Below are 55,667 nucleotides of genomic sequence, written 5' to 3'. Positions count from 1 at the left end.
GCCGGGCGGCGAGGTCACGGCCGCCGGGGGAGTCACCGGCCTGGAACAGCACCGGCCTGCCCTGCGGGCTGCGGGGGAGGGTGGGCGTCACACTCAGGTCGACGAGATCCGTGTGGCGCTCGACTCCCCGGATCGACCCGGCGCGCGCCCAGGCGGGAGCGTCCTCGGCGGTGGCGATCGCGTTGTCGTCCCAGGAGTCCCAGATCGCCTTCGCGGCTTCGACGAACTGGGTGGCGCGCTCGTAGCGGCGGTCGTGCGGGAGCCAGCCGCCACGGCGGAAGTTCTCGCCGGTCCAGGCATTGTCGGTGGTCACGATGTTCCAGCCGGCCCGGCCGTTCGACAGGATGTCCAGAGTGGACAGACGCCGGGCGAGGTCGGCCGGGAAGTTGTAGGTGGCGTTCTGCGTGGCGACGAGCCCGATGTGCTCGGTCGCCCCGGCCAGCACGGCCAGCTGGGTGATCGCGTCCGGCCGCCCGGCGACGTCGAGCGAGTGGATCCGGCCGCGGTTTTCCCGCACCCGTAAGCCTTCGCCGAGGAAGAAGGCGTCGAACAGGCCGCGCTCGAGCGTGCGCGCGGCGGCCACGTAGGTCTCGATCTCGGTGTGCTCGGCGTTCGACGGATCGGCCCACAGGTAGTGCGGGCCGACGCCGGTGTAGAAGACGCCGAGGTGGATCCGGGCGTGCTCGTCAGACGGCTCGGGCATGGACGCCCCTTCTCGTGGTGGCGAACCGGTTGGCGGGACGGGGAAAGCCGAGTGTTTCGCGCAGCGTTTCGCGCGGGGCGGTGATCGGGATCGCGGGCAGCACCCAGTCGTTGAGCAGCGGCAGGTCGACCGAGAGCGCGGCCGGGTGCAGGCGGACGCCGTCGACCACTTCGCCGAGCCGGTTCAGCAGCTGGGCGAGTTCGTGGGCGGATCCGGTGTGGCGCAAGCGGTTCACCGGCCACGGGGCCGCCTGGTCGAGCCTCGCGAGACGTTCGGTGGCGGACTCGGCGGCGTCGAGCACCACGTCGAGTTCGGCGAACACCAGTGGCTCGCCCGTTTTCCTGGCGGCGAGCGCCCGTTTCGTGATGTCCGCCGGTGTTTCGCCTTCCACCAGCACGACGTCGGCGCCCACGTCGAGGGTGTCCGGAGCGAGGACGACGGGCTGTCCCTGCGGTGGGCGCGGGGTGATCAGCGGGCCCTTCACCGAGAACGTGCCGCCCTGGAAGTCCACGTGGTGCACCTTGTCCGGGTCGAGGTAGCGGCCGGTGGTCACGTCCTTGATGACGGCGTCGTCCTCCCACGAATCCCACAGCTGCCGCACCAGTTCGACCACTTCGGCGGCTTCGCCGTCCGGCGCCGTCGTGGCGCCGACTGTCGCGAGCGCGGCCCCGCGCTCGGCGCCGACCAGCCAGGCGGCCCGGCCGTGGCTGGCGTGGTCGAGGCTCGCGAGCTGGGCGGCGACGTGGAACGGCTCGGTCGTGGTGGTGTGGATCGTCGGCGCGAGGCCGATTTGCTCGGTGAGCGTGCTGACGTACGCCGCGCGGCCACCCGCCTCCAGCCTGCCCGCGATGTCGTTGCCCGCGCTGGGCGGAAGCGGTGAATCAGCGAAGGTGACGAACGTGAAGCCGCCGGCTTCGGCCGCGCGCACCACGTCGCGCAGGTGCGCCGGGTTGAGTACGACGGCCGGCGGCTTCCCGGAAAACCGCCAGGCGGCCGGATGCGCGCCGGCCCCGTCCACTTCGAGCGCGAGAAACATACCTGTCCGCCCCAATCCCCGTCCTGCCCGACTCCGTTCGACGGTAACGAGTTCCGCGCCTTCCTTCGGCGGTGTTCACACTGTGGGAGCGAGAGGGGGGCGGTGCCGTGTTTGCCCCTCCCGCGCGCGTGTTGGCCCTCCACGCCGGCGTGTTGGCCGTTCGCCCGGGTGTGTTGGCCGTTGGCGAAGGGCGGGCCGGGCCGGAGGCCGGGGCGCGCGGGCGGGAGTCGCCAACTCGCGTACGGGGGTGGCCAACATGTGCGCAGGGGCAGCCAATTCGTGCACGGGAAGGGCCGACTCGCGCGCTGTAGCGGCTAAACACGCGCGCGGGAGGGGCGACACACGCGCAGCGGCGGCCAACATGTGCGCGGGTGTGGCCAACTCGCGTACCGGGGCGGCGAACCCGTGTGTACAGGGGTGGCCAACATGTGCGCAGGGGCAGCCAATTCGTGCACGGGAAGGGCCAACTCGCGCCCAGCGGCGGCCAACTCGCGCGCGGGGGTGGCCAGCTCGCGCCCAGCGGCGGCCAACTCGCGCGCGGCGGCGGCCAACTCCTGCGCAGCGGCGGCCAACTCGCGTACGGGGGCGGCCAATTCGTGTACCGGGGCGGCCAACATAAGTGGGTGGGAACGGACTCTATCAACTGATAGAAACGGCTGATAGAGTCGGCGGCATGGCCCTCGGAACCTCGGCGAGACAGGACCTTTCCGCGCTGGCGGCCGTGCTCACCGGCGATTTCGCCGATACCGCACCGGTCACCGAGGTCTTCACCGGCGACACCCCCGCGTTTTTCCCCACAGCGAGCGAAAAACACGTCGAGCTCGCCTTCGAACGCGCCCGCGCGGCGCAGCGGGAATGGACCGCCTGGCCGGTCCGGCGGCGGCTCGCGGTGTTCAAGCGCTTCCACCGCCTCGTCCTGGAGAACCACGAGACGATCGCGGAGCTGATCCAGCTGGAGACCGGCAAAGCGCGGCGCACCGCCTTCGAGGAGATCTGCGACATCCCGATGGTGACGAGCCATTACCTCAAGCGGGCGCCCCGGCTCCTGCGGCCGGTCCGGCACCCCGGCGCCGTCCCGGGCGCGAGCACGTCCGTGGAGCTGCGGAAACCCCGTGGCGTCGTCGGGGTGATCGCGCCGTGGAACTTCCCCTTCGCGATCGGGTTCTGCGACGCGATCCCGGCGCTCATGGCGGGCAACGGCATCGTGCTCAAGCCGGACGACCGCACCCCGCTGAGCCCCGCCTACGGACTCCAGTTGCTGCGCCGGGCCGGATTGCCCGACGGGCTCGTGCAAATCGTGTGGGGAAACGGGAAAGTCACCGGACCGGCCGTCGTGGACCGCGCGGATTTCGTGATGTTCACCGGATCCGTGCCCACCGGCCGGGCCGTCGCCGCGCGGGCGGGGGAGCGGCTCGTCGAATGCTGTCTCGAACTGGGCGGCAAGAACCCGATGATCGTCCTGGACGACGCCGACCTCGGCAGCGCGCTCGACAACGCGGTCTCCGGCGTCTTCGCCAACACCGGTCAGCTCTGCCTGCACATCGAACGCATTTTCGTGCACCGCTCGAACTACGAGAAGTTCCGCGACGCCTTCGTCGGGCGAGTGTCCCGACTGGACGTCGGCCCCGGCTACGGTTACGACCGCGACGTCGGCGCGCTCGCGAACCCGGACCAGCTGGCCCGGGTGACCCGGCACGTCGAACAAGCGCGTGAAGCGGGCGCGCGAGTGCTCACCGGCGGGCGAGCCCTGCCGGAGCTCGGCCCCACCTTCTACGCCCCGACGGTCCTGGAAAACGTCGACCCCACACGGGAAACCGAGGAAACCTTCGGCCCGGTCGTCTCACTGACACCGTTCGACACCGTGGACGAGGCGGTCGCCGGCGCCAACGCGACCGACTACGGGCTGAGCGCGAGCGTCTGGGGCCAGAACCTGTCCCGCGCCCGCGCGGTGGCCGCCCGGCTGGAAGCGGGACACGTCAACGTGAACGACTGCGCCGTGCTCGCCTACGCCGGGAAGGACGCGCCCTCGGGCGGGCTGAAGGCGTCGGGAATGGGCGTGCGCAACGGAGACCAGGGCCTGCTGAAGTTCACCGAGGCGACCAACGTCGCCACGCTCAAACGCCAGGTGCTCAACGCGCCGGTGGGAAAGCCGTACGCCGGGCACGTCACGCGCACCGTCCGGATGCTGGCCATGATGCGCCGGTTCCGGCTCCGCTGAAGCCGAAGCCGAAGCCGAAGCCGAAGCCGAAGCAGGAGCCGGAACCGCGGCGCGTCAGCCGACCGCGCGGTCGCCGGTCCAGTACTGCTTCCGCAGCGCCTTCTTGTCCACCTTGCCGAGCCCGGTCAGCGGCAGCGCGTCCACCGCCAGCACCTGCTTCGGCGACTGCACGGAACCCTTGCGGTCCTTGACCATCCGCTGGATCTCCGCGATCACGTCGTCGGTCAGCTCGTGGCCCTCGCGCGGCACGACCACGGCCGTCACCGCCTCGCCCCACTTCGGGTCGGGGGTGCCGATCACGCCGACCTGCGCGACGGCGGGGTGCTCGGCGACGACGTCCTCGACCTCGCGAGGGAACACGTTGAACCCGCCGGTGACGATCATGTCCTTGGTGCGGTCGACGATGTACCAGAACCCGTCCTCGTCCGCGCGCGCCACGTCGCCGGTGCGCAGCCAGCCGTTGCGGAAGGTCTCCGCGGTCGGCTCCGGCAGGTTCCAGTAACCGCCGGCGAGCAGCGGGCCGCTGACGCAGATCTCGCCCGGCTCGCCCGTGGGCACCGGGCTGTCGTCATCGTCGAGCAGCGCCGCGCGGATGAACGCCGAGGGGCGCCCGCACGAGGTGAGCCGGGTGTCGCCGCCCTCGACGTGGTCCTTTTTGGACAGATAGGTGATCGCCATCGGGGCCTCGGACTGGCCGTAGTACTGGGCGAAGATCGGCCCGAACCGGTCGATCGCCTCGCGCAGCCGCACCGGGTTGATCGCCGACGCGCCGTAGTACACCGTCTCCAGGCTGGACAGGTCGCGGGTGCGCGAGTCAGGGTGGTCCATCAGCGCGTAGAGCATCGAGGGCACCAGCATGGTGGCGGTGATCCGCTGCTCCTCGATCGTGCGCAGCACCTCGGCCGGGTCGAACTTCGCGGTGACGTACAGGGTGCCGCCCTTGATGATCGTCGGCACGAAGAACGCCGCCCCGGCGTGCGAAAGCGGGGTGCACAACAGGAAGCGCGGATGCTCGGGCCACTCCCATTCGGCGAGCTGGATCTGCGCCATCGTGTTCATCTGGCCCGCGGTGCCGATCACGCCCTTGGGCTTGCCGGTGGTGCCGCCGGTGTAGGTGATCGACACGATGTGGTCCGGCGGGAGGATCTTCGCCGTGAGCTCCCGCGGCTCGAACGTCGCGGCGGTGGCGACGAGATCGTGCGCGGCCACCCGGCTGTTCGCGAGCTTTTCGGGCACCGGGCCGATCGTGAGCACCTTTTCCAGCCCGGGGCACAGGTCGATCAGCGCCAGCGCGCGGTCGACGAAACCGAGATCGGCCACCAGCGTGGTGATCCCGGCGTCGTTGATCACGTAGGCGTGGTCCTCGGCGCTGCCCAGCGGGTGCAGGCTCGTGCGCCGGTAGCCCTGCGTCTGCCCGGCGCCGAGGATGTACAGCACCTCGGGCCGGTTCAGCGCGAGCAGCGCCCCGGCAGAGCCGGTGCCGGCGCCGAGGTGCTCGAAGGCCTGGACGTACTGGCTGATCCTGGCGGTCATTTCACCGCCGGTCAGCGAGACGTCGCCGAGGTGGAGCACGGGCCGGTCGCGGTGCCGGTTCAGTCCGGTGACCATCAGATGGCCGTTGTGCACGCCGAGCCGCAGCGTCTCGGGGCCCGGCTTCACACCGTCGGTCGGGGGCAGGGAACGTTCGTCGGTCGCAGCCACGCCCGCCATAGTAGAACCTGTTCTACATCGGGGCAACGGCGCGGGCCGATCCGGCGCGCTCGTGTCCGCCCTCCCTTGACAACTGGTTGTGTACTGGCGATTCTATCGCGTGATAGAAATCGGAGGTGGGCACCCATGCCGTCATCCGGCGCCGCGGTAGGTGATACCGGTTCTACGAACCAGAGCCTGGCCGCGCCCTACAGCATCGAATTCCCGTTCCACCGCACCGCCGGCCCCAAGGTCGGCACCTTCCTCGGCGGGCTGCGCGAGGCGCGGCTGTTCGGGGTCCGCGCCGTGGACGGCTCGGTGCTGTGCCCGGTGCTGGAGTTCGACCCGGACACCGCGGCCGAAACGGGCGAACTCGTGCCGCTGGAACCGCGGGGCACGGTGCGCGCCTGGACCTTCGCGCGCGGCTCCGTTTGGGCGTTGATCAACATCGACGGCACGGGCAATGCGCTGTTCCACACCGTCGACGCCGAAGAAAGCGCGATGCACGCCGGGATGCGGGTGCGGGTGCGCTGGCGCGCCGAACGCGTCGGCGCGATCACCGACATCGAATGCTTCGAACCCGAGGAGGCGTGATGACGCTCCCGGAACCGGTCGAGACCATCGAGGCGCCGCTCAAGATGGAGTACACCTACGTCGCGGGCGTCGGGCGCTCGGTGTATCTGCACGGCATGGCGCGCAAGGCTTTCCTGGCGCGGCGCTGCCCGCGTTGCCGGATGGTGTACTTCCCCGCGCCCGAGCAGTGCGCGCGCTGCCTCGCGCCGCTGGACGAGCCGTTCGAGCTGCCCGGCACCGGTGAGATCGACACGTTCTGCGTCGTGAACTTCCCCTTCCCCGGCCAGCTCTACAAACCGCCCTACGTCGTCGCGCACATCAACCTGCACGGCACCGGCACGCGCCTGATGCACCGGATCATGGAGATCGACCCCGCCGACGTCGCGCTGGGCCAGGAGGTCGAGCCGGTCTGGGTGGCCGACGACGCGCTCGAACCGTCGCTCGCGAGCGTCCGTTACTTCCGCCCGCGCGATCCGGCGCTGCGGGTTCCCCTGCCCGAGGAGGACAGTGCCGATGCGTGAGATCGCGGTCGTTTCCTTCGCCCAGTCCCGGTGCCTGGCCGCGAACCGCCGTGACGACATGGCGGACATCCTCGCCCCGGTGATCGCCGAGGCGGTGGCGGGCGCGGGCCTGGAACGCGGGGACGTCGACTTCTTCTGTTCGGGCAGCCACGACTTCTACGAGGGCCGCACGTTCTCCTACATCGAATCGCTCGACACCGTCGGCGCGTGGCCGCCGATCTCGGAGTCGCACGTGGAGATGGACGCGGCGTGGGCGTTCCACGAGGCATGGACCTGGCTGCAGGTGGGCCACGGCGACGTGGCGCTGGTCTACGGCATCGGGCGCGGCTCGCTCGCCGCCGACCTCGACCAGGTCATGCCCGCGATGCTGGATCCCTACTACCTGACCCCGCTCAGCCCGCCGAGGCACGCGCTCGCCGGCCTGCAGGCGCGGGCGCTGCTCGACGAAGGACTCGTCAGCGAGGAGGCGATGGCCGCCACCGTCGCGCGCAGTTTGGCCGCGGCACAAGGAAACCAGTACGCCCAGCGTTCCGGCCGGCACGCGGCCGGTGACCTGCTCACGGCGCCTTACGTCGCGTCGCCCTTGCGGGAGCTGGACATCTCGCCGGTCGGCGACGCCGCGGCCGTGGTCGTGCTCGCCGCCGGCGACCGGGCCCGGGAACTGACCGACCGTCCGGTGTGGGTCCGGGCGGTGGACCACCGGATGGACACGCATTACCCGGGCTCGCGGGACCTGACCCGCGCCGGGGCCACGAAACTCGCGGCGGAGCGCGCCTCGGGGATGGCCGGGTTCGGGACCGCGGACGTCGACGTGGCCGAGCTGCACACCGAGTACAGCTACGTGGAACCCTTGCTGGCCAAGACTTTCGGCTTCGGGGCCTCGACGGCGCTGAACCCGTCGGGCGGGCCACTGGCGGGCAACCCCACGACCGCGACCGGGCTGATCCGGATCGGCGAGGCCGCGGCCCGTATCCGCGACGGCGGCCGCGCGCTCGCGCACGCGACCTCGGGCCCGGCGTTGCAGCAGAACCTGGTGTGTCTGATGGAGGCCGCATGAGCGAACGAGTGGCTGTGGTCGGTGTCGGCCAGGGCAAACAGGCGAAGCAGCGGAAGGTGACGATCGCCGGGCTGGTGCGGGAGGCGGTCGCCGAAGCGATGGCGGACGCGCAGCTCGGCTTCGACGGCATCGACGCGATCGTGCTGTCCAAGACGCCCGATCTCTTCGACGGCGTGATGCAGCCCGAGCTGTACCTCGCCGACGCCATCGGCGCCCGGAACCTGCCGGTGACGCGGGTGTTCACCGGCGGCAGCGTGGGCGGGCACGCCGCGATCTACGGCGCGCATCTGGTGGAAAGCGGCCTGGCGAAACGGGTTCTGGTCGTCGCGTACAGCAAGGAGTCGGAGGGGAACTTCACCTGGGCGCTGTCGCGGCCGCTGCCCTTCAACGTCTCGCTCGGCGCCGGGGCGGGCGGGCATTTCGCGCCGGTGATCCGCGACTACATCCGCCGTTCCGGCGCGCCCGAGCACATCGGCTGGCAGGTCGCGGTCAACCACCGGCTCAACGCGCTGCGCAACCCGTACGCGCATCTGCACATGCCGGACATCTCGGTGGAGAAGGTGCGCGCGTCGCCGATGCTATGGGATCCCGTGCGGTTCCTGGAATCCTGCCCGACCTCCGACGGCTCCGCGGCGATCGTGGTGACCGGAGAGGAAGAGGCGCGCCGGATTTCCGCCGCGACCGGCAGGCCCCCGGCGTGGATCCACGGCTCCGCCTGGCGCACCGAGACCGGGCATTTCGCGGGCCGCGACGAGGTGAACCCGCGGGCCGGCGCGGACTGCGCGGCCGAGGCGTATGCGCAGGCCGGGATCACGGACCCGGTGCGGGAGCTCGACGCGGCCGAGTTGTACGTGCCGTTCAGCTGGTACGAGCCGATCTGGCTGGAGAACATCGGGCTCGCCGAGACCGGCCATGGCTGGCGGATGACCGACGAGGGCCGCACGTCCGCGGACGGCGATTTCCCGGTCAACGCCTCCGGCGGGGTGCTGTCCGGGAACCCGACCGGCGCGACCGGTCTCGTGCGGTTTCTCGAAGCGGCGCAACAGGTTCGCGGGCTCGCCGGGGAGCATCAGGTGGACGGGGCGCGGCGGGTCGTCGGGCACGCGATGGGCGGCGCGTCGCAGTTCCACGCGATGTGGATCGTCGGGACGGAGCGGCCATGAGTGACCTGGAGTTCGAACGCGACGGGCACGTCGCGGTGCTGACGATGAACCGGCCGCAGCGGCGTAACGCGCTGTCGCTGGAGATGGTCGGGCAGTTCGCGCAGGCGTGGGACGAGATCGACGGCGACGACCGGATCCGCGTCGCCGTGCTGACCGGCGCGGGGGAGTACTACTGCTCGGGCGGGGACCTGTCCGAGGGCTGGATGATGCGCGACGGCTCGCGGGTCGACGTGGGCAAGGGGCTCCTGCTGGAGCACACGCTCGCGAAGCCGCTGATCGCCGCGGTCAACGGGCCGTGTCTCGGCGGTGGCTGCGAAATGCTGCAGCAGACCGACATCCGGATCGCCGAGCGGCGCGCGACGTTCGGGCTGCCCGAGGCGAAGGTCGGCCTCATCGCCGGCGCCGGTTCGACCGTGCGGCTCAAACGCCAGATCCCTTACACCAAGGCGATGGAGATGATCCTCACCGGCGATCCGCTGAGCGCGCGGGAGGCCTACGACTTCGGGCTCGTCGGGCACGTGGTCGAAAACGGGGAAAGTCTCGACAGGGCAAGGAAGATCGCCGAACGCGTCGCCGCGAACGGGCCGCTCGCGGTCCGCGCCGCGAAGGCCGCGGTGATCGCCAGCGGCTGGCTCGACGAGGAGACGGCCCGCCGGATCGAACGGCGGCTGGTCACCCCGGTGGTGGCCTCCGCCGACGCGAAAGAAGGCGTGGCCGCCTTCAAGGAAAAGCGCAAGCCTCGGTTCGAAGGGCGTTGACATGACCGGCAAAACCCCGTACGTGCTCGGTGTGGGCATGACGAAGTTCAGCCGCATCGAGAGTCTGGAGTGGACATACCCGGAGATGGCCGGGGAGGCGATCCGGGCCGCGCTGGGCGATGCCGGGATCTCCTACGCCGACGTCGAACGCGCCGCGGTCGGCTACGTGTTCCAGCCTTCGGCGGCCGGGCAGCGCGTGCTCTACGACGTCGGCCTGACCGGGATCCCGGTGGTGAACGTGAACAACAACTGCGCCACCGGGTCCACCGCGCTGAACCTCGCGCAGGAGTGGGTGGCGGCGGGGCTGGCCGAGGTGGTGCTGGCCGTCGGGTTCGAGCAGATGACCCGGCAGGCGATGGCGGGTTCGGGCGAGCCGCCGGTGATCACGACGATCGACCACCACCTGAAAGCCATGCCGGAGCGGGGAAAACAGGGGCAGGCGCCGCTCACGACACGGTTCTTCGGGCTGGCCGCCGAGGAGCACATGAGCCGCTACGGCACGACGGCCGAGCAGCTCGCCGGGGTCGGGGTGAAGAACCACGAGCACTCGACGCGGAACCCGTACGCCCAGTTCCAGAACCCTTACACGCTCGAACAGGTCCTCGGGGACAAACCGGTTTTCGGCCCGCTGACGAGGTCCCAGTGCTCGCCGATGTCGGACGGCGCCGCGGCCGCGGTGGTCGCGAGCCCGGACTTCGTGCGCGCCCACGGGCTCGAGGCGCGGGCGGTCAAGTTGCTGGGGCAGTCGATCGTCACCGATGGCGAGAGCGCTTTCTCCGGCGGCTCGATGATCGACGTCGTCGGCGGGCCGATGACCGAGGTCGCGGGGCAACGCGCGCTGCGGCAGGCGGGTGCGGGGATCGGCGACATCGACGTGATCGAGCTGCACGACTGCTTCTCGGTCAACGAACTCATCACCTGCGAAGCGCTCGGCCTGTGCGCGCCGGGGGAGAGCGGCGCGCTGATCGACGACGGTGCCACCACCTACGGCGGGAAGTGGGTGGTGAACCCGTCCGGCGGCCTGATCTCGAAAGGACACCCGCTCGGCGCGACGGGGCTGGCGCAGTGCGCGGAACTGACGTGGCAGCTGCGCGGCGAGGCGGGCGAGCGTCAGGTGGCGGGCGCGCAACTGGCACTGGCGCACAACCTGGGCCTGGGCGGCGCGTGCGTCGTCACGGTCTACGGCGCGCCGTGATTACATGGGAACCATGGCGACTCCGGATACCGACGGGCTGCTCGTAGTCACCGCCGGCGAGCTGGAGCTGCCCACCCGCCGGCGGTTGCTGCTGGCCGCGGAACGCCTGTTCGCCGAGCGGGGCATCGACGCCGTGTCGCTGCGCGCGATCATGGCCGGGGCGGGCACGAACATCGCTTCGGTGCACTACCACTTCGGCTCGAAGGAGTCGCTCGTCAAGGCCCTGATCGCCGAACGTGGCGACGAGGTGTTCGCGCGGCGCGCCGTGCTGCTGGACGAGCTGGAGCGGCCCGGCGCCCTGACCGCGGAGGGCCTGGCGCGGGCGTTCGTCCTGCCGGTGGCGGAGATGGCGCTGTCGAGCGGGGCGAGCTGGGTGCGGTTCATCAGCGGGATCATGGCCACCGGGCATCCCGCGCTGTCCACTGTGTTCGACGGGTTCGTGCAGCAGGCCCGGCGCTTCACCGAACTGACCGCGGAACTGCACCCGGACTGGAGTCCGGGGAAGGCGCGCTTCCGGCTGGCGCAGGCCATGCGCGTCACGTTCACCGTGCTCGGCGACCTCGAAGGCGTCGCGCACCTTCAGGAACTGAGCGCGGGGGCGCTGTCCCGCGAGGAGATCGTGGCGGAGCTGGAGGATTTGGTGACCACGGTGCTCAGCGACCCCGTGCCCCGTTAGGCGGTTGTCCCGCCCGGTCCCCGCTGGAACATTCTTCCGGATGGGGATGCGGAGGAGCCGATGAGCGAAACCGACCTGTCGCGGCGCCGGGGCGAGTACGGGTTCGACGGCGATTTCCGCCTGGTACCACCGTTTTGGCAGGCCGTCGCCGTCGCCGCGGTGTTCGCCGTGATGGCGGGGTTCACGGTTTTCGACGTCGTCACCGGCCGGGCCGTGCCCGCCGTCGTGGGCGGCGTGATCGTGCTGTGGCTCGCGCTGACGGCGGTGTCGTTCTCCTACACCACGCGCACGGGGAAGTTCCAGGTGTGGGCGCGCGTGCTCGCCGAGTCGGGACTGCGCGGGGACGAGGACCTGCTCGACCTCGGCTGCGGCCGTGGCGCGGTGCTGCTCGCGGCGGCCGAGCTGCTGACCGAGGGGCGTGCGGTCGGCATCGACCTGTGGCGGCCGGACCAGACGGGCAACGCGCCGGAGGCCACGCGCCGCAACGCCGAGCTGGAAGGCGTCGCAGCGCGGGTTTCCCTGCACAGCGGCGACATCACGCGCCTGCCCTTCGAGGACGCGAGTTACGACGTCGTCGTCAGCAGTTTCGTGCTGCACCACATCCCCGGCGCCGCCGGGCGCGCCCGCGCGATCGACGAGGCCGTGCGCGTACTGCGCCCCGGTGGCCGCATCCTTCTCGCCGATCTCGGGCACACCCGGGCGTACGCCGCGCGGCTGCGGGCCCTCGGCCTGACCGGGGTGACCCGCCGCAACCTCGGCTGGCGCGTGTGGTGGGGCGGGCCGTGGTTCCCGAGCCACCTGATCACGGCCACGAAGGCGGTTTAGGGCTGTCGTGTCACGGAAAGCGCCACCTCCCGATGCGCGTCGTGCTCGGCGAGGCGGGCTACGAGGGACGCGCGGACGTCGCGGTAGGTGTCCGTGCCCAGCGGGAGCCGCAGCGGGACCTCACCGGAATCCACGAGGTCGATCATCGCCCCGGCGATCTTCGCCGGGTCGTTGGCGAGCGGGAAATCGCCGGTCGCCAGGGCCCGCCGCACCTCGCCGGCCGGGGTGTCCTCGTATTCCGGCATCGCCGGCGCCGTGTCGAGCGAGCTGCCGAACCCGGTCGGCGTCGCCCCCGGCTCGACGATGGTCATGCCAAGGCCGAACGGCGCGATCTCACTGGCGACGGTCTCGCAATAGCCCTCGACGCCCCATTTCGAGGCGTGGTAGTAGCCGAAGTTCGGGTAGGTGGTCTGGCCCCCGGCGGTCGAAACCTGGAGGAACCGCCCGTGCCCCTGGGCGCGCAGCCACGGCAGCGCGGCGCGGACGACGTGGATCGAGCCGAGCAGGTTGGTGTCGATGACCCGCCGGATCTGCTCGTCGGCCGCTTCCTCGACCGAGGCGAACACGCCGTGGCCCGCGTTGTTCACGATCACGTCGATCGTGCCGAACGCCGCGAAAGCCTCGTCCACGACATGGCGCACCCGCGCGCCGTCGGTCACGTCGAGCTGCTCCACCCACAGGCTTTCGCCGTACTGGGCGCGGAGGTCCTTGAGCGCCCCGGGCCGCCGCAGGGTCGCGGCGACCCGGTCGCCGCGAGCGAGCAGGCGCTCGGTGAGCAGGCGCCCGAAACCGGAGGAGGTGCCGGTGATGAACCAGGTGGTGGTCACTGTCTTCCCTTCGTCGAAGCCGGTTCCGACGCTAGGAGTTCGAGTCGTCTCGAAGTCAACCTCGCTAGACTCGCGGAGGTGACAGCCGCCGGCGAAACCACCCTGAGCATCGGCGAGGTCAGCGCGGAGACCGGGCTGACCACGCACACCCTGCGGTTCTATGAGCAAGAGGGCCTGTTCCCGGTGCCCGTCCGCCGGAACGCGGCGGGCAGGCGCGTGTTCACGCGGGACGAGGTGCAGTGGCTGAAGGTGTGCCAGAAGCTCCGGTCCACGGGCATGCCGCTGCCGGAGATCCGCCGGTACGCGCAGCTGGTCCTGGCCGGTGCCGGGACGGTGCCCGAGCGGTTCGAGATCCTGCGCCGTCACGAGGACAAGGTGCGGGAGCGGATCGACGAGCTGCAGGACGCCCTGGAGGTCATCCACGGCAAGGTCGAGCTCTACGCCCGCCGCCTCGACGCGGGCACCGCCGACAACCTCTGGCGCGACGGCCCGGAGTGCGACAGCTGAATCACCACGGCACGACGGTGCCGTCCCAGGAGAAGAAGCCGCCGGTCGGGCCGTCGTCGGGCAGCAGGGCCAGGTGGACGGCGCCGCGTGCGGCTTCGGCCGGGTCTCCGGCCTGGGCCATCCGCGCGGCGGACTCCGGGTTCCACGCGGTCAGTTCCGTCGCGCGGGCGCCGGGCGCGAGGGCGTTCACCTTGACTCCCTTGTCCGCCAAGGTTTGCGCGTACAACACGGTCAGTGAGTTCACCGCCGCCTTCGAAGCCCGGTAGCCCGCCGCGCCGTCGGGGCTGACGACGAACCGGCCCTCCGGGTTCGCGCTCCACTCCAGCGACGCGGTCCCGCTGGAGACGTTGACGATGCGCGGATGCGGCGAACGCAGCAGCGCGGGCAGGAAGGCGTTCGTGACGGCGGCGAGCCCGAACACGTTGGTTTCGAACATCCGCCGGAGGTCCTCCGGCGCGGTTTCGGGGGCCGGCGCCAGCGAAATGTTGATGCCCGCGTTGTTGACCAGGACGTCCAGGCTTTCCACGGCCGACGCCGCCTCGGCGATCCCGGCCGGGTCGGTCACGTCGAGGACGAGCAGGCGGGCGTTGCCCCCGATCTCCTTCGCGGCGAGTTCCCCGCGTTCCCGGTCCCGCGATCCGACGAGGACGGTGAAGCCTTCCGCGGCGAGCTGGGCGGCGATGTGCCGGCCGATTCCCTTGTTGGCGCCGGTGACCAGCGCTGTGCGATCGTGCATGGGGGATACGGTCGTCCCGCGAAGGCCGCCGTTCCAGGGACAACCGATACCAGGCAGGGAGGAATCTTGGCACGTGAGGAACTGGCGCGTTTCCTCCGGGAGCGCCGCGCGGGGCTGCGGCCGCACGATCTCGGCCTGCCCGCCCGCGTCTCCCGGACACCGGGCCTGCGCCGCGAAGAGGTCGCGGACGTGGCGCACATGTCGGTCGACTACTACACCCGGCTCGAACAGGCCCGCGGGCCACGGCCGTCGCCCCGGGTGCTCGACGGCCTGGTGCGGGCCTTGCGCCTGAACCAGGCCGAGCGCAGCCACCTGTTCCGCCTCGCGGGCACGCCGGTGCCGCCCGGTGCGCAGGCCCGGCGGCGGGTGCGCCCGCACGTCGTGGACATGCTGCACCGGATGCCGGAAACCGCCGCGATCGTCACCGATGCCGCTTATGGCGTGGTGGCGTGGAATCCGCTGGCGGAACGCCTCCTCGGCGACGGCCTCGGCCCGGACGCGAACCTGGCCCGCCGCCGGTTCCTCGGCGGGCCGGGCGTGCCGGAGAGTTCCAGCGCGGAGGAGTTCGGGCACATCGCCGTGGCGCGGCTGCGCCGGGCCGCGGACCGCTACCCGCGTGACCCGGCGCTGGCCGCGTTGCTGAGGGAACTCAACGGGAGCGAGGAGTTCCGGCAGATCTGGGAAACCCGGCCCGTTCATGCGCCCGGGCACCGCACCAAGACCCTCGAGCACCCGGTGGGCAGGCTGCGGCTGAACTGCGACGTGCTGCTCGTCCCCGAGGACGACCAGGAGGTCGTGATGATCACCGCCGACCCCGGTTCGCCCTCCGCGCGGGCGCTCGCGGCGCTGGCGAAAACCTAGGCTATTTCCCGAAGTTGTTCAGGAAGCCGGTCATGGCCGGTCCCTTCGTCGTGATGTCCGGTCGCGAAGGGCGAACGGGAAGCTCAGGCGCCGATCCAGGCGAGCGCGGCGACCGTCATCGCGGTGACGCCGGTGTCCAGCGTCGGCTGGATGACGGGCGCGAAGGCGGGGTTGTGGTTGACCGGGATGTCTTGCGCCACAGTGCCTTTGCACTCGGCCTCGGCGTAGGCGGCCGGATCGGTGCCGCCGAATCCCCAGTAGGTGAACGGCACGCCGAACGCCTTCGGGATCTCGCTCATGTCCTCACTGGCCGTCTGCAGGTCGATGGTGTGCGCCTCACCGAACTGCTGCGCGAAGGCCGCCGAAACGCGGTGGGTGGGTTCCTCGTCGTTGATCGTGGGCGGGAAGGCGGCGATCTTCTCGATCACCGGCGGCTTCGGCGACCTCGACGCGGCGCACTCCGCCCGCACGATGCGCTCGATCGCGTCCAGGACGTGGGCGCGGGTGGCGTCGTCGTAGGTGCGCACGTTGAGCTGGATGACGGCGTTGTCCGGGATGATGTTCGGCCCCGTGCCCGCGCGGATGCTGCCGACGGTGAGCACGGCGGGCGTGGTGGCCGCCAGCTCGCGGGAGACGACGGTCTGCAGGCGCACCACGATCATCGCGGCCATCACCACCGGGTCGATCGCCGCCTCGGGTTTCGAACCGTGCGCGCCGCGGCCGTGGACCGTCACGCGCAGGCTGTCCGCGGCGGACAGGAACGATCCGGCGCGGGTGCCCACATATCCGGCGGGGTAGGGGAGGACGTGCTGCGCCAGCACGACATCCGGCTTGGGGGCCTTCACCGTCAGGCCGTCGGCGACCATCGCGTCCGCGCCGTCGCCGTTCTCCTCGGACGGCTGGAACAGGGCCACGAACGTACCCCGCCAGGAGTCCCGCGCCCGCGCGAGGAGCCGCGCGCACCCGACGAGTGCCGTCACGTGCATGTCGTGCCCGCAGGCGTGCATCACGGGCGTGTCCCCGTCGGTGACCGTGGACGCGTATGGCAGGCCGGTCTGCTCCTCGACCGGCAGGGCGTCCATATCCGCGCGGGCCATCACCACGGGGCCTTCGCCGTTGGCCAGAACGCCGACGACGCCCGTGCCGCCGATGCCTTCGGTGACCTCGTACCCGTACTCGCGCAGGGCCTGCGCGGCCTTGCCCGCCGTGCGGTGCTCGCGCAAGCCGAGTTCCGGGTGGCGGTGCAGATCCCGGTACAACGACTCCAGGTCTTCGCGGACGGCGCCGAGGCCGGCCAGCACGGTGTGGACGGACATGCCCCGACCCTAAGCCGACACCCCGGGCGCGGCCACTCCATCGCGGTCCACAATGGACTCGCTCCGCCGCCCCACGAGGTGGAATACGCGGGAAAGCCGCCGGTACGGATCGCGCTTGCTGGCTTCCAGTTCCACGGCCGCCACCTGCCGCGTGTCGGCCGGGTCGAGGTCGGCGCCACCGAATTCCAGCCAGTCCACGAAAAGCCACACCCCGTACCAGCGCACCGGTTCCACGCCCCGCGCACGGACCAGCTCGCCCAATTCCTCCACGGTCGTGGCGTACGTCGGCAGGCCCAGCACGCCGATCTCGCTCGTGGCGTCGAACGAGGCCAGCGCGTCCTCCCAGCGGCGCTCCATGGCCGGGCGCACGACCGAGGCCTCGGCGTTGCCCGCCATGATCGAGACCACGCCACCGGGTGCGACGCACCGGCACAGCTGGTCGAGCAAAGGCGTCGGATCTTCGTAATAGCCGAGTACGCCGTGGCACAGCACGGCCGCGAAACGCTTACCGCCCACCGTTTCTTCCGCGTTCGCGCCGTCGGCCTCCACCAGGGTCACACGCCGTTGCGCCTCCTCCGGCAGCTGCCGGAGGAGGCGCCGGGCTTTGTCCAGCATCGCGGGGGAGGGGTCGAGCAGCGTGACCTCGTACCCGGCGCGGGCGAGCGGGAACGACTGGTGCCCCGCGCCGCCCCCGACGTCGAGCACCGGGGCCGGAGGCGGCGGCAGGTGCTCCAGGAGCTGCTGGTGCAGCACGTACGTGCGCACCCGGCCCTTGACCGTGGCGTAAGCACCGTCGGCGAACTGGTCGGCCACATCGGCCCAGATGTCCTCGCCCATGGGCCCGAGCTTAGTGGTTGGTAACCAGTAACCTGAGCGCATGGCTGGGCGGATGAGCGGACCGGAACGCCGGTCCCAGGTGCTGGGGATCGCCGCGGCGGAGTTCGCGGACCACGGCCTGCACGGCGCGTCGGTCGAGGCGATCGCGCGCGAAGCGGGCATCACGCAGGCGTATGTGTTCCGCATGTTCGGCACCAAGAAGGCGTTGTTCCTGGAGCTGGTCGGCGCGGCGTTCGACACCTTCAGCGAGGGCATGGCGCGCGCCGCCGGGGAGGAGGACGGGATCGCCGCGCTGACGCGGATGGGCGCGCGATACTCCGAATCGCTGGCCGACCGCACCACGCTTTTGCTGCAACTGCAAGGCTTCGCGGCCTGCGGGGACCGCGAAGTCCGTGATCTGGTGCGCGAACGGTTCGCCCGCATGTGGGAAACGGTGGCCGCGAAATCCGGCCTCGACCCGGTGACGGTGAAGGCGTTCCTCGCCTTCGGGATGCTGCTGAACAACGGCGCCGCGCTCGGCGTCGAGGAGCTGGACGAGCCGTGGGCCGAGGGCGTGCGCACCAGGATCCGGCCCGGACTGTTCGACCACATCACCAGCGGCACCAATGAGGACCGTCCGCTATCCTGAAGTCGACGTCGACTACAGGTCTGTGGAGGCCGTGCGAGGAGCCGAAGATGACTGGGGCCAGCAGCGGGACCGGCGCGGACACCGAACCCCGGCCGTTGCCCGTGACAGCGCGCGGGCGCCGGAGCCGGCAGGCGCTGCTCGACGCGGCGAAGGTGGTCTTCGCGCGGGACGGGTTCGCCGAGGCCAGGATCACCGACATCGCGGACACCGCGAAGGTCGCGCATGGGTCGTTCTACACCTACTTCTCCTCCAAGGAGGAGATCTTCGTCGCGCTGCTGCATGAGCTGGAGGACGAACTGCGCAACCCGACCGAAGCCAGTGCGCGGGACGAGGAAACGGCCGGGCAGCCGCACGAACCCTACGAGTCGATCCGGCGCGCGAACCTCGCGTATCTCCGGGCGTACCGCGAAAACCACGCCGTCATGATCGTCTGGGAACAGGTCGCCACGCTCAACGGCGAGGTCGAGGACCTGCGGCGGGAGGCGAGCGACCGGTTCGCCCAACGCATCGAGGACGCCGTCCGGCACTGGCAGGAGACCGGCGTGGCGGATCCGGCCGTGGACCCGGTGTACGCGGCGAACGCGCTCACCGGGATGGTCAGCAACTTCGTCTACCGCTGGTCCGCGCGCGGCGCGGAGTTCGAGCTGGAGAAGGCCGCCGAGCAGTTGTCCCTGTTGTGGGCCAACGCGATCGGCGTGCGGGTCCCGGAACACCGCGGCTGAACCCGGCGAAAGCGGGGCCCCGCACGGGACCCCGCTTTCCCTTGTCCTGTCAGGGGCCGCTGCGGATGGGTTTCGCCGCGTGGTCCGGGTCTTCGGTGAACTTCAGCCAGAGCGTCGCCGGGCCGTGGAACAGGAAGCTCGGCCGGTAGGGCGGCGGGTACTCCTTGCCCGGGGCCAGTTCGATCGCCGAGAAGCGGTCGGTCAGCTCCTCCAGGGCCACCTTCATCTCCTGCCGCGCCAGCGGCGCGCCGATGCACAGGTGCGGGCCCCAGCCGAAGGTCATGTGCCGGGTGGTCTGGTCCTCGTCGAGGTCGACTTTGTCCGCGTTGAGGCCGTAGGCGGACTTGTCGTAGTTGGCTCCGGCGAAGGAAAGCCAGACGAAGTCGCCCGCCTTGATCTGCTCGCCGCCGACCTCGATGTCCGCCTTGGCGCGCCGGAAGATTCCGAGCGCCGGGCCGGCCACGCGCAGCATTCCTTCGATGTAGTTCGGGATCTTCTCCGGCTCCCGCCGCAGCCGCTGGTAGGTCTCCGGGTTCGTCGCGAGGTCTTCGAGCATTCGCGACATAGCCGCGTCGGAGGTGTCCGCGCCACCGACGACGAGCAGCTGGTACACCATCATGAGATCGTCCCGGCTCATCCGCTCCGGGCTCTTTTCGTTCTCGTGCACCACCATCGACGTGAGGTCGTCGGTGGGGTTGCGGACCCGGTCCTCGGCCGCGGCGTTGAAGTAGTCGTCGAAGTCGAAGCGCGTCTTCGACAGCTCACGGATGTTGTCGTCGGACATGTCCTCGGTGGCGATCATCGAGTTGAGGTCGGTGACCCAGCCGCGCAGCTTCTGCCGGTCCTCGTCCGGCAGCCCGAGCACCGCGGAGATCACCGCCATCGGGTAAGGCTCGGCGAAGGTGCCGACGAACTCGACCTCGCCCGCCTTCGCGGCCACGTCGTCGAGCAGGCCGCGGGCGATCCGCCGCATGTTGTCGGCACTGCGCCGCACAGCCGTCGGCGTCAGCGCGCGGTTGATGATCCGGCGGTGTCGCGTGTGGACAGGCGGATCCGAGAACAGCAGCACGCGCCGCGCGCCCGCGCCGTAACCCTCGATGCGGTGGCGCGTCTCGGGATTCTCGCGGGCCAGCTCGATCATGCGGGTCCACACCGCGTCGGCCTTCTCACCGATGCACTGCTCGGCGGAGAAATCGGTGTTGTTGTTCAGCACCTGGGTCGCCAGCTCGTAGCTGCTCACGACCCAGAAGTTCGCGTCGGCGTACCACGAGATGGGCGCCTCTTCGCGGGCCGCGTCGAAGTGCGCGAACGGGCAGCGCAGCGCCTCGCTGTCGAATTCGAAGACCGGCGCGTACTTCGGCCGCGCCGTCTCGGGGGTGGTCGTCACTGTGCCTCCTGCTTCGTCGAAGGATCGGTCTCAGGCGCGGACGAGCTGTCCGCCGTCGACGGGAACCGAGATGCCGGTGATGTAGCGGGCCTCGTCGGAAGCCAGCCACAGCACGGCGTTGCTGACGTCGACGGGCTCCAGCCAGGGGTTGGGCAGGATCGTCAGCCCCGCATAAGCCCCGGCGATGTCCTCGGTGGACGGATTCGGGTTGTCCGGGAGGAACTGCGAGATCAGCGCCTTGTTCATGGACATGTCGGTGTTGATCAGCCCCGGGTTGACCGTGTTGACCCGGATCGCGTGCGGGCCCAGCTCCTGGGCCAGCGTCTGCATCAGCCCGATGATCCCGGCCTTCGACGCGGAGTAGTGCCCCATCCCGCCGAAGCCCTTGATCCCGGCCACCGAGCTGACCAGCACGACCGAACCGCCGCCGCCCTGCGCGATCATCGCGGGCACGGTGGCCTTGACGGTGTTCCAGGTGCCGGTCAGGTTCGTGTCGAGCACTGCCTGCCACTGTTGCGGCGTCAGCTCCCAGGCCGCGCCGAGCGTAGAGATCCCGGCGTTCGCGACGACGATATCGAGGGAGCCGAGCGTCTCCTTCGCGTCGCCGACGGCCTTTTCGAGCGCGCCGAGATCGCGGATGTCGGCGCGCACGGTGACGACGCGCCGGCCCTGTTTCTCCACGAGCGCGGCCGTCTCCGCGAGGTCCTCCGGGGTGCCCATCGGGTACTGCACGCCTTCCTCCTGCGTGCAGTGGTCCAGGGCCACGATGTCGGCGCCCTCCTCCGCGAGCCGGACGCAATGCGACCGCCCCATCCCCTTGGCGGCCCCGGTGACCAGGGCGACCTTGTGCGCCACGCGTGCCATCGCACTCTCCTCTTCGAGTCGTGTCGGCTGGGTCACACCGTAGCCAAACACGAAGTTGACGGCAATTTCAAGTCGAACTTGAAGTCGACGTCGAGTCGTCGTAGGTTGGGGGAGCCACGGCGCAGGGGCCGTGGCGCGGACCGGAGGAGGTCGGGGTGCCGGGACAGGGCGTGTACGCACAGTTGCGCGTCGTGGATCTGACGCGCGGCGTGGCCGGCGGGATCACCACGATGCTGCTCGCCGACGCGGGCGCCGAAGTGATCCGGATCGACCTGCCCGGTGACCCGTTCGCGGGGCTGTCGGGTTACCGCGTCTGGCACCGCGGCAAGCGGCGCGCGACGCTCGACCCGGTGTCCGATGTGGACGAGATCCGCGCGCTGATCGCGACTGCGGACGTCCTCGTGGAAACTTTCGAGGAAGCCCCGTCCGGTTTGGACGCCGTTTCGCTGGCCGCGCTCAACCCGCGCCTGGTGCACTGCTCGATCACCGGCTACGGCGACGCCGCCGCGCACCGCGGCCGCCCGGCGGTGGACTCGCTCGTCGCCGCGCGCACCGGGCTGCACTGGGAGGCCAGGGGAGTGCCGGGCACCACGATCGGCGCGCTGTCCGGGCGCGTGGATCCTCTGGCGGATCTGGAGACCGGCCCGGTGACGGCGGTCGGCCCGGACCGGGCCGGCCCGATGTTCACCGGGATCCCGTGGGCGAGCAACGCGGCCGCGTACCTGGCGACGATCGCGGTGGCCGGTGCCCTGCGGGCGCGTGAAGTGTGCGGGCGCGGGCAGCACGTGGCGACTTCCCTGGTGCAGGGGGTGCTCTGCTCGACGGCGATCGCGTGGCAGCGGGCGGAGGATCCGGACAGCGAGAGCTACCTCGGCTGGACGACGGATCCCCGCGCCCCCAAGGGGTTCTACCGCGCCTCCGACGGCCGCTGGATCCAGCAATGGGTGCAGCTGCCTTCCTTCATGCTCGGCGTCAGCGAAGGGGACGAGCTGGCCGTGCCCCACCGGGGCGGTGTCTCGCCGAAGGACGCGGACCTGCGCATCGCCACCGACTACACGGACATGGTGCTGCTGCACCACTTCCACCCGCAGATGGAAGCCGCGGCGGCCCGGTTCCCGGCCGCGGACTGGGAGCGGGTCGCGGCCGAGGCCGGGGTGCCGTTCGAGATCGTCCGCCCGCCGGAGGAAGCCCTGCTCGACCCGGCCCTGCTCGACGACGGCTGTGTCGTGGAGCTGCCCGACCCGGACCACGGGGCGATCCGCGCGGTCGGCTCCGTGCTGCACCTCGCCGACTGCCCGGCCCCCATCGGCACGGGCACCGTCCCGCCCGGGACGGACACGGCGTGGGTGCGCGAACAGGCCTCGCGTGAGCCGGAACCCGCGCCCGCGGGCACCGAACCGGTGGCGCCGCTCGCCGGAGTCCGGGTGCTCGACCTGGGGCTCGCCATCGCGGGCCCGTACGGGGCGCAGCTGCTGGCCGATCTCGGCGCGGACGTGATCAAGGTCAACGCCCTGCACGACGACTTCTGGATGCGCACCCAGTACTCGCACATGTCCAACCGCGGAAAGCGCTCTCTCGCGATCGATCTCAAGGACCCGCGCGGGCTCGCCGTGTTCTACGACCTCGTGCGGGGCGCGGACGTCGTGCACCACAACATGCGCTACGGCGCCGCGAAGCGGCTCAAGATCGACTTCGAATCGCTGCGCGAGATCAACCCCCGTCTCGTCTACTGCCACACCCGCGGCTACGAACACGGGGCCCGCGACGCCAAACCCGCGAACGACCAGACGGCGGCGGCACTCGCGGGAACGGAGTGGGTGGACGGCGCGGCGGACAACGGCGGCACCCCGATCTGGCCATCGATTTCCTTGGGGGACACCGGAAACGGCCTGTTGTCCGCGATCGCGGTACTGCAGGCGCTCTACCACCGCGACCGCACCGGACGCGGCCAGTTCGTGGACACCTCGATCCTCTACGCGCACCTGCTCAACGCGTCGATGGCGTGGACGACCCCCGGCGGCGCGGCGCGCGGCGACCGGCCCGTGGTCGATGCCGACAGCTGGGGGATCTCGCCGCTGCACCGGATCTACCCCGCCCGCGAGGGCTGGCTCTGTCTCGCCGTGCTCACCGACGACGACCGGCAGCGCCTGGCGAAGGCCGTGCCCGCCGCGGCCGGCGCCACCGGCGAAGCCCTCGCCGAAACGCTCACCGCCGCGTTCGCCGCCGACACCGCCGAGGCATGGGGGAAGACCCTCGACGCGCACGGCGTCCCGGCCGAGGTGTGCGCGAATGCGCCCGGCACGGTGCTGTTCGACGACCCCGGTCTCAAGGACTCCGGCCTGATCTCGGCGTACCGGCATCCGGTCACCGGCGACATGGAGATGGCGGGGCGGCTGATGGATTTCGCGGGCAGCCGCGTGCCGGGCCGCCCGCCGCTGATCGGCGAGCACACCCGCGAGATCCTCACCGAACTCGGGCTCGGCGACGTCGATGTGGACGCGCTGCTCGAAGCAGGCGTCGTCCGGGACGGTGCCGCGTGATCGACTACACCCGGCACCGCGATCGGTGCGCCATCGCCGGGATCGGCGAAACCGAGTACACGAAGCGCTCCGGGGTGAGCGACCTCGCGCTCGCCGTCACCGCCTGCACGAGGGCGCTCGAAGACGCGGGGATCGACGCGACCGAGGTCGACGGCATCGTCCGCAACGACTTCGACCTCGTGACGCACAACGAACTCGCCGACGCGCTCGGCGTGCCGGACCTGACGTACTGGGGTATCAGCGGCGCGGGTGGTTCGGCGGCCCCGGCGCAGGTGGCGCAGGCCGTCGCGGCGATCGAAAGCGGTCAGGCGTCGACGGTTCTGGTGTTCCGCGCGCTCAACGGGCGCTCCGGCGCCGACCGGTACGGCCAGACCCGCCGCGCCACCGACGGCCCGCCGGAGGTCGGCGGCGGAAGCACCTACGACGAGTACTTCCTCCCCTACGGGCTCGTCGCGGCCGGTCAGGCCTACTCGATGGTCGCGCGGCGGCACATGATCGAGTACGGCACCACGTCCGAGCACCTGGCGCATATCTCGCTCACCTGCCGCGAGCGCGCCAACGCCAACCCGCGCGCGCAGATGCACGGCCGCGCCATGACGATGGCCGACTACGAGAACGCGCGGATGATCTCGGATCCCTTGCGGCTGTTCGACTACTGCCTCGAAACCGACGGTGCCTGCGCGCTCGTCGTGACGTCGGCGGAACGCGCCCGGGACGGCCGCAGGCCACCCGCGTTGATCCGCGCGGTGTCGATGGGCACCGGGCCCGAGCCCAAGGGCGGGGTGCTGTTTCCCGTGCTGCTGCGAGATTCCTACACCACCTTCCCCTCCGCGGCGGTCGCCCGCACGCTGTACGAGCGCGCCGGGTTCGGGCCGGACGAGGTCGGCGTCGCCCAGATCTACGATTGCTTCACCATCACCGCGCTGATCCAGCTCGAGGACTACGGCTTCTGTGAGAAGGGCGAAGGCGGCCCCTTCGCCGCCAGCGGCGCGCTCGGCCTCGACGGCCGGCTGCCGGTCAACACCGGCGGCGGGCACCTGTCCGAGGGCTACATCCACGGGCTCAACCACGTCGTCGAAGGCGTGCGGCAGATCCGCGGCGAATCCACTTCGCAGGCGCCCCACAGCGAAATCTGCCTCGTGACCGGCGGTTCGCCGCCCGCGTCCAGCGCGCTGATCCTGAGGAGGGACGCATGAACCTGCCCGTGCCCCGCACCACCGACCCGGACTCCGCCGAGTTCTGGGCCGGGGCCGCGCGCGGTGAACTGCTCGTCGCCATCGGGCAGGACGGCACGCCGGTGCACCCGCCGCGCAGCACCGGCGTGAACACGCCCGTGCGATGGGTCGCCGCCGCCGGCACGGCCCGCCTGCACACGTGGACCGTCAGCCGGCGCACCGTCGACCCGGCTTTCCCCGCGCCTTACACCGTCGTGCTCGTGGAGCTCGACGACCACCCCGGAGTCCGGTTCGCCGGGCAGCTCCCCGGAACGCCCGAACTGCACGCCGGCATGCCGATGCGCGTCGAGTTCGCGGACAGGGACGGAATCGCCGTCCCGCAGTGGATCCCCGCCTGAGAAAGGACAGTCGTGCCCGAGACCGAACAGGACAAGCTGGCCGTCGTCGACAAGCTCGTCGAAGCTTTCAACAAACCCGATTTCGCCGCGCTGGAGGAGATCCTCGCCGAGGACATCGTGTTCAGCCACAAGAACAAGGGCATGGAGGGCAGCGGGCGTGAGCAGCTGCTGTCGAACATCAAGATGATGAACGACGCTTTCCCCGGCCGCACCATAACCGCCACCAAACGCGGCGCGGTGACCGGGGACGTCGTGTTCCGCGAGGCCGAATGGGGCGGCACCGCCGCGGTGGACGTCCCGGGTTTCGCGAACGCGGGCGAGCAGGCACACCTCGACACGATGACGATCTTCGTGATCCGCGGCGGGCGGATCCACGAGTGGAGCGACTTCGGCTGAGGAGGGAAGAACCCGTGGGAGTACTGGACGGAAAAGTGGCGCTGGTGACCGGCGCCGCCCGCGGCCAAGGCCGCTCACACGCGGTGCGGCTCGCCGGTGCCGGGGCCGACGTGATCGCCTACGACCTCTGTGCGCCCGTGCCCGAGATGCCGTACCCGATGGCCACCGCCGACGACCTCGCCGAAACCGCGCGCCTGGTGGAAAAACAGGGACGGCGCGTGGCCACCGCGCGGCTCGACGTCCGGGACGGCGCCGAGATCGCCGACGGGGTCGCCCGGGACGCCGCCGCGCTGGGCGGGCTCGACATCGTGGTGGCCAACGCCGGGATCTCCACTATTCTGTCCACACCGGACACCCCGGCGCGGGCGACGTGGGACGCGGTCGTCGGCGTCAACATGACCGGTGTCTGGAACACCGTCGAAGCCGCGCTGCCGGCCCTGCGGAAGACCGGCCGCGGTGGCTCGGTCATCCTGATCAGCTCGACCGCCGGGCTCAAGGGCCTCGTCGGCGCGCCCGGCACGCCGGCGACGCTGGCCTACACCGCGAGCAAGCACGGCGTGGTCGGGCTGATGAAGGCGTACGCGGTGGGGCTGGCGAAGGAAAGCATCCGCGTCAACACGGTGCATCCGACCGGCGTGGACACCCCGATGATCGAGAACCCCTCGCTCGGGGACTACTTCGCCGAGCACCAGCAGGACCAGGCCATGATGGCGAACGCGCTGCCCGTCGAGCTGCTGCCGCCCGGCGACATCAGCGACGCGGTGCTGTGGCTGGCTTCCGACGCGGCGAGGTACGTAACCGGTGTCGCGCTGCCGGTGGACGCGGGGTTCCATGTCCTCTGAAGCACTCGAGTCCGAGCTGGCCGATTTCACCGACGCGGCAAGGAAGTGGCTCGCAGCGCGGCTGCCGCCACGGGGCGACGCGTCGCGCCGTTCCGTGGCGGTGTTCCACGACCTGCCGTTCGACGAGGAACGCGCGCTGATCGCCCGGATCCAGGACTGGCTGCGGGAGAAGTTCGACGCCGGCTACGGCGCGTTGTCGTGGCCCGTCGAACACGGCGGCGCGGGGCTGTCGGCGTTGCACGAGGAGGCTTTCGCCGAGGCGGAGCGCGAGTTCGAGACGCCGGGCCAGCACGAGCTGACGTCCGTGAGCACCGCCCTGATCGCGCCGACGGTGCAGCTTTTCGGGACCGTGGAACAGAAAGAGCGTCTCGTCGAGCCGTTGCTGCGCGGGGATGTGCTGGCGTGTCAGCTGTTCTCGGAGCCGGGCGCTGGATCGGACCTCGCGGGGCTCGCGACCAGAGCCGTCAAGGACGGCGACGAGTGGGTGGTCACGGGGCAGAAGGTGTGGAGCTCCGGCGCGCAGTTCGCGGGCTGGGGCGAGCTGATCGCCCGCACCGACCCGGATGTCCCGAAGCACCAAGGGCTTACGACGTTCCTGCTGCCGATGGACACCCCGGGTGTGGATGTGCGGCCGCTGCGGCAGATGTCGGGCGGTTCGTCGTTCTGCGAGGTGTTCCTCGACGAGGTGCGGATCCCGGATTCCCTGCGGCTGGGCGAAGTCGGGCAAGGCTGGTCGGTGACGCTGGCGACGCTGGGTTTCGAACGCGGCCACTCCGGCGCGAACGCCGACCTCGGCGGCGGTTTCACTCAGCTCGTGGACGACGCGCGGAAACTGGGCCGCACCGGCGATCCCGAGGTGCGGCGGCTGCTCGCCGACGTGTGGATCGCGGAACGGGTGGCGGCGGTTTCGGCGCAGCGCGACCGGGAAACGCGGCTGGCCGGGGGCGAGCCCGGGCCGCTGGGCTCGTTGCGGAAACTCGCCTGGGCGCAGCGGTTGCAGCTGGTTTCGGCGGCGGCGGCGGTGGTGCTGGGGCCACGGCTGGTCGCCGACGCCGAAGACGGCAGTTACCGCTGGAGGGAGCATTACCTCGGCGCGCCCGGGTATCGCATCGCGGGCGGTTCGGACGAGGTGCAGCGCACGATCATCGCGGAGCGCCTGCTGGGGCTGCCGCCGGAGCCGCGCGCGGACCGTGGCGTGGCATGGAAGGACATTCCGAAGTGACGACGATCGAGGAGGCGGTGGCGGCCGTCCGCGAGGGCGGTCAGCCCTTGCAGGGCCGCACAGCGCTGGTGACAGGCGGCTCGCGCGGGCTGGGGCGGGAGATCTCCATCGCGTTCGCCGCGGCCGGCGCGAACGTGGCTGTGGCGTCGCGGAAGAAGGACGCGTGCGAGAGCCTCGCGGAGGAGCTGGCCGCCGCGACGGGCAGGAGCGTCACCGCGCACGGGGCGCACGTGGGGGAGTGGGACGGGCTCGGCCCGTTGCTCGACGAGGTCGAGCAAGCGCTCGGACCGGTGGACATCCTGGTCAACAACGCCGGGATCGCGCCGACCTATCCCTCGCTCGCGGAGGTGAGCGAGACGTTGTTCGACAAGGTCATCGGCGTCAACCTGAAGGGCCCGTTCCGGCTGATGGCGGTGGCGGGCGAGCGGATGGCCGCGCGGGGCGGCGGGGCGATCCTCAACATCTCTTCGATGGCGTCGGGGCGCCCGACCGCGGGCGATCTCCCTTATGCCGCCGCGAAAGCCGCGCTGAACACGCTCACGGCGGGGTTCGCGCAGGAGTACGGGCCGGGCGTGCGGGTGAACACCATCCTGGCCGGCCCGTTCCGCACCGACATCAGCAAGCACTGGGACCCGGACACCGTGGCGGACATGGCGAAGGCTTGGCCGTCGAAGCGGGTCGGCAACCCGGAGGAGATCGTCGGCGCCGCGCTGTACCTGTGCGGGCCGAACGCGAGCTACACGACCGGCGCGCTGCTGGCGGTCGACGGAGGGAGGCTGGCGGCGCCGTGAAGACTGTCGATGATTCCTTGTTCACCCCGGATCGCACCGCCCTGCTGGGCAGCCGGTGCGCGGACTGCGGGGCGTACACCTTCCCGCGCCAGGGCGGCTGCCCGCGGTGCACGGGCGCCTCGATGGAGGACGTTCCGTTGTCCCGCAAGGGAACGCTGTGGTCCTGGACGATTCAGGGGTTCCGCCCCAAACCGCCCTACACCGGTGCCGACGACACCTACGGGGTCGGCTACGTGGAGCTGCCGGGGCAGCTGATCGTCGAGTCGCGGCTGACCGAGGCGGACCCGGCGAAGCTGCGGATCGGGATGCCGGTGGAGTTCACGCTCGTGCCGTTCCGGGACGACGTGCACACGTTCGCGTTCGCGGCGGTGCGGGATGAGTGAGGTCGCGATCGTCGGCGCCGGAATGCACCGGTTCGGCCGCACCAAGGGTGTTTCCGGCCGGGCGCAGGCCGTGCACGCGGCGCGGGAGGCGCTCAAAGACGCTGGTCTGTCCTTTTCGGACGTGCAGTTCGCCTTCGGTGGCTCGCATTCGGCCGGTGACGCCGACACGCTCGTGTCGGAGCTAGGCCTCACCGGGTTGCCGTTCATCAACGTGTACAACGGTTGCGCGACCGGCGGTTCCGCGCTGATCGCGGCCGAGGCGGCGATCCGGTCCGGGCAGCACGACGTCGGGATCGTGATCGGCTTCGACAAGCACCCGCGCGGCGCGTTCGACACCGACCCGGCCGAGCACGGTATCGGTTCGTGGTACGGCGAGACCGGGCTGATGGTGACGACCCAGTTCTTCGGCATGAAGATCCAGCGCTACCTGCACGAGCACGATCTCGGCGCCGGGGTGCTGGCGAAGATCGCGGAGAAGGCGTTCCGCAACGGCGCCCGCAACCCGATGGCCTGGCGCCGCAAGGAGATCAGCGCGGAGGAGATCGCGGCCGCGCCGATGATCTCGCACCCGCTGACCCAGTACATGTACTGCTCGCCCGGCGAAGGCGCGGTCGCTCTGGTGCTGTCCAGCGCGGACCGTACCCGCGAGTACACGAGCAGTCCGGTCTTCCTGAAGGGTGCGGCGTTCCGCAGCCGCCGGTACGGTTCGTTCGAGGTCTTCGCGCCCTGGACGGCGATCGACAGGGCGGAGTCGCCGACGGTGGAGGCTTCGGCCGCGGCGTTCGAGGCTGCCGGTGTCGCACCGTCCGAAGTGGACGTCGCGCAGATCCAGGACACCGAGTCGGGCGCCGAGCTGATGCACCTGGCCGAAACGGGCCTGTGCGCGCACGGCGAACAGGAAAAGCTGATCGAAGACGGCGAAACCGCGATCGGCGGGCGGCTCCCGGTCAACACCGACGGCGGCTGCTTGGCCAACGGTGAGCCGATCGGCGCCTCCGGCCTGCGGCAGGTGTACGAGAACGTCCAGCAGCTCCGCGGAACCGCGGGCGAGCACCAGGTACCGGGCACCCCGAAAGTCGGGTTCACCCACGTCTACGGAGCGCCGGGCATCTCAGCCTGCACGGTGCTCACGGTCTAGGAGGGGACATGGTCTGGGGTTTCGAAACCGACCCCGAGATCCAGCGCGAGCTGGACTGGGTCGAGGAGTTCGTCGCCGGCGAGGTCGAGCCGGTGGACCAGGTGGTCGAGCACGCCTGGAACCCGCGCGACCCGGTGCGCAACGCGCTCATCAAACCGTTGCAGCGGCAGGTGCGCGAGCACGACCTGTGGGCGGCGCACCTCGGCCCCGAGCTCGGCGGCAAGGGGTACGGGCAGCTGCGTTTGGCGCTGCTGAACGAAAAGCTCGGCCGCACGCACTCCGGCCCGGTCGTTTTCGGCTGCCAGGCCCCGGATTCCGGCAACGCCGAGATCCTCGCCCACTACGGCAGCGAGCATCTCAAGAAGACCTACCTCGAGCCATTGATCGAGGGCGACATCGTGTCGTGCTTCTCGATGACCGAACCGCACGGCGGATCCGATCCCACCGGTTTCCGCACCACCGCCCGGCTCGACGGCGACACCTGGGTGCTCAACGGCGAGAAGTGGTTCTCCAGTCACGCGCTGTTCGCCGAGTTCCTCATCGTCATGGCCGTCACCGAGCCCGAAGCGCCGCCGCACAAGAGCATGTCCATGTTCGTCGTGCCCGCGGACACGCCGGGCATCGAGCGCGTGCGCGACGTGTCGGTGTGGGGGCATGAGGAACCCGTCGGCACGCACCAGTACCTGCGTTACACCGACGTGCGGATCCCGGCGGAGAACCTGCTGGGGGAGCGCGGCCAGGCGTTCGCCGTCGCGCAGACGCGGCTCGGCGGCGGGCGGATCCACCACGCGATGCGCACGGTCGGGCTCGTGCAGTCGGCGTTCGAGCTGATGAAGCGCCGGGCGGTTTCGCGGGTCACCAAGGGGCAGCGGCTGGCCGACAAGCAGCTGGTGCAGGAGATGATCGCCGACTCGTGGATCCAGCTGGAGCAGTTCCGGCTGCTCGTGCTGCGCACCGCCTGGCGGATCGACCGGTACCACGACTACCGGAAGGTGCGCGCGGACATTTCCGCGGTGAAGGCGGCGATGCCGAAGGTGCTCGCCGACATCGCCGGCCGCGCGATCCAGCTCCACGGTTCGCTCGGCATCTCGAAGGAGCTGCCGTTCGGCAAATGGGTCATGGAGTCGTTCCACATGGGACTCGCCGACGGCGCCACCGAGGTGCACAAGGTCAACCTCGCCCAGGCGCTGCTGCGCGGCACCGAGCCCGACGACGGGCTCTTCCCGCCCTACATCACGCCGACCCGGCGCGCCGAGGCCCGCGAACGGTTCGCCGACGTACTCGCGGCGGCCGAGGACGGGGAAGTCGCATGACGGAGCCGACGACACGCGAGGTCGATGCCGCGCCCGTGCGGCCCGGCGAGGACCTCGACTGGGTCGCCGTCGAACGGTACCTGCGCTCGCGGCTGCCGGAGCTGACCGGCGAGTTCTCCGTGCTGCAGTTTCCCAACGGGTCCGCGAACCTCACCTACCGGATCCGGTTCGGCGACACCGCGCTCGTGCTCCGGCGCCCGCCGTTCGGCGCGATCGCGCCGGGCGCGCACGACATGCGCCGCGAGTACAAGGCGCTTTCCCGGCTGTGGAAGGCGTATCCGCGCGCGCCGCGGGGAATGCTGTTCTGCGACGACCATTCGGTGGCTGGCGCGGACTTCCTCGTCGTCGAATACCGCTCCGGCGTGGTGGTGTGGGACTCGCTGCCGCGCTCGATGGCGGCGCTGCCCTCGGCCGGGCGCCGGGTCGGGCTCGCGGTGATCGACGCGCTCGCCGACCTGCACCGAGTCGACCCCGCAGAATGCGGGCTCGCCGATCTCGGCCGCCCGGAAGGGTTTCTGGAGCGGCAGGTGCGGGGCTGGCGCAAGCGCTGGGACCTCGTCGCGGAGGGCGGCGACCCGGCCGCCGCCGTACTCGGCGAACGGCTGGCGGAAACCCTGCCCGCTTCGGGTGCCCCGGCGATCGTGCACAACGACTTCAAGATCGACAACTGCCAGTTCGCGCCGGGGAACCCCGACGAGGTGGTCTCGGTGTTCGACTGGGATATGGCCACCCTCGGTGATCCGCTGGTCGATCTGGGCACCCTGCTCAACTACTGGCCGGACCCCGAGTTCGGCGACGCGGGCGCGCTGGCGTCGCTCGGGCTGTCGAAGCTCGGCCTGCCCTCGCGCGAAGAAGTGATCGGCCGCTATTCGGCCCGGTCGGGTATCGACGTCGGTGACGTCGACTGGTACGAGGCGTACGGCTGCTTCAAGACGGTCGTGATCCTGCAGCAGCTCTACGCGCGGTACCTCCGGGGCGAAACCACCGACGAGCGGATGGCCGCGCGCGGAGACCACATCCCGATCCTCGTCCAACGGGGATTGTCCCGTCTGATCAAGGAGAATTCATGAGCCTCAAGCCCGGGGCCCGCTACTGGGCCACGAACTCCCCGGCCGCGATCGTCGTGGTCCGCCCGCCGTCCGGTGACGTGAAGCTGACCTGCGGCGGCGAGCCGCTGGCGGACACCGAGCAGCCTGCCCAGGGCGGTTCGGGGGACGGCGTGCTGCTCGGCAAGCGGTACACCGATCCCGAAAGCGGGCTGGAGGTGCTGTGCACCCGAGCCGGCGCGGGCGTGCTTGCCGCCGACGGCAGGCCGTTGGAATTGGCGGGCGCGCGCAAGCTGCCCGCGTCGGACTGAGGGAGCCCGGTGAACCCTTCGCTGCTGCTGGAAATGGTCGCGGACGCGGCGGCCGGACGGCGTGCCGTGGGCGAGCTGACGTACGGCGAACTGGACGCGCGTGCCTCGGCCGTCGCGGGTGGGCTCGCCGCGCTGGGCATCGCGAACGTCGGCTATCTCGACGAGTACTCCGAGACGCTGCCGGTGCTGTTCTACGCCGCGCACCGCGCCGGTCTGCCTTTCGTGCCCCTGAACTACCGGTTGTCCGACGAAGCCCTGCGCGCGGCGCTGGCGCGGATCGCCCCCGCCGTCGTCGTGGCGGGTGCGCGTCAGCGGGAGCGGTGCGCCGGTGTCGAGGGCATCACCGTCCTTGGGCCCGGCGAACTGCCGACCGGTGACGCGGTGTCGGTGGAGGGCGAGGTGAGCGTCCTGCTGTTCACCTCCGGCACGAGTGGCGAGCCGAAGGCGGCCGTGCTGCGCCCGGAAAACCTGACGTCCTATGTGCTGTCCACCGTGGACTTCCTCGGCGCGGGCGAGGACGAGGCGCAACTGATTTCCGTGCCGCCGTACCACATCGCCGGGGTGTCGAGCGTGCTGACGAGCCTGTTCGCCGGGCGGCGGCTCGTGGTGCTGCCGTCGTTCAGCCCCGGGGGCTGGGTGGACGCGGTGGTCGCCGAGTCGGTGACGCACGCGATGGTGGTGCCGACCATGCTCGGCCGGATCCTCGACGTGGCCGAGGAACGCGGGACGACGCTGCCCGCGCTGCGGCATCTGTCCTACGGCGGCGGGCGGATGCCGGCCCCGGTCATCGAGCGGGCGCTGCACCAGCTGCCGCACGTGGACTTCGTGAACGCCTACGGGCTCACCGAAACCAGCTCGACCATCGCGGTGCTCGGCCCGGACGACCATCGCGCCGCGATAGCGTCGGCGGACCCGGCGGTGCGCGCCCGGCTGATGTCCGTGGGACGGCCGCTGCCGAGCGTCGAGGTGGAGATCCGCGGCGCGGACGGGCTGCCGACCGGGCCCGGGGAGCCGGGGGAGATCTTCGTGCGCGGGGATCAGGTGTCCGGTGAGTACGTGTCGCACACGGCCACCGACGCCGACGGCTGGTTCCCGACGCGCGACCGCGGTTACCTTGACGCGGAAGGGTTCCTGTTCCTCGACGGCCGCGCCGACGACGTGATCGTGCGCGGTGGGGAGAACCTCTCGCCGGGCGAGATCGAGGACGCGTTGTTGTCGCATCCCGCCGTGGACGACGTGATCGTACTCGGGATGCCGGACGGCGAATGGGGTGAGGTGCCGGTGGCCGCGGTCGTCCCCGCGACGGCCGCCGATCCGGCCGAGCTGGAGCGCGAACTGCGCGAGTACGTGCGCGAAAGGCTCCGCTCGGCGAAGACCCCGGCGCGTGTCCACGTGCGGGAGTCCTTGCCCCACACGGAAACCGGTAAGGCACTGCGGCGTGTGCTGCGGGCGGAACTGATGGGGAGGGACAGTGCGCTTCACGCCTGACGCGGACGCCGAAGAGCTTCGTGCCGTGGTCCGCGATTTCCTGGAGCACGACGCGCCCGGGTGGGAACGGTTCGCCGGTGAGCTCGGCGTCGGCGCGCTCGATGTGCCCGAGGAGTTCGGCGGCGCGGGCGCGAGTTTCCGCGAAGTCGCGGTCGTGGCCGAGGAGCTGGGGCGTTCGCTGGCGCCGCTGCCGTGGTTCGCGACTTCGGTGCTCGCGACCGGTGCCCTGCTGGCCGCGCGCGGCCCGGCGCGGGACGAGCTGCTGACTCGCCTCGCGGCGACGGCCACCACCGCGACCGTGGTGCACGATCCTGGCGCGATCGCTGCGGTCGAAAATGATGACGGCTGGCGGCTGACCGGTAAGGCGTCGTTCGTGGTCGACGGCGCGTCGGCGGAGGTAGTGCTGGTGCCCACACCGGTCGGCCTGTTCGCCGTTGAGGGCATCACGGGCGAGCCGATGCGCACGATGGATCCGAACCGGCCGCTCGCGACACTGAGGTTCGACGGTGCTCCCGCCATGCTGATCGACACGACTGACGTCCGGGAGAGCGTGCGCACGCGGGCGCTGGCGGCGCTGGCGTGCGAGCAGACCGGGGGAGCGGCGGTGGCAATGGAAATGTCCGTGGCCTACGCCGGGCAGCGTGTCCAATTCGGACGTCCGATCGCGACCTTCCAGGCCGTCAAGCACCGGTGCGCCGACATGGCCGTGCGCGTCGAAGCGGCGCGCTCGGCGTCGTTGTGGGCCGCGGCCGCCATCGCCGAGGGCGCCCCGGACGCGGCGGAAGCGGCCGCGACGGCCGCACTCGTGTGCGGCGAGGCGTATGCCTGGGTGGCGGCCGAAACCGTTCAGGTGCACGGCGGAATCGGCTTCACCTGGGAACATCCCGCTCATCTGCACGTCCGGCGCGCCGCGACCAGCCGCGTGCTGCTCGGCGAACCACACACCCACCGCGAACGGCTGCTGACGGCGCTGGGCATCTGAACCGAAGAGGAGCTCGCCATGCACGAAACCGCTCGCGACCCGTGGCGCCTCGACGGCCGGTGGATCGTGATCACCGGCGGCAGCAAGGGAATCGGCCTCGGCGTCGCGCACGAGTTGCTGCGCCGGGGCGCCCACGTCGGCATCATCGCGCGTGACCCCGAGGCGCTCGAGACGGCTCACCGAGAGCTGGAGTCCGCCGCTCCGGCGGGTGCGGAAGTCGCGTCGTTCCGCGCCGACACCGCCGACGAGCACGACATCGCCCGGCTGGACGGCGAACTGGCCGGGCGGATCCCGGTGCTGCACGGGTTCGTCGCGAACGCCGGCACCGGCGGGCTGACCTCGTTCCTGGACCTGGAGGTCGCGGAATGGGACCGGATCATGCGGGTCAACCTGCGCGGCACCTTCCTCGCCACGCAGCTGGCCGCGCGCCGGATGATCGCCGGGCGCGAAGCCGATCCGGACGGCGACCGGTCGATCCTCGTCATGTCCTCTGTGCGCGCCGCCCAGTTCCGGCCGGGCACGCTGCCGTACTCGTGCACGAAGGCGGCGCTCAACCAGTTCGTGCGTGCGGTCGCGATCGAGCTGGCGCCGCACCGGATCCGCGTGAACGCCGTCGCGCCCGGGATGACCGTGACCCCGCTGATGCTCGAACGCACGCCGGACGTTGAGGAGATCGCCGCGCGGCGCATCCCGTTCGGCCGCGCCGGACAACCCGCCGACGTCGCCCAGGCTTCGGCTTACTTGCTCAGCGAAGCCGCCGCGTTCGTCACGGGCGCGAACCTCGCCGTCGACGGCGGCGAGGCGCTGCTCTGAGCCTCAGCCGCGCAACCCGGCGACCAGGAGTCCCACTAGGTGTCGCGCGTCGTAGCGGGGGTTGTTGCCCGCGCCGGCGCAGAGGCCGCCGATTCCGCGCATCAGCTCGAACGCGTCCTGGCCCGGTTTGATCTCGCCCGCGGCCGCGGCGGCGTCGAGCAGCTCGGCGCACACGGGTTCGAGCCGTTCGAGGAAGTACGAGTGCAGCGGGTCGAAGCAGGGATCGTCGGACTGCAGCACCGCGGCGAGCCCGAGTTTCGTGACCAGGAAGTCGACGAACAGGTCGATCCACCGCGCCAGCGCGGCGTGCGGGCCAGCGCTTTCGGCGAGCAGCGCCGGGCCCGCTTCGGCGAGCGCTTCTACCTGGTGCCGGTACACGGCGATGATCAGATCCGCCCGCGTCGGGAAGTGGCGGTAGATGGTGGCCGTGCCGACCCCGGCCTCGGCCGCGATGTCGCGGATCGGCGCCTCCACCCCGGCGGCCACGAACACGGCGGCGGCCGCGTCGAGGAGCGCCTCCTTGTTGCGCCGGGCGTCGGCCCGCTGGGCCCGGGCTGCGTTCACGTGCTTCCCTCGCTTGCTAACCGGGACAGTGTCCCGTATGTTTAAACGGGACGACGTCCCGCTTCTCCATCATGACAGATCCGGTGCCGCGCTGCCCGGAAAACCCCGGAATTCCCGGAAAGGACCTTCGTATGTCCACGTATCTCCTGGTGCACGGCGCCTGGCACACCGGCGAGGCCTGGGACCGGGTGGTCCCGTTGCTGGAGCGCGCCGGGCACCGGGTGCTGGCCCCGACGCTGACCGGCTACGGCGCCACGAAACACCTCGCCGGTCCCGAAATCGGCCTGGACACGCACATCGACGACGTCGCCGGCCTGATCACGAGCGAGCACCTCACCGACGTGGTCCTCGTCGGGCACAGCTACGCGGGCATGGTCATCTCCGGCGTGGCGGACCGCGTCCCGGAACGGATCCGCGAGCTGGTCTTCCTCGACGCCATGGTCCCGGAGGACGGCGAAACCGCGGTCGACGTGATGCCCGTCAGCCAGGCGCTGGTGGACGCCGCGCTGGAATCCGAGAGCGGCTGGCGCGTCCCGCCGCTGCCCGAATTCCCCGGTAGCGGCCTGTTCGGCGTCACCGATCCCGAGGACATCGCCTGGGTGCGCACGATGCTCTCGGATCAGCCGGTGGACTGCCTCCGGCAGCCCGTCCGCCTCGGCGATCCCGCGGCGAAGGCGCTCCCGCGGACGCATATCCATTGCACCGTCGGAAAACCCGAGGGCTACGAGCGTCGCGCGGTGCCGCAGGGCGAGCCCGTGTGGGAGCTGGAAACCGGGCACGACTGCATGGTCACGAGGCCGGCCGAGCTGACCGAACTGCTGCTCAAGATCGGCTGACCTGGAACACGTGCGCCGTCATCCGCGCGGTCACCGGGCCTTCGCCGAGTTCGGCCGTCATGTGCTCCGCGACGGCCGCCACGGACTCCGCGGGCTCGGCCCTGGCCTCGATCTCCGCGCGGAGCGGCGTGCCGGTGCAGAAACCCGTCGCGATCGCCGCCGCCGAGTCCGCTCTTCCTTCCAGCGTCACGGTTTCCGCCGACACCGCGCCGAGTCCGCCCGCGCGCAGATCCGCCCGCACCGCGCCCGGATCGTGGTAGCCGTGGGGGATCGCGGTGACGAACTGGGGCGGGTTTTCCGGGAAGACGTCCGCCAGCGCGTTCGCCAGCGGGCGGGCGAAGCCGTGCTCGCCGACCTCGCCCCAGGTGTTGAACAGCAGGTGCCCGCCGGGCGCCAGCACGCGCCGCATTTCCGCGTAGGCGGCCGGTTTCCCGGGCAGGAACATCACGCCGAACTGGCAGGCGACGAGATCGAACTGCCCGTCCGCGAACGGCAGCCGCCGTGCGTCGGCCTGCCGCCACTGGGCGCCGGGCACCTGCCGTGCACCGTATTCGACCATGGCGTCGCTGAGGTCCGTGGCGACGACCGTCGCGTGCGGGGCGAGTTCGCGGGTGAGCACGCCCGTCCCCGCGGCGATCTCGAGGACCCGCCGGGGCCGCAGCCGCGTCGCGCGCTCGGCGAGGTCCACCGCGAACGGCCGGAACACTGCCGCCGCGAGGCGGTGGTCGTACGCCTCGGGCATGGATGCCCTCCACAACCGGTCTGCGTCGTGGTCCATGAGCGCCTCCTCGGGCACGGCCGTGCCCTCAAGGATGCGCGCCCACCAGGCGAAGAGCGAATTCGCTGTACTGCCACACCACGGTGTCCTCGGTGTGCTCGCCGTGTTCGCGGTACCACGCGGAAACGCCCATGCCGAGGTCGAGGATCGCGTACGACGCGAGCCGGACCGAGCCCACGGTGAACACTCCCGCGTCGACCCCGGCGCGTACCAGTTCCCGGAAACGGTTCTCGTACTTCGCGCGGAGCTTCAGTACCTCGGTGCGATGCGGCTCGACGAGGCTGCGGATCTCGCGGTTGCCGACGAACGCTTCGAGCCGGTGCCGCGCGTGGTACCGGACGTGGGCTTCGGTGGCCCGCCGCAGGCGCTCGACAGGGTCCGTGGTGCCGGCGACGGCGTTGTCGTGCCCCGCGAGAAGCTCCTTCATGGTCGCCACCATGATCCCGGCCAGCAGGTCCTGCTTGGAGTCCACGTGCTTGTACAGGCTGGGGCCGCGCATGCCGACCGCCGCGCCGATGTCGGCCATCGTCGTGGCCTCGAAGCCCTTGCCGGTGAACAGCTCGAGCGCGGCCTCGCGGATGTCGCCGGACCGGTCCACTACGCCTCCCTTCGGCTAATGAAGTGTAGCGGACGACGCACTCGCATTGCTTCTCCATCTGACCCTCAACTACGGTGACGGCTAATGACGATTAGCTGAACCGGAGGAGAGGCCGTGGCCGTCGATCTTGAGCCCAGCCCGGAGGTCGCCGCGCTCGCCGGGCGCACCGCGAAGTTCATCCGCGACGTGGTGATCCCGATCGAGGAGGAGCATCGCGGCGTGGTGACCTCGGACGAGGTGCGCGCGCGGCTGCAGAACGCGGCGAAGGAGGCGGGTGTGTTCGCGCCGCACGTCTCGCCGGAGTTCGGCGGGCACGGGCTCGGCATGCTCGGGCGGGCCGCGGTGTTCGAGGAGGCCGGGTACTCGTTGCTCGGGCCGCTGGCGCTGAACATCGCCGCGCCGGACGAAGGCAACATGCACATGCTCGAAGCCATCGCGACCGAGGACCAGCAGGAGCGCTACCTCCGGCCGCTGGCGTCGGGGGAGGTCCGGTCGTGCTTCGCGATGACCGAGCCCGCCCCGGGCGCGGGCTCCGACCCGGGCGCGCTCGCCACGACGGCGACGCGCGTCGAGGGCGGCTGGCGCATCGACGGCCGCAAGTGGTTCATCACCGGCGCCGACGGCGCGGGGTTCACGATCTGCATGGCCCGCACCTCGGGCGAGCCGGGCGAGGCCGGCGGCGCGACGATGTTCCTCGTCGACGCCGGGAACCCCGGGATGAAGCTCGTGCGGCACCTCGACACCCTCGACGAAAGCCTGTTCGGCGGGCACATCGAGCTGCTCTTCGACAACTGCGTGGTCCCCGAGGACGCGGTGCTCGGCGAGGTCGACCAGGGGTTCCGGTACGCCCAGGTCCGGCTCGGCCCGGCCAGGATGACGCACTGCATGCGCTGGCTCGGCATCGCGCGCCGGGCGCAGGACATCGCGGTGGCCAGGGCGGCGGACCGGCGGCTGTTCGGCTCGCGGCTGGGCGAGCTGGGCATGGTGCAGCAGATGATCGCCGACAACGAGATCGACATCGCGGCCTCGCGCGGGCTGATCCTGCAGGCCTGCTTCGAGCTGGACCAGCAGCGCTCCGCGTCGCAGTCCACCGCGATCGCGAAGACGTTCTGCGCCGAGGCGATCTGGCGGGTGGTCGACCGTTCGGTGCAGATCTGTGGCGCGCTGGGCATTTCCGGCGACGTGCTGCTGAGCCGGTTCCTGCGTGAGGTGCGGCCGTTCCGGATCTACGACGGGCCCTCGGAAACCCACCGCTGGGCCATCGCCCGGCGCGTGCTGCGCCGCCATGACAAGGAGGCGGGCCGGTGAACTCCACAGTGGACGGTCTGGAACTGCCGGCGCTGGAACGGTTCTTCGGGGAGCACGTGCCGGAGTTCGGCGGGAAACTGAGCGCCGAGCTGATCCAGGGCGGGCGCTCGAACCTGACGTATTTGCTCACCGACGGCAGGCAGCGCTGGGTGCTGCGCCGTCCGCCGCTGGGCGAGCTGACGCCGTCGGCGCACGACATGGACCGCGAATACCGGGTCGTCGCCGCGCTTTCCGGCAGCGAGGTTCCGGTGGCGCGGGCCGTGGCGCTGGCCGGGCCCGACGTGCTCGGCGTGCCGTTCTCGGTGGTGGAGTTCGTCGAGGGCCGCGTGATCCGCACGACCGAAGAGCTGGATTCCTTGTCCCAGCAGGACATCACGCGCTGCGCGTACGCGATGGTCGACGTGCTGGCGCGGCTGCACGAGGTCGAACCGGAAGCGGCGGGGCTGGCGGATTTCGGCCGCCCGGAGGGCTATCTCTCGCGGCAGGTGCGGCGCTGGGCCGGGCAATGGGACCGGGTGCGGACCCGGGAACTGGACGACATCGGCACCCTGCACGCGCGGCTCGCCGAAGCGTGCCCGGCCGAGAGCGGCGCGTCGATCGTGCACGGCGACTACCGCATCGACAACACCATCCTCGACAGCGGCGACCCCGCCGTGGTCCGCGCGGTGGTGGACTGGGAAATGGCCACACTCGGCGATCCGCTCGCCGACCTCGGACTGCACCTCGTGTACTCCGACCCCGCGTTCGCGCCGGTACTGGCGGGCGCGGCGGCCTCGACGAGCGACAGGCTCCCGCCCGCCGCGGACCTCGCGGAGCGATACGCGCGCGCGAGCGGCCGCGAGCCGGCGAACCTCGGGTTCTACCTGGGGCTCGGGTACTTCAAGATCGCCGTGATCGCCGAGGGCATCCACGCGCGGCATGTGAAGGGGATGACGCGGGGGAGCGGGTTCGAGCAGGTCGGCGAGGCTGTGGCGCCGTTGGTCGCCGCGGGGTTGAAGGCGCTTGGCGGCTGGAGATAGCAACGGACGCGCGTAGCGCGCGCTGTGTGCACCCCTCCGCCGCCCCGATCCGTAAGTGTTCGCGGTCATCGGGCCGCGTCAAGGCGGGAAAGAGTACCTTGACCCGGCCCGATGACCGCAAGAGCAGGCTGGGGATCGGGGCGGTGGAGGGGTGTGGGCGTCGGGACGGCTCGCTTTGCGTTGCCGTCCGGCGGTTGGGGGCGGGGCAGGTCGTCGGGTGTTCCCGGGTTTTGTTGCAGGGTGGCGGTTTTTAGGGTGGCGTCAGGTTCGTGCGGCTCGGCGTTGTTCTTGTACGCGGCGGTAGCTCCAGAACAGCAGACCCCACAGCACGAGGCCCGAGAGGATCAGGCTCGTGCCGCAACTCCAGCCGCTCAGGGGCAGCCACCGGACCGTGCCCCACACCACGCCCGCCGCGATGAGCAGCAGGCCGCAGGTCACCGAGCCGGCGATCCGGATCGGTGACGCCACGCTGTCTTCAGCCGCCTTCATGGCGCGGGTGCGGACCGGGCCCACGTACCGTTCCAGCGCCGGGAACTCCGACGCGAGCGTGACCAGCCCGGCCAGCACGAGCAGCAGCCCCGGCCCCGGCAGCACCAGCAGCGCCACCCCGACGACCAGCAGCACCGTGCCCACCACGGCGATGATCACGCGTTTCATCCGGTCCCCACCTCCCTGACGGAAACGTCCCGGCGCTGATTTTGGTGCCCGCGGGCCGCCGCCGCTCGTCGGGAGGTCAGGCGCCGACGTAGGCCGCGAGGTGTTCGCCGGTCAAGGTCGGGCGGGTGGCGACCAGATCGGCCGGGGTGCCCTCGAACACGATCCGGCCGCCGTCGTGACCCGCGCCGGGGCCAAGGTCGATGATCCAGTCGGCGTGCGCCATCACGGCCTGGTGGTGCTCGATCACCACGACGGACTTACCGCCGTCCACCAGCCTGTCGAGCAACCCCAGCAGCTGCTCGACGTCCGCCAGGTGCAACCCGGACGTCGGCTCGTCGAGCACGTAGATTCCGCCGTCGGCGGCCATGTTCGTGGCCAGTTTGATCCGCTGCCGCTCCCCGCCGGACAGCGTGGTGAGCGGCTGGCCGAGCGTCAGGTACCCGAGCCCGACCTCCGCGAGGTGGGTCAGGATCCTGTGCGCCGCCGGGACTTTCGCCTCGCCGCGGGCGAAGAACTCTCCGGCCTCGGCCACCGGCATCGAGAGCACTTCGCTGATGTCGCGCCCGCCGAACTTGTAGTCGAGCACCGCCGCCTGGAAGCGCTTCCCCTCGCACACCTCGCACGGCGCGGCCACCCCGGCCATCATCCCGAGGTCCGTGTACACGACGCCCGCGCCGTTGCAGTTGGGGCAGGCGCCCTCGGAGTTCGCGCTGAACAGCGCGGGCTTCACGCCGTTGGCCTTGGCGAACGCCTTGCGGATCGGCTCCAGCAGCCCGGTGTAGGTGGCGGGGTTGCTCCGGCGCGAACCGCGGATGGCCGTCTGGTCGACCGTCACCACGCCCTCGCGGCCCGAAACCGAACCGTGGATGAGGGAGCTCTTGCCCGAGCCCGCCACCCCGGTGACGACCGTCAGCACCCCGAGCGGGATGTCGACGTCGACGTTCTGCAGGTTGTGCTCGTTCGCGCCGCGGACCTCCAGTTTGCCCGTGTGCTCGCGCACCGAGGGCTTGAGCGAGGCGCGGTCGTCGAGGTGGCGCCCGGTGATCGTGCCGCTCGCGCGCAGTCCTTCGACGCTGCCTTCGTACGTCACCTGGCCGCCGCCGGTGCCAGCGGCGGGACCGAGGTCGACGACGTGGTCGGCGATCTCGATCAGCTCCGGCTTGTGCTCCACCACGAGCACCGTGTTGCCCTTGTCGCGCAGCTGGCGCAGCAGGTCGTTCATGCGCTGGATGTCGTGCGGGTGCAGCCCGATCGACGGCTCGTCGAACACGTACGTCACGTCGGTGAGCGAGGAGCCGAGGTGGCGGATCATCTTGGTGCGCTGGGCTTCCCCGCCCGAGAGCGTGCCCGCCGGGCGGTCGAGGCTCAGGTACCCCAGCCCGATCTCGGTGAACGAGTCGAGCGTGTGCCGGAGCGCGGTCAGCAGGGGCGCGACCGACGGCTCATTCAGCTTCGCCACCCACTGGGCGAGGTCGCTGATCTGCATCGCGCAGGCGTCGGCGATGCTGATCCCGGCGATCTTCGAGGACCGCGCCTCCGCCGAGAGGCGGGTGCCCTCGCAGTCGGGGCAGGTGTCGAAGGTGACCGCGCGCTCGACGAAGGCCCGGATGTGCGGCTGCAGCGAATCGACGTCCTTCGACAGCATCGACTTCTGGATCCGCGGGATGATGCCCTCGTACGTGAGGTTGATGCCCTCGACCTTGATCTTGGTCGGTTCCTTGTACAGCAGGTCGTTCAGCTGCTTCTTGGTGTACTTCTTGATCGGCTTCGCCGGGTCGAAGAACCCGCTGCCCTTGAAGATCCGCCCGTACCAGCCGTCCATGCTGTAGCCGGGGATGGTGAACGGGTTCTCGTCGAGGGACTTCTCCTCGTCGTACAGCGCCTTCAGGTCGATGTCGTTGATCGCGCCGCGGCCCTCGCAGCGCGGGCACATGCCGCCGGTGATGCTGAAGCTGCGGCGCTCCTTGATCTGCCGCCCGGCCTTCTCCACGGTGACCGCGCCCGCGCCGCTGATCGAGGCGACGTTGAAGGAGAACGCCTGCGGCGAGCCGATGTGCGGTTTCCCGAGCCTGCTGAACAGGATCCGCAGCATCGCGTTCGCGTCGGTGGCGGTGCCGACGGTCGACCGCGGGTCGGTGCCCATCCGTTCCTGGTCGACGAGGATCGCCGTGGTCAGCCCGTCCAGCACGTCGACGTCGGGGCGGGCCAGCGTCGGCATGAACCCCTGCACGAACGCGCTGTAGGTCTCGTTGATCAGCCGCTGCGACTCGGCGGCGATCGTGCCGAACACCAGCGAGCTCTTGCCCGAGCCGGAGACGCCGGTGAACACGGTGAGCCGCCGCTTCGGCAGCTCGACGCTGACGTCCTTGAGGTTGTTCACGCGCGCGCCGTGCACGCGGATCAGGTCGTGGCTGTCCGCGGCGTGCGGCTCGGTTCTGCTCATCGGGGTGTCTCCGTGATGCGGGACGGGGCCGCCGTGGCGGCCCCGTCTTGGGCGTGGAAAGGGGTTTTCAGCGGGTTTCCTGGATCCGGATCATGTTGCCCGCGGGGTCGCGGAAGGCGCAGTCGCGGACCCCGTAGGGCTGCTCGGTCGGCTCCTGGATCACCTCGGCGTCCCCGGCCTGGAGTCTTTCGAAGGTGCCGTCGAGGTCCTTGGTGGCGAGCAGGAGCGTGCCGTAGGTGCCCTTCGCCATCATCTCGGCGATGGTCTTCTGCTCGTCCTCGGTGACGCCGGGGGTCGCGCTCGGCGGGTACAGCACGATGTTCGTGCCGGGCTGGCTCGGCGGGCCCACGGTGATCCAGTGCAGGCCGTTGTAGCCGACGTCGTTGCGCACCTCGAAACCGAGGACGTCGCGGTAGAACGCGATGGCCGCCTCCGGGTCGTTCTGCGGGAGGAAGCTGGAGTGAATGCTGATGTCCATGCCGGTCACGCTACGGGCGGGCCGAGGCCGGCGCTTCTCGATTCCTGACCGGTCGCGTGACCTGTTTCGCGACGCACGCCGGCAGGCCCGCGGTGGCCGCCGCCTCCTTGCGGTACACGCTCGGCGGCACGCCGACGAGCTCGGTGAACCGGGTGCTGAACGTGCCGAGCGAGGAGCAGCCGACGAGGAAGCAGACCTCGGTGACGGACAGCTCCCCGCCCCGCAGCAACGCCATCGCCCGCTCGATGCGGCGCGTCATCAGGTACGAGTAGGGGGATTCGCCATACGCGCGGCGGAACTCGCGGCTCAGGTGCCCGGCGGACATGTGCACGCCGCGGGCGAGCGCCTCGACGTTCAGCGGCCGCGCGTACTCCCTGTCGATCCGGTCGCGGACGCGACGGAGCAGCGCCAGGTCGCGCAGCCGGTTCCCCTCGGCTGGAGTGGTGGTCACCTGCGCGATCCTGCCACAGGAAACCGGCAATTTGGGCGGAGTTACGTCCCCGGGGGTGGCACTGGCACGGGCCGTGGCCGGGCCGTCACGCCTTGATGGTGGCTTGCCCCGGATGGCCGGGGCCACCTCGGTGTTACTGGTTCCCGCGCGCTCGCTGCCGGGAAAGTCGCGATTCGAGGACGACCAACCCGCCGAGGACGAGCACGACCACGCCGATCACCCGCAGCGCGCTGTCGGCGCCCGAAACGAACGCCGCGATGACGTCGTGCGCGCGGTCCGGAGTGGTCGCGGCGAGGGCCTGCGCGACCGTGTGCGGATCGCCGCCGATGTCGGGCGGCAGTGCGGCGGCGAAGCGGGACGTGAGCACACTGCCGACGACGGCGACGCCGAGCGCGCTGCCGAACTCGCGCGTCGTGGCCTGCAGCCCGGTCGCGACCCCGGCTTGGGCCGGCGGAAGCGAGCCCGCGATGACCCCCGAAAGCGTCGGAAGTGCCAGCGTGACCCCGATTCCGGTCACCACGAGCCAGATTGCATACACGGCGTATGCAGTGTGTGTACCGTTCGTGGACAGCCCGAGCAGCCCGCCGCCGACGAAGGCGAACGCGAGCGCGATGGTGGCGTCGAGGCCGACGCGCCGGGAAAGGGCGCCCACGTGCCGTCCGCCGAGGATGATCGGGATCGTCAGCGGGATGACGCCCAGCCCGGTCTCCACCACGCCGAATCCCTTGCCGTACTGGAGGAACGACGCGTTGACGTAGAACAGCGCGAACATCCCGAAGAACACCGCGGTCATGCCGAGGCACGCGCTGCGCAAGCCCGCGATGCGGAACAGCCGCGGATCCAGCAAAGGGTGCGCGGACTTCACCTCGACGAGCGTCCAGGCGGCGAAAAGCGCTGCGGCGCAAGCGAATCCGGCCACGACGACCGGGCTTCCCCAGCCCTCCTCGGGGCCTTCGACGATGCCGAGCAGCAGCGCGACCGACGCGCCCACGAGCAGCGTCGCGCCGAGCGGGCCGACCGGCCGCTGGTGGCGCGACGAGACGGGCGCGATCCGGGCGACCAGCGCGGCGAGCACCAGCGAGAGGGGGACGGCGGCGGCGAACAGCCAGCGCCACGAGCCGCCGGTAAGGATCGCGCCGCCGCCGACATTGCCGATCACGCCGCCGATCCCGGTCATCGAGGCCCAGGTCGCGATCGTCGCGCCCTTGCGTTCGGCGGGCACCGCGTGCAGCAGCACGGCGAGAGTGTTGGGCAGCACGGCGGCGGCCCCGACGCCGGTGACGGCGCGGCCGACGAGCACGAGCGCGACGTTCGGCGAGACGGCCGACACCAGCGCGCCCGCCGCGAAGAGCGCGAGGCCGCTCAGCAGGATTCCTTTGCGCCCGAAGCGATCGCCCGCCGCGCCGCCCGGGATCACCAGGCAGGCGAAGAAGATCACGTAGGTGTCGACGATCCACACCAGCGCGGAGGCGGACGGGTGCAGCGCGCTGGACGCCAGCATCGGGACGGCGAGGTTGATCGCGGCGACCATCCCGACGACGAGCACCACGCAGCCGCACATGACGGTCAGCAGGCCGCGCCCCGGAACCGGCCGCGCGGCCGGGATGCGTTCGCGAGACAGGAGATTCAGTGGCATGGCACCGACGTTAGGGAGCACGGGCACGATCGTGCGACGCAACTTTGGTAATGAGTAGTTGCGTAGAGTGCAATCATGCCCGAACTCGACCTGAACCTGCTGCGCGTGTTCGACGCCGTGCTCCAGGGCGGCAGCGTCACGGCGGCGGCTGAGCGCCTCAACCTGTCCATCCCGGCCACGAGCCGGGCGCTGGCGCGGCTCCGGCGGGCGATGGACGACCCGATCCTGGTGCGTGCCGGGCGGGGGATGGCGCCCACGCCGTTCGCGCTCCGCGCGGCGCCCCGCGTGCGGTCGCTTCTGGACGAGGCCGCGGCCTTGATCAGCGCCGACCGCGAGATCGATGTCTCCGGCCTGAAGCGCGGTTTCACGGTCCGCATCAACGACGGCGTCGCCGCGACCCTGGCGCCCGCGGCGGTCGAGGCCATCGCGGCGGTCGCCCCGGGCGTGATGCTGCGATTCGTCGCCGAGGGCAGCGAAAGCGTGGAAGCGCTACGGGATGGCTCCGTGGATCTGGACGTCGGCGCGCGCGGCGCGACGGTCCCGGACATCCGGACGGCCGAGCTCTACCGCGAAGAGCTCGTCGGCATCGTGCACGCGGACAGCCCGCTGGGGCGGCATCGCAGGCCTACTTCGGCTCAGCTCTGCCGGCATCCGCACGTTTCGGCGTCGCGACGCGGGCGTGCCCGGGGTCCGCTGGACGACGCGCTCGAAGCCGAAGGGCTCCGCCGCACCGTCGCCGCCGTCGTGCCCACCTTCGCGCTCGCCGTGCTCCTCGTCGCGTCGAGCCGCTACGTCGGGCTCGTGCCGAAGCGGCTCGCGGAGCAGTACGGACCGGCGCTCGGGCTTCGCTGGTTCGCGATGCCGGTGGGCCTGCCGGAATCCGAGATCACCCTGTCCTGGCACGCGCGCCTGGACGCCGACCCCGCGCACGGCTGGCTGCGGGGCATGATCCGGGGCGCCGCGGGCATTCAGTGAACACGTGTGTCCTGGGTTCCGTCCCCGCCGAGAATGTGTTACCTTGGGTAACAGTAAATCCAGGTAACAGTATCTTCTCGTCAGGAGGGCGCGATGACCAGCGTTGACACGCACCGCCCGGCGGAGGCCGGCGGCCCGGGCAGGGAAGAGATGGCCCGGCGGCTGCTCGACTCGTCGGAGACCCTCTCGTACGACCCGGTGCACGAGGTGGACTGGGACACCCCGCTGGACGAGTCCTACCACGGCGCGAGCCCGGAGTGGAGCACGCTCTACGGCACGAAGTACTGGGACGAGATGACCCCGGAACAGCAGCGCGCCCTGACCCGCCAGGAGGCGGCGTCGGTCGCCAGCACCGGGATCTGGTTCGAGATGATCCTGCAGCAGATGGTCATCCGGGACTTCTACGCCAAGGACCCCACGGACCCGGCGTTCCAGTGGGCGCTCACCGAGATCGCCGACGAATGCCGCCACTCGATCATGTTCGCGCGCGGCGCCGCGAAGCTCGGCGCGCCCGCGTACCGGCCGCGCAAGCTCGCGGTCGAGCTGGGCCGGTTCTTCGCCGCCACGGCCAAAGGCGAGGCCGCGTACGCCGCGATCCTCGTGGCCGAAGAGGTCCTCGACGTCATGCAGCGCGACTGGATGCGCGACGAGCGGGTGGTCCCGTTCGTGCGCACGATCAACAACATCCACGTGGTCGAGGAGTCGCGGCACATGAAGTTCGCCCGCGAGGAGACCAAGGAGCGGCTCGCGGGCGCCGGCTGGCTGCGCCGCCAGTACAACGCCTTCGTCGTGTCCGTCGCGGCGTACTACATCGTCAGCAGCATGTGGAACCGCAAGGTGTACGCCAACGCGGGCCTCGACTCCGAGCGCGCCCTGCGCGAGGCGAAGCACAACGAGCATCACAAGGCGATGCTGCGCTCCAGCTGCGCGGGCCTGATGGAGTTCCTCGACTCCTGCGGCCTGCTGACCAAGGCGTCGATGCGCTACTACAAGCGCGCGAACCTGATCTGAGCCCATGGCGTTCGCGATCACCCAGACCTGCTGCAACGACGCCTCGTGCGTCGCCGTCTGCCCGGTCAACTGCATCCACCCCACGCCGGACGAGCCGGACTTCGGCAAGACCGACATGCTGTATGTGGACCCGCGCGCCTGCATCGACTGCGGCGCCTGCGCCGACGCCTGCCCGGTCGACGCGATCTTCCCGGTGGAGAGCCTGACCGAGCCGTTGAAGGCGTACGCGGGCATCAACGCGGAGTTCTACGCCGAACGAGAACCGGCCGCGAACGCCGACCCGGCCCCGAATTTCCACGCCTGGGGCCCGCCGTCGTTCACCCGCACGATCCCGAGCGACTTCCCGGCGCCGCGGGTGGCGGTGGTCGGCACCGGGCCCGCCGGGATGTACGCGGTGGAGGACCTGTTGCTGCACACCAGCGCGAAGGTCACGCTCATCGACCGGTTGCCGGTGACGGGCGGCCTCGTGCGCTACGGCGTGGCGCCCGATCACCCGTCGACGAAGAAGATCGGCGAGACCTTCGCCCGCCTGCACCGTCATCCCCGCCTTCGGCTTCAGCTCGGGGTCGAAGTGGGCAAGGACGTTTCGGTGGCCGAGCTGGAAGACCGGTACGACGCCGTGATCTACGCGGTCGGCGCGTCCTCGGCGCGCGGCCTCGGCATCCCCGGTGAGGACCTGCCCGGCAGCCTCGCCGCCACCACCGTCGTCGGCTGGTACAACGGCCATCCCGACGTGCGCCCGGACGCGGTCGACCTCTCGGCCGAGCGCGTGGTCCTCGTCGGCACCGGCAACGTGGCGCTCGACGTCGCCCGGATCCTGACGGCGGACCCGGAAACCCTGGCGGGCACGACGATTTCGCCGGAGGCGCTGGCGCGGCTGCGGTGCAGCAAGGTGCGCGAAGTCGTGCTGCTGGCCCGGCGCGGGCCCGAGAACGCCGCGTACACCGAGCCCGAATTGCTCGCGCTCAAGCAGGAGGGCGGGCCCCAGCTGGTGGTCGACACGCACGACCCGCGCATCGCGGAGACGATCGATTCCGCCACGACGGGCAAGGCGCGGTTGCTGCGCGATGTGCCCCGCGAGGCCGTCGACTGGTCCGCGCCGCCGCCGCACGGACAGCGCCGCATCGTGCTGCGTTTCCATTCCGCGCCCGCGGAAATCGTCGGCGACCGGCAGGTCCGTGGCACCCGCGTGACCGCGGCGGACGGGGAGACCGAGATCGTCGCGGGGCAGGTCATCCGCGCGGTCGGCTATCGCGGCACGGCGTTACCAGGGCTGCCTTTCGACGAGGAGACGGGCACCGTCCCGAACACGGCAGGGCGCGTCGACGGCGTGCCGGGCGCGTACGTGGTCGGCTGGATCAAGCGCGGCCCGTCGGGCGGAATCGGCGCGAACCGGTCCTGCTCCGCCGAAACCGTCGGCACGCTGCTGGACGACATCGTGTCCGGCAAGGTGTCCGTCGCGCCGCGCCGGTCGTTGCTGCGCCGCCGCTGACACGCGCGAAGCCGCCGCGACGGCCAGAATGGCCAGATGTCGCTGTTCACCCTCGCGGTGGTGCTCGTCGCCGGTCTCGCCGGGCCGCTGCTGGCGGCGCCCGGCAGGCTGCGCGTCCCCGTCGTGGTGGGGGAGATCCTGGTCGGGGTCGCGTTCGGGCGGACCGGCACCGGCTGGATCGACGCCGCTGAACCCGTCCTGTCGTTCCTCGCCTCGGCCGGGTTCGCGCTGGTGATGATGGTGGCGGGCAGCCACGTTCCCTTGCGGCAGCAGGGTTTGCGCTCCGCCACGCGTCGCGGGCTCGTCCTCGCGCTGCTCGTGGGCGTGCTCGCTGTGCCCGCCGGAATCGGCCTCGCCGCGCTCACCGGCACAGGGCACGGAGCGCTCTACGCTGTCCTTCTCGCGTCCAGCTCGGCCGCGCTCGTGATGCCGGTGGTCGACGACGAAGGGCTGAGCGGCCCGCGAGTGACGGCCATGATCGTGCAGGTCGCCGTCGCCGATGTGGCGTGCATCGTCGCGCTGCCGCTGGTGGAAGATCCGGCCGGGGCGGGAAAAGCGGCGCTCGGCGTGGCCGCGGTGCTCGCGGCGGGCGGGATCTGGTTCCTGGCGTTGCGCTGGCTGCACGGGCGCGGGCTGGTGGAGCGGCTGCACGACGTGAGCAAGCACCGGAACTTCGGGCTGGAACTGAGGGTCTCGCTGATCGTGCTGTTCGGGCTCGCCGGACTCGCCCAGCTGGTCGGGATCTCGGTGATGCTCGCCGGGTTCGTCGCGGGGCTCGCGCTGGCCGCGGTCGGCGAGCCACGCCGGCTGGCGCGGCAGCTTTTCGGGCTGACAGATGGGTTTCTGGGTCCCGTGTTCTACGTGTGGCTGGGCGCGTCGCTCGATCTGCGGGAGCTGGGCGCGCATCCGGTCATGCTCCTGCTCGCGGGTTTGCTTGCCGCCGTTGCCTTCCTGATCCACGCCGCCGTGCGCGTGCTCGGCCAGCCGCTGCCGCTGGCCGTGCTCGCCGGGGCGCAGCTGGGCGTGCCGGTCGCGGCCGTGACCATCGGCGGCCGGGAAGGGCTTCTCGCGCCCGGCGAAAGCGGGGCGATCGTCGCCGCGGCACTGGTGACGGTGGGCGTGACCGCCGTGGCCGGGTCGTTCGCCGCCCGTAAGCATGTGTGACGCATGCCACATCGGTTCGAGAACCGTTCCGGCCGGGCGGGCGTCTTGCCTCACGTGAAGCAGAAAGCACTGGAGCGAGCCGACGAGGAAACCCTCGTCCGGCGGACGGCCAGGGGCGACCGCGCGGCCTTCGAGGAGCTGTACCGCCGCACGTCGCCGTGGCTGGCCGTCCGCCTGCGCCGGCGCTGCGCGGACGACCAGATCGTCGCCGAGGTCATGCAGGAGACGTACCTCGCGATCTGGCGTGCCGCGGGGTCGTTCGCGGGCGCGGCGGCCGGGGGCAGCGCGGTCGGCTGGGTCTGGACCATCGCGGCCCGGCGCCTGGTCGACGCGTTCCGCCGCCGCGCGCACCACGCCGAGCCCCCGGCCGTGCTGGCCGACGCCAGCGCGCCGGCCGCCGAAGAAGAGGCGCTGGCGGGGACGGTCGGCGACGACGTCGGCGACGCGCTGCGCACCCTCGCCCCGGAACTCCGGCAGGTCCTGCAGGCGATGGTGCTCGACGGGCTGACCGTACGCGAGACCGCTGTCCTGCTCGGGCTGCCGGAAGGAACCGTCAAGACCCGCGCCCGCCGCGCGCGGGTCGCGATGCGGGAGGCACTGTCATGACCGGGAATCACGTGCCGGCGCGACTGCTGGCGAGCTACGTGCGCGGCGAGGACCTGGCGGCGGATCAGGCGTGGGCGGTCGAGGCGCATCTGGAGTCCTGCCCGGACTGCCGCGCGCGGCTCGCCGGGATCAGTGCGCCGGAGGTGACCTCGCTCGCCGGGTCCGTGTGGTCGGGGATCGAGCCTTCCCTGACGCCGCAAGCACATCCGTCGCGGGTGAAGCAGTGGCTGGTCACCTGGGTGACGCCGGTCGCGATGCCGTGGCTGGTGATGATCGTGCTGGTCACGCTGCTCGCGTGCTGGTTCGACGAGGTTTCGGGCAGTTCCGTTTCGCTGGTGCGGCTGTTCGCGCCGGTGCTGCCCGTCGCCGGGGTCGCGGCTTCGTGGGCGCGGGGGATCGATCCCGCGTACGAACTCGTCGCCGCGACCCCGCGCGCCGGGCTGTACCTGGTGCTCCGGCGGACCACGGCGATGCTCGCCGTGCTGCTGCCGTTGCTGCTGGGGGCGGGCTGGGCGACCGGCACGCACGGCGGCTGGTGGCTCCTGCCCAGCCTCGCGTTCACCACGGGCACGCTCGCGCTCGGCGCGGTGATCGGCATCGGCCGGGCCGCCGTCCTGCTGATCGCGGCGTGGGTCGCGGTGATCGTGCTGCCGACGGTTTCCCTGCAACGGCAGGCTTTCGTGCTCGCGCCGGGCACGTTACCGGTGTGGGCCGGGATCTTCGCCGCGACCGCTCTGGTCGTTTTCCTGCGGCGCACCGCATTCACGCGCTTGGGCGCGAACAACTGAAAGGAGAGATTCCATGCGGGCAGTCGGGGCCGCGGAAGTGGCGCCTGCGACGTACGCCTTCCAGATACAGGCGGAAGGGCTCAGGGTCCGCGTCGGCCGGAGCAGGATGGCCGTCGACGGGCTCGACCTGTCGCTGGGCACGGGGGTGCACGGTCTGCTCGGGCCGAACGGCGCGGGCAAGACCACGCTGATCCGGGCGCTGGCGACCGTGCTGCGCCCGGCAGGCGGGCGGCTCGCGTTGCTCGGTGCACCCGTCGGGGGGCGCACCGGGCAGCGTGGGCTGCGCCGCCGGATCGGGTACCTGCCCCAGCAGTTCGGGTACTACAAGCGGTTCACCGTGCGCGAGTTCGTCGAGTACATGGCGTGGCTGAAGGAAGTGTCCAAAGAGGACATCCCGGGGGCGGTGCAGCACGCGATCGAGCGGGTCGGCCTCGCCGACCGCGCCGGTGACCGGCTCAAGACGCTCTCGGGCGGCATGCTCCGCCGGGTGGGGATCGCGCAGGCGATCGTCAACGACCCGGAGATCCTGCTGCTGGACGAGCCGACCGCCGGGCTCGACCCGGCCCAGCGCGTCCGGTTCCGGGAGCTGATGGTCGAACTCGGCCGGGACTCGTGCGTGCTCGTCTCGACGCACCTGGTCGAGGACGTCGCCTCGGCGTGCCAGGACGTGCTGTTGTTCGCCGAAGGAAAGCTGGTGTTCCAGGGGACACCGGACCAGCTGGCCGACGCCGGTGGCCCCGGCGACACGGGCGCGAGCCCGATCGAACGCGGCTATTCCGCGCTGCTGGGCCACGAGCAGGGGAGGCGGGACTGGTGAGGGCGCTGCGGATCGAGGCGCGGCGGTCGGTCGCGCCGTGGGCGGGGCTGCTGTTCGCCTTACTGGCATTGGGTTTCCTGTTCCTGATGAGCGGGCCGTGGTGGAAGGCGCCTGCCGACTGGACCACGCAGCTGACCACGACGGCGTTGTGGGTGCGGTTCCTGCTGGTGTTCCTGTGGCCGGTCGTGGTCGGCGCCGGGGCGATCCAGGGCATGCGCGACACCCGCTCGGGCATGCACGAACTCCTCGCCACCACACCGCGGCCGCACTGGCACCGCGGGGCGGTTCTGGCCGCGGCGCTGGGCGCGCTGACCGTGCTCGGGTTCCTGCTGGTGTTCGTGGTGGGCGCGATCGAGGTGCTGGCGAACGGCGGGTTCGTCTCGGCCGGGTTCGTGCCGGTCGTGGCGGTCGGCGCGCTTGTGGTGATCGCGGGCGCCTGGCTCGGCCTCGCGGTGGGCAGGTTGCTGCCGCACCCGCTGACCGCGCCCGCGCTCGCCGTGGTGAGCCTGGTGCTGACGGTCCTGCTGTGGAGCGCGCTGGACCCGGAAACGTTCACCTCGTCGGTGCTCGGCTCGGTGCGTGCCGGGCTGCTGGGCCCGGCGATCCAGCAGCCGCACGGTTCGCTGGTCACCACCGCGACGTCGGTGGACGCCGGGCAGGCGGTGTGGTTCGCGGGGCTCGCGGTGACCTGTTTCTTCCTGCTGGCGGCGAAAACCGTGCGTGCCCGGCTGCTCGGCCTGCTTCCCGCGGCGGTGGCCGTCGCGATCGCGCTCGCCGTGTTTCCCGCGACGGCGGAAGAAACCATGGTGCCGGACAGTTCCGCCGCCGCGCAGGTCTGCGACGGGCCGGTGTGCGTGTCCAAAATGCACGAAGCTGTCCTGCCCACGCTGGCCACGGCGGGCCGGGAAGCGTTGGAACAGCTGGGAAACCTGCCCGGCGCGCCGACGCGCGTCGCCGAGCTGACGGACGCGGTCGCGAACAACCAGGTGCCGCCCCGGGATCCGGCCGTGGTGTACGTGGACTTTCAGTCGACGCCCGCTCTGCTGTACGTGAGCGCCGACCAGTTGCGGACCTTCCTGCTGGCGGGCGCCGGAACGCCGTCGTGCCTGCCGAGGAGCTGGGGAGACGCGGGTGACATCGCCGCGCGGACCGTGTCGGCGTCCTGGTTCGGCGGGGAGCTGAAGCCGCTGCCGGCCGGGACCGGGATGGGGCCGCAGGCGAACGGCCCGGTCGAGCAGGCGTGGGCCGCGTTCCGGACGTTGCCGCGAGCGGAGCAGGAGAGCAGGATCGTCGCGCTGCGGCAGTTTTACCTGACCTGCCCGGAAAACGGGAACGCGCTGGACGTGCTTGTGCCGGGGATGGCGCCATGAGGTGGACGCTGCTCTACGCGCGGTCCCGGCAGATCCCGGTGGCGGCGCTCGCGCTCGTGGTGTGCGCGTTCGCGGTGTGGGCGCCGGCGCGGGGTTCGTGGTCGGCGCTGTACGCGGCGCTGGCGCTCGCGGCCGGGATCGCGGTGTGCGCGACCGGGCTGAGCGGGCAGGACCCGGAACTCGACCGGACCGCGGCGATCCGCTGGCCGCTGCGGCGTCTCGCGCACGTGGTGCTGGTCGGCGTCGCCGCGGGCGCGGTGCTGCTGGCGGTGCAGGAGATCGGTGCCGCGCAGGTGGCGTTTTCCTTGGTGGCGCGGGACTCCGCGGGCCTGCTCGGCCTGGCCGCGCTCGCCGCGACGGCGTTCGGCGGCCAGTTCGGCTGGACGCTCCCGCTGGTGTGGTTCGCGATCGGCGCGTTCACTCCGCAGGACGGTTCGGTCAAAGCCAAACTGGTTTCGTGGATGCTGCAGCCCGCCGGGACGCCGGAAGCGACCTGGACGGCCGCGGTGCTCGGCGCAGCGGGACTACTGGCGTACTCGCTTCGCGGCGGGCGTCGGTAGCGACCCGCGTGCCCGGCGCGAGCGCGCTGGCCCAAGCTGTAGCTGGTGATGGCAACGCGAAGCGAGCCACCCCACCACCACACACCCAAACCGCCGCCCGGCACCGAAAGCCGGGCACACCCACCGCCCACACCCCAACCGCCGGACGGCAACGCGAAGCGAGCCGTCCCACCGACCAC

Annotated in this window: 57 protein-coding genes (1 of these 57 running past the window's edge); 40 read left to right on the top strand and 17 right to left on the bottom strand. The window is 71.1% G+C overall.

Annotation, left to right across the window (positions count from 1 at the left end; all coding sequences use genetic code 11):
- A protein-coding gene (locus tag FPZ12_RS27995; RefSeq protein WP_144748707.1) for an NtaA/DmoA family FMN-dependent monooxygenase crosses the window boundary here: on the bottom strand, positions 1-703 show its 5' portion. The gene continues 650 nt to the left of window position 1, outside the view; 703 of the gene's 1,353 nt are visible here — the first part of the coding sequence; it begins with the start codon at positions 701-703; the stop codon falls past the left edge of the window.
- Positions 687-1,739, bottom strand: coding sequence for an LLM class flavin-dependent oxidoreductase (locus tag FPZ12_RS27990; RefSeq protein WP_144748708.1), 1,053 nt, complete (start codon positions 1,737-1,739; stop codon positions 687-689). The genes FPZ12_RS27995 and FPZ12_RS27990 overlap by 17 nt, the downstream gene beginning before the upstream one ends.
- A 673-nt stretch (positions 1,740-2,412) precedes the next feature.
- On the opposite strand from FPZ12_RS27990, the gene FPZ12_RS27980 reads away from it, so the two are divergent.
- Positions 2,413-3,957, top strand: coding sequence for a succinic semialdehyde dehydrogenase (locus FPZ12_RS27980; RefSeq protein WP_144748709.1), 1,545 nt, complete (start codon positions 2,413-2,415; stop codon positions 3,955-3,957).
- Positions 3,958-4,011: 54 nt separating this feature from the next.
- Here the strand turns inward: FPZ12_RS27980 and fadD8 are convergent, their stop codons facing one another.
- Positions 4,012-5,658 (bottom strand): fatty-acid--CoA ligase FadD8, encoded by a 1,647-nt coding sequence (gene fadD8, locus FPZ12_RS27975; RefSeq protein ID WP_243770064.1) that lies wholly within the window; start codon positions 5,656-5,658, stop codon positions 4,012-4,014.
- Between the two features lie 135 nt (positions 5,659-5,793).
- Here fadD8 and FPZ12_RS27970 point away from each other — a divergent pair, with 135 nt between their 5' ends.
- Genes FPZ12_RS27970 through FPZ12_RS27935 form a run of 8 tightly spaced genes read left to right on the top strand, consistent with a single transcriptional unit; the run spans position 5,794 to position 12,414 of the window.
- Positions 5,794-6,240: a PhlB family protein gene (locus tag FPZ12_RS27970; RefSeq protein WP_144748711.1), complete on the top strand. Its 447-nt coding sequence runs from the start codon at positions 5,794-5,796 to the stop codon at positions 6,238-6,240.
- Entirely contained in the window at positions 6,240-6,740 is a 501-nt protein-coding gene (locus FPZ12_RS27965; RefSeq protein ID WP_144748712.1) for a Zn-ribbon domain-containing OB-fold protein, read from the top strand. The genes FPZ12_RS27970 and FPZ12_RS27965 overlap by 1 nt, the downstream gene beginning before the upstream one ends.
- The gene (locus tag FPZ12_RS27960; protein ID WP_144748713.1) at positions 6,733-7,797 is read left to right on the top strand and encodes a lipid-transfer protein; all 1,065 of its coding nucleotides are present in this window, start codon (positions 6,733-6,735) and stop codon (positions 7,795-7,797) included. The genes FPZ12_RS27965 and FPZ12_RS27960 overlap by 8 nt, the downstream gene beginning before the upstream one ends.
- Positions 7,794-8,960, top strand: a complete 1,167-nt coding sequence (locus tag FPZ12_RS27955) for a thiolase domain-containing protein (protein WP_144748714.1) — start codon at positions 7,794-7,796, stop codon at positions 8,958-8,960. Before FPZ12_RS27960 ends, FPZ12_RS27955 begins: the two co-directional genes overlap by 4 nt.
- Entirely contained in the window at positions 8,957-9,718 is a 762-nt protein-coding gene (locus tag FPZ12_RS27950; protein ID WP_144748715.1) for an enoyl-CoA hydratase-related protein, read from the top strand. Before FPZ12_RS27955 ends, FPZ12_RS27950 begins: the two co-directional genes overlap by 4 nt.
- 1 nt (position 9,719) lies before the next feature.
- Complete coding sequence (locus FPZ12_RS27945) at positions 9,720-10,913, top strand: thiolase C-terminal domain-containing protein (RefSeq protein WP_144748716.1); 1,194 nt, start codon at positions 9,720-9,722, stop codon at positions 10,911-10,913.
- Positions 10,914-10,926: 13 nt separating this feature from the next.
- Positions 10,927-11,589, top strand: coding sequence for a TetR/AcrR family transcriptional regulator (locus FPZ12_RS27940; protein WP_144748717.1), 663 nt, complete (start codon positions 10,927-10,929; stop codon positions 11,587-11,589).
- A 60-nt stretch (positions 11,590-11,649) separates the two neighbouring features.
- Positions 11,650-12,414 (top strand): class I SAM-dependent methyltransferase, encoded by a 765-nt coding sequence (locus tag FPZ12_RS27935; protein ID WP_144748718.1) that lies wholly within the window; start codon positions 11,650-11,652, stop codon positions 12,412-12,414.
- Here FPZ12_RS27935 and FPZ12_RS27930 read toward each other — a convergent pair.
- A complete protein-coding gene (locus tag FPZ12_RS27930) occupies positions 12,411-13,241 on the bottom strand; it encodes an SDR family oxidoreductase (protein WP_144748719.1) in 831 nt (276 codons plus the stop codon). The two genes, FPZ12_RS27935 and FPZ12_RS27930, sit on opposite strands and share 4 nt — an antisense overlap.
- Before the next feature lie 78 nt (positions 13,242-13,319).
- On the opposite strand from FPZ12_RS27930, the gene FPZ12_RS27925 reads away from it, so the two are divergent.
- A complete protein-coding gene (locus tag FPZ12_RS27925) occupies positions 13,320-13,748 on the top strand; it encodes a MerR family transcriptional regulator (protein ID WP_208026037.1) in 429 nt (142 codons plus the stop codon).
- 1 nt (position 13,749) lies between these two features.
- Here FPZ12_RS27925 and FPZ12_RS27920 read toward each other — a convergent pair whose 3' ends face one another.
- Positions 13,750-14,484 carry an SDR family oxidoreductase gene (locus tag FPZ12_RS27920; RefSeq protein ID WP_144748720.1) on the bottom strand — a complete coding sequence of 245 codons (735 nt, stop codon included), beginning with the start codon at positions 14,482-14,484 and terminating at the stop codon, positions 13,750-13,752.
- 66 nt (positions 14,485-14,550) lie between these two features.
- Between FPZ12_RS27920 and FPZ12_RS27915 the strand changes: the two genes are divergently transcribed.
- Entirely contained in the window at positions 14,551-15,345 is a 795-nt protein-coding gene (locus tag FPZ12_RS27915; RefSeq protein ID WP_144748721.1) for a helix-turn-helix transcriptional regulator, read from the top strand.
- 83 nt (positions 15,346-15,428) lie between these two features.
- On the opposite strand, the gene FPZ12_RS27910 is transcribed toward FPZ12_RS27915, so the two are convergent.
- Complete coding sequence (locus tag FPZ12_RS27910; protein ID WP_144748722.1) at positions 15,429-16,661, bottom strand: amidohydrolase; 1,233 nt, start codon at positions 16,659-16,661, stop codon at positions 15,429-15,431.
- A 9-nt stretch (positions 16,662-16,670) separates the two neighbouring features.
- Positions 16,671-17,498: a methyltransferase gene (locus FPZ12_RS27905; protein ID WP_144748723.1), complete on the bottom strand. Its 828-nt coding sequence runs from the start codon at positions 17,496-17,498 to the stop codon at positions 16,671-16,673.
- Between the two features lie 40 nt (positions 17,499-17,538).
- Between FPZ12_RS27905 and FPZ12_RS27900 the strand changes: the two genes are divergently transcribed.
- Both FPZ12_RS27900 and FPZ12_RS27895 read left to right on the top strand, forming a co-directional pair.
- Positions 17,539-18,126, top strand: a complete 588-nt coding sequence (locus FPZ12_RS27900) for a TetR/AcrR family transcriptional regulator (protein WP_243770063.1) — start codon at positions 17,539-17,541, stop codon at positions 18,124-18,126.
- Positions 18,127-18,173: 47 nt separating this feature from the next.
- Positions 18,174-18,848 (top strand): TetR/AcrR family transcriptional regulator, encoded by a 675-nt coding sequence (locus FPZ12_RS27895; RefSeq protein WP_144748724.1) that lies wholly within the window; start codon positions 18,174-18,176, stop codon positions 18,846-18,848.
- A gap of 49 nt (positions 18,849-18,897) precedes the next feature.
- Here FPZ12_RS27895 and FPZ12_RS27890 read toward each other — a convergent pair whose 3' ends face one another.
- Complete coding sequence (locus FPZ12_RS27890) at positions 18,898-20,235, bottom strand: cytochrome P450 (protein ID WP_144748725.1); 1,338 nt, start codon at positions 20,233-20,235, stop codon at positions 18,898-18,900.
- Positions 20,236-20,265: 30 nt separating this feature from the next.
- Positions 20,266-21,099, bottom strand: a complete 834-nt coding sequence (locus tag FPZ12_RS27885) for a mycofactocin-coupled SDR family oxidoreductase (RefSeq protein ID WP_144748726.1) — start codon at positions 21,097-21,099, stop codon at positions 20,266-20,268.
- A 155-nt stretch (positions 21,100-21,254) separates the two neighbouring features.
- Here FPZ12_RS27885 and FPZ12_RS27880 point away from each other — a divergent pair, with 155 nt between their 5' ends.
- Genes FPZ12_RS27880 through FPZ12_RS27810 form a run of 15 tightly spaced genes read left to right on the top strand, consistent with a single transcriptional unit; the run spans position 21,255 to position 35,937 of the window.
- Positions 21,255-23,639, top strand: a complete 2,385-nt coding sequence (locus FPZ12_RS27880) for a CaiB/BaiF CoA-transferase family protein (protein WP_144748727.1) — start codon at positions 21,255-21,257, stop codon at positions 23,637-23,639.
- Positions 23,636-24,835, top strand: coding sequence for a thiolase C-terminal domain-containing protein (locus FPZ12_RS27875; protein WP_144748728.1), 1,200 nt, complete (start codon positions 23,636-23,638; stop codon positions 24,833-24,835). The genes FPZ12_RS27880 and FPZ12_RS27875 overlap by 4 nt, the downstream gene beginning before the upstream one ends.
- Positions 24,832-25,212: a Zn-ribbon domain-containing OB-fold protein gene (locus FPZ12_RS27870; RefSeq protein ID WP_144748729.1), complete on the top strand. Its 381-nt coding sequence runs from the start codon at positions 24,832-24,834 to the stop codon at positions 25,210-25,212. The genes FPZ12_RS27875 and FPZ12_RS27870 overlap by 4 nt, the downstream gene beginning before the upstream one ends.
- A 12-nt stretch (positions 25,213-25,224) precedes the next feature.
- Positions 25,225-25,608, top strand: coding sequence for a nuclear transport factor 2 family protein (locus tag FPZ12_RS46635; RefSeq protein WP_144748730.1), 384 nt, complete (start codon positions 25,225-25,227; stop codon positions 25,606-25,608).
- A 14-nt stretch (positions 25,609-25,622) separates the two neighbouring features.
- Positions 25,623-26,450 (top strand): mycofactocin-coupled SDR family oxidoreductase, encoded by an 828-nt coding sequence (locus tag FPZ12_RS27860; RefSeq protein WP_243770062.1) that lies wholly within the window; start codon positions 25,623-25,625, stop codon positions 26,448-26,450.
- Positions 26,440-27,672, top strand: coding sequence for an acyl-CoA dehydrogenase family protein (locus FPZ12_RS27855; protein ID WP_144748732.1), 1,233 nt, complete (start codon positions 26,440-26,442; stop codon positions 27,670-27,672). The genes FPZ12_RS27860 and FPZ12_RS27855 overlap by 11 nt, the downstream gene beginning before the upstream one ends.
- Positions 27,669-28,463 (top strand): SDR family NAD(P)-dependent oxidoreductase, encoded by a 795-nt coding sequence (locus tag FPZ12_RS27850; RefSeq protein ID WP_341771238.1) that lies wholly within the window; start codon positions 27,669-27,671, stop codon positions 28,461-28,463. Before FPZ12_RS27855 ends, FPZ12_RS27850 begins: the two co-directional genes overlap by 4 nt.
- On the top strand, positions 28,460-28,846 hold the full coding sequence (locus tag FPZ12_RS27845) for a Zn-ribbon domain-containing OB-fold protein (RefSeq protein ID WP_144748734.1): 387 nt from the start codon (positions 28,460-28,462) through the stop codon (positions 28,844-28,846). Before FPZ12_RS27850 ends, FPZ12_RS27845 begins: the two co-directional genes overlap by 4 nt.
- A complete protein-coding gene (locus tag FPZ12_RS27840; RefSeq protein WP_144748735.1) occupies positions 28,839-29,984 on the top strand; it encodes a thiolase family protein in 1,146 nt (381 codons plus the stop codon). The genes FPZ12_RS27845 and FPZ12_RS27840 overlap by 8 nt, the downstream gene beginning before the upstream one ends.
- An 8-nt stretch (positions 29,985-29,992) precedes the next feature.
- Positions 29,993-31,297 carry an acyl-CoA dehydrogenase family protein gene (locus FPZ12_RS27835; RefSeq protein ID WP_144748736.1) on the top strand — a complete coding sequence of 435 codons (1,305 nt, stop codon included), beginning with the start codon at positions 29,993-29,995 and terminating at the stop codon, positions 31,295-31,297.
- A complete protein-coding gene (locus tag FPZ12_RS27830) occupies positions 31,294-32,367 on the top strand; it encodes a phosphotransferase family protein (RefSeq protein ID WP_144748737.1) in 1,074 nt (357 codons plus the stop codon). Before FPZ12_RS27835 ends, FPZ12_RS27830 begins: the two co-directional genes overlap by 4 nt.
- Complete coding sequence (locus FPZ12_RS27825) at positions 32,364-32,654, top strand: hypothetical protein (protein ID WP_144748738.1); 291 nt, start codon at positions 32,364-32,366, stop codon at positions 32,652-32,654. The genes FPZ12_RS27830 and FPZ12_RS27825 overlap by 4 nt, the downstream gene beginning before the upstream one ends.
- A 9-nt stretch (positions 32,655-32,663) precedes the next feature.
- Positions 32,664-34,142, top strand: coding sequence for a class I adenylate-forming enzyme family protein (locus FPZ12_RS27820; protein ID WP_144748739.1), 1,479 nt, complete (start codon positions 32,664-32,666; stop codon positions 34,140-34,142).
- Positions 34,126-35,124, top strand: a complete 999-nt coding sequence (locus FPZ12_RS27815; protein ID WP_144748740.1) for an acyl-CoA dehydrogenase family protein — start codon at positions 34,126-34,128, stop codon at positions 35,122-35,124. The genes FPZ12_RS27820 and FPZ12_RS27815 overlap by 17 nt, the downstream gene beginning before the upstream one ends.
- An 18-nt stretch (positions 35,125-35,142) precedes the next feature.
- Positions 35,143-35,937 (top strand): SDR family NAD(P)-dependent oxidoreductase, encoded by a 795-nt coding sequence (locus FPZ12_RS27810; protein ID WP_144748741.1) that lies wholly within the window; start codon positions 35,143-35,145, stop codon positions 35,935-35,937.
- A 3-nt stretch (positions 35,938-35,940) separates the two neighbouring features.
- Here FPZ12_RS27810 and FPZ12_RS27805 read toward each other — a convergent pair whose 3' ends face one another.
- Positions 35,941-36,501 (bottom strand): TetR/AcrR family transcriptional regulator, encoded by a 561-nt coding sequence (locus FPZ12_RS27805; RefSeq protein ID WP_144748742.1) that lies wholly within the window; start codon positions 36,499-36,501, stop codon positions 35,941-35,943.
- A gap of 131 nt (positions 36,502-36,632) precedes the next feature.
- On the opposite strand from FPZ12_RS27805, the gene FPZ12_RS27800 reads away from it, so the two are divergent.
- Positions 36,633-37,337 (top strand): alpha/beta fold hydrolase, encoded by a 705-nt coding sequence (locus tag FPZ12_RS27800; protein ID WP_144748743.1) that lies wholly within the window; start codon positions 36,633-36,635, stop codon positions 37,335-37,337.
- On the opposite strand, the gene FPZ12_RS27795 is transcribed toward FPZ12_RS27800, so the two are convergent.
- Complete coding sequence (locus FPZ12_RS27795) at positions 37,324-38,115, bottom strand: class I SAM-dependent methyltransferase (RefSeq protein WP_208026036.1); 792 nt, start codon at positions 38,113-38,115, stop codon at positions 37,324-37,326. The two genes, FPZ12_RS27800 and FPZ12_RS27795, sit on opposite strands and share 14 nt — an antisense overlap.
- A 28-nt stretch (positions 38,116-38,143) precedes the next feature.
- Entirely contained in the window at positions 38,144-38,713 is a 570-nt protein-coding gene (locus FPZ12_RS27790) for a TetR/AcrR family transcriptional regulator (protein ID WP_144748744.1), read from the bottom strand.
- A 114-nt stretch (positions 38,714-38,827) separates the two neighbouring features.
- Here FPZ12_RS27790 and FPZ12_RS27785 point away from each other — a divergent pair, with 114 nt between their 5' ends.
- The gene (locus tag FPZ12_RS27785; protein WP_144748745.1) at positions 38,828-40,021 is read left to right on the top strand and encodes an acyl-CoA dehydrogenase family protein; all 1,194 of its coding nucleotides are present in this window, start codon (positions 38,828-38,830) and stop codon (positions 40,019-40,021) included.
- Positions 40,018-41,040, top strand: coding sequence for a phosphotransferase family protein (locus FPZ12_RS27780; RefSeq protein WP_166462933.1), 1,023 nt, complete (start codon positions 40,018-40,020; stop codon positions 41,038-41,040). The genes FPZ12_RS27785 and FPZ12_RS27780 overlap by 4 nt, the downstream gene beginning before the upstream one ends.
- A gap of 261 nt (positions 41,041-41,301) precedes the next feature.
- Here the strand turns inward: FPZ12_RS27780 and FPZ12_RS27775 are convergent, their stop codons facing one another.
- From FPZ12_RS27775 to FPZ12_RS27755, 5 genes are all read right to left on the bottom strand, one after another.
- Entirely contained in the window at positions 41,302-41,697 is a 396-nt protein-coding gene (locus tag FPZ12_RS27775; RefSeq protein WP_144748746.1) for a PGPGW domain-containing protein, read from the bottom strand.
- Positions 41,698-41,773: 76 nt separating this feature from the next.
- Entirely contained in the window at positions 41,774-44,140 is a 2,367-nt protein-coding gene (locus tag FPZ12_RS27770; protein ID WP_144748747.1) for an ATP-binding cassette domain-containing protein, read from the bottom strand.
- 67 nt (positions 44,141-44,207) lie between these two features.
- Positions 44,208-44,618: a VOC family protein gene (locus FPZ12_RS27765; protein WP_144748748.1), complete on the bottom strand. Its 411-nt coding sequence runs from the start codon at positions 44,616-44,618 to the stop codon at positions 44,208-44,210.
- A gap of 10 nt (positions 44,619-44,628) precedes the next feature.
- A complete protein-coding gene (locus FPZ12_RS27760) occupies positions 44,629-45,069 on the bottom strand; it encodes a helix-turn-helix transcriptional regulator (protein ID WP_144748749.1) in 441 nt (146 codons plus the stop codon).
- 133 nt (positions 45,070-45,202) lie between these two features.
- Positions 45,203-46,630 (bottom strand): MFS transporter, encoded by a 1,428-nt coding sequence (locus tag FPZ12_RS27755; protein WP_144748766.1) that lies wholly within the window; start codon positions 46,628-46,630, stop codon positions 45,203-45,205.
- A gap of 150 nt (positions 46,631-46,780) precedes the next feature.
- Here FPZ12_RS27755 and FPZ12_RS27750 point away from each other — a divergent pair, with 150 nt between their 5' ends.
- The 9 genes from FPZ12_RS27750 (at position 46,781) to FPZ12_RS27710 (ending at position 55,488) form a co-directional block, all read left to right on the top strand.
- Positions 46,781-47,680: a LysR family transcriptional regulator gene (locus FPZ12_RS27750; RefSeq protein ID WP_144748750.1), complete on the top strand. Its 900-nt coding sequence runs from the start codon at positions 46,781-46,783 to the stop codon at positions 47,678-47,680.
- A gap of 93 nt (positions 47,681-47,773) precedes the next feature.
- Positions 47,774-48,691, top strand: coding sequence for an AurF N-oxygenase family protein (locus tag FPZ12_RS27745; RefSeq protein ID WP_144748751.1), 918 nt, complete (start codon positions 47,774-47,776; stop codon positions 48,689-48,691).
- A 4-nt stretch (positions 48,692-48,695) separates the two neighbouring features.
- The gene (locus tag FPZ12_RS27740) at positions 48,696-50,183 is read left to right on the top strand and encodes an FAD-dependent oxidoreductase (RefSeq protein ID WP_144748752.1); all 1,488 of its coding nucleotides are present in this window, start codon (positions 48,696-48,698) and stop codon (positions 50,181-50,183) included.
- Positions 50,184-50,219: 36 nt separating this feature from the next.
- Positions 50,220-51,347 (top strand): cation:proton antiporter, encoded by a 1,128-nt coding sequence (locus FPZ12_RS27735; RefSeq protein WP_144748753.1) that lies wholly within the window; start codon positions 50,220-50,222, stop codon positions 51,345-51,347.
- A 54-nt stretch (positions 51,348-51,401) separates the two neighbouring features.
- Positions 51,402-51,953: an RNA polymerase sigma factor gene (locus FPZ12_RS27730; protein WP_144748754.1), complete on the top strand. Its 552-nt coding sequence runs from the start codon at positions 51,402-51,404 to the stop codon at positions 51,951-51,953.
- Positions 51,950-52,741 (top strand): zf-HC2 domain-containing protein, encoded by a 792-nt coding sequence (locus tag FPZ12_RS27725; RefSeq protein WP_144748755.1) that lies wholly within the window; start codon positions 51,950-51,952, stop codon positions 52,739-52,741. The genes FPZ12_RS27730 and FPZ12_RS27725 overlap by 4 nt, the downstream gene beginning before the upstream one ends.
- Positions 52,742-52,754: 13 nt before the next feature.
- Positions 52,755-53,558, top strand: coding sequence for an ABC transporter ATP-binding protein (locus FPZ12_RS27720; protein ID WP_144748756.1), 804 nt, complete (start codon positions 52,755-52,757; stop codon positions 53,556-53,558).
- On the top strand, positions 53,555-54,928 hold the full coding sequence (locus tag FPZ12_RS27715) for a hypothetical protein (RefSeq protein WP_144748758.1): 1,374 nt from the start codon (positions 53,555-53,557) through the stop codon (positions 54,926-54,928). Before FPZ12_RS27720 ends, FPZ12_RS27715 begins: the two co-directional genes overlap by 4 nt.
- Complete coding sequence (locus tag FPZ12_RS27710; RefSeq protein WP_144748759.1) at positions 54,925-55,488, top strand: hypothetical protein; 564 nt, start codon at positions 54,925-54,927, stop codon at positions 55,486-55,488. The genes FPZ12_RS27715 and FPZ12_RS27710 overlap by 4 nt, the downstream gene beginning before the upstream one ends.
- Positions 55,489-55,667 lie beyond the last annotated feature (179 nt).

The organism is Amycolatopsis acidicola (assembly GCF_007713735.2).
Classification (GTDB): domain Bacteria; phylum Actinomycetota; class Actinomycetes; order Mycobacteriales; family Pseudonocardiaceae; genus Amycolatopsis_E; species Amycolatopsis_E acidicola.
This window is presented reverse-complemented; position numbering and strand designations above follow the sequence as displayed.

Coding starts and splice junctions, on each gene's coding strand:
- FPZ12_RS27990 (WP_144748708.1), bottom strand. CDS start 1,739: ATGTTTCTCGCGCTCGAAGTGGACGGGGCCGGCGCGCATCCGGCCGCC.
- FPZ12_RS27980 (WP_144748709.1), top strand. CDS start 2,413: ATGGCCCTCGGAACCTCGGCGAGACAGGACCTTTCCGCGCTGGCGGCC.
- FPZ12_RS27970 (WP_144748711.1), top strand. CDS start 5,794: ATGCCGTCATCCGGCGCCGCGGTAGGTGATACCGGTTCTACGAACCAG.
- FPZ12_RS27965 (WP_144748712.1), top strand. CDS start 6,240: ATGACGCTCCCGGAACCGGTCGAGACCATCGAGGCGCCGCTCAAGATG.
- FPZ12_RS27960 (WP_144748713.1), top strand. CDS start 6,733: ATGCGTGAGATCGCGGTCGTTTCCTTCGCCCAGTCCCGGTGCCTGGCC.
- FPZ12_RS27955 (WP_144748714.1), top strand. CDS start 7,794: ATGAGCGAACGAGTGGCTGTGGTCGGTGTCGGCCAGGGCAAACAGGCG.
- FPZ12_RS27950 (WP_144748715.1), top strand. CDS start 8,957: ATGAGTGACCTGGAGTTCGAACGCGACGGGCACGTCGCGGTGCTGACG.
- FPZ12_RS27945 (WP_144748716.1), top strand. CDS start 9,720: ATGACCGGCAAAACCCCGTACGTGCTCGGTGTGGGCATGACGAAGTTC.
- FPZ12_RS27940 (WP_144748717.1), top strand. CDS start 10,927: ATGGCGACTCCGGATACCGACGGGCTGCTCGTAGTCACCGCCGGCGAG.
- FPZ12_RS27935 (WP_144748718.1), top strand. CDS start 11,650: ATGAGCGAAACCGACCTGTCGCGGCGCCGGGGCGAGTACGGGTTCGAC.
- FPZ12_RS27920 (WP_144748720.1), bottom strand. CDS start 14,484: ATGCACGATCGCACAGCGCTGGTCACCGGCGCCAACAAGGGAATCGGC.
- FPZ12_RS27910 (WP_144748722.1), bottom strand. CDS start 16,661: ATGTCCGTCCACACCGTGCTGGCCGGCCTCGGCGCCGTCCGCGAAGAC.
- FPZ12_RS27905 (WP_144748723.1), bottom strand. CDS start 17,498: ATGGGCGAGGACATCTGGGCCGATGTGGCCGACCAGTTCGCCGACGGT.
- FPZ12_RS27900 (WP_243770063.1), top strand. CDS start 17,539: ATGGCTGGGCGGATGAGCGGACCGGAACGCCGGTCCCAGGTGCTGGGG.
- FPZ12_RS27895 (WP_144748724.1), top strand. CDS start 18,174: ATGACTGGGGCCAGCAGCGGGACCGGCGCGGACACCGAACCCCGGCCG.
- FPZ12_RS27885 (WP_144748726.1), bottom strand. CDS start 21,099: ATGGCACGCGTGGCGCACAAGGTCGCCCTGGTCACCGGGGCCGCCAAG.
- FPZ12_RS27870 (WP_144748729.1), top strand. CDS start 24,832: ATGAACCTGCCCGTGCCCCGCACCACCGACCCGGACTCCGCCGAGTTC.
- FPZ12_RS27855 (WP_144748732.1), top strand. CDS start 26,440: ATGTCCTCTGAAGCACTCGAGTCCGAGCTGGCCGATTTCACCGACGCG.
- FPZ12_RS27840 (WP_144748735.1), top strand. CDS start 28,839: ATGAGTGAGGTCGCGATCGTCGGCGCCGGAATGCACCGGTTCGGCCGC.
- FPZ12_RS27835 (WP_144748736.1), top strand. CDS start 29,993: ATGGTCTGGGGTTTCGAAACCGACCCCGAGATCCAGCGCGAGCTGGAC.
- FPZ12_RS27830 (WP_144748737.1), top strand. CDS start 31,294: ATGACGGAGCCGACGACACGCGAGGTCGATGCCGCGCCCGTGCGGCCC.
- FPZ12_RS27825 (WP_144748738.1), top strand. CDS start 32,364: ATGAGCCTCAAGCCCGGGGCCCGCTACTGGGCCACGAACTCCCCGGCC.
- FPZ12_RS27810 (WP_144748741.1), top strand. CDS start 35,143: ATGCACGAAACCGCTCGCGACCCGTGGCGCCTCGACGGCCGGTGGATC.
- FPZ12_RS27800 (WP_144748743.1), top strand. CDS start 36,633: ATGTCCACGTATCTCCTGGTGCACGGCGCCTGGCACACCGGCGAGGCC.
- FPZ12_RS27795 (WP_208026036.1), bottom strand. CDS start 38,115: ATGGACCACGACGCAGACCGGTTGTGGAGGGCATCCATGCCCGAGGCG.
- FPZ12_RS27775 (WP_144748746.1), bottom strand. CDS start 41,697: ATGAAACGCGTGATCATCGCCGTGGTGGGCACGGTGCTGCTGGTCGTC.
- FPZ12_RS27770 (WP_144748747.1), bottom strand. CDS start 44,140: ATGAGCAGAACCGAGCCGCACGCCGCGGACAGCCACGACCTGATCCGC.
- FPZ12_RS27765 (WP_144748748.1), bottom strand. CDS start 44,618: ATGGACATCAGCATTCACTCCAGCTTCCTCCCGCAGAACGACCCGGAG.
- FPZ12_RS27755 (WP_144748766.1), bottom strand. CDS start 46,630: ATGTGCGGCTGCGTGGTGCTCGTCGTCGGGATGGTCGCCGCGATCAAC.
- FPZ12_RS27750 (WP_144748750.1), top strand. CDS start 46,781: ATGCCCGAACTCGACCTGAACCTGCTGCGCGTGTTCGACGCCGTGCTC.
- FPZ12_RS27745 (WP_144748751.1), top strand. CDS start 47,774: ATGACCAGCGTTGACACGCACCGCCCGGCGGAGGCCGGCGGCCCGGGC.
- FPZ12_RS27740 (WP_144748752.1), top strand. CDS start 48,696: ATGGCGTTCGCGATCACCCAGACCTGCTGCAACGACGCCTCGTGCGTC.
- FPZ12_RS27735 (WP_144748753.1), top strand. CDS start 50,220: ATGTCGCTGTTCACCCTCGCGGTGGTGCTCGTCGCCGGTCTCGCCGGG.
- FPZ12_RS27725 (WP_144748755.1), top strand. CDS start 51,950: ATGACCGGGAATCACGTGCCGGCGCGACTGCTGGCGAGCTACGTGCGC.
- FPZ12_RS27720 (WP_144748756.1), top strand. CDS start 52,755: ATGCGGGCAGTCGGGGCCGCGGAAGTGGCGCCTGCGACGTACGCCTTC.
- FPZ12_RS27710 (WP_144748759.1), top strand. CDS start 54,925: ATGAGGTGGACGCTGCTCTACGCGCGGTCCCGGCAGATCCCGGTGGCG.